The sequence below is a fragment of the Alkalibacterium sp. AK22 genome (assembly GCF_000585255.1).
Lineage (GTDB): Bacteria > Bacillota > Bacilli > Lactobacillales > Carnobacteriaceae_A > Alkalibacterium.
This window is the reverse complement of sequence record NZ_JANL01000037.1, coordinates 1-57,671: the sequence shown is the minus strand read 5'-3', so window position 1 is coordinate 57,671 and position 57,671 is coordinate 1. Positions and strand designations below refer to the sequence as shown.

The 57,671-nt window shown below is 43.8% G+C and carries 55 protein-coding genes, 1 tRNA gene, 1 other RNA gene and 2 other annotated features (1 of these 59 running past the window's edge); of the genes, 50 read left to right on the top strand and 7 right to left on the bottom strand.

Features of this window, described 5'->3' with window-relative positions:
• The 4 genes from ADIAL_RS08220 to rpsD all read left to right on the top strand — a co-directional run.
• Positions 1–689, top strand: the 3' portion of a protein-coding gene (locus tag ADIAL_RS08220) for a siderophore ABC transporter substrate-binding protein (RefSeq protein WP_034302420.1). The gene continues 301 nt to the left of window position 1, outside the view; 689 of the gene's 990 nt are visible here — the last part of the coding sequence; the start codon falls outside the window, past its left edge; the stop codon is at positions 687–689.
• 164 nt (positions 690–853) lie between these two features.
• Positions 854–1,420 (top strand): sugar O-acetyltransferase, encoded by a 567-nt coding sequence (locus tag ADIAL_RS08215; protein WP_034302417.1) that lies wholly within the window; start codon positions 854–856, stop codon positions 1,418–1,420.
• Positions 1,421–1,564: 144 nt separating this feature from the next.
• Positions 1,565–2,698, top strand: a complete 1,134-nt coding sequence (locus tag ADIAL_RS08210) for a baeRF6 domain-containing protein (RefSeq protein WP_034302414.1) — start codon at positions 1,565–1,567, stop codon at positions 2,696–2,698.
• 372 nt (positions 2,699–3,070) lie between these two features.
• The gene (gene rpsD / locus ADIAL_RS08205) at positions 3,071–3,676 is read left to right on the top strand and encodes a 30S ribosomal protein S4 (RefSeq protein ID WP_034302411.1); all 606 of its coding nucleotides are present in this window, start codon (positions 3,071–3,073) and stop codon (positions 3,674–3,676) included.
• A 113-nt stretch (positions 3,677–3,789) separates the two neighbouring features.
• Here the strand turns inward: rpsD and ADIAL_RS08200 are convergent, their stop codons facing one another.
• On the bottom strand, positions 3,790–4,248 hold the full coding sequence (locus ADIAL_RS08200) for a GAF domain-containing protein (RefSeq protein WP_034302408.1): 459 nt from the start codon (positions 4,246–4,248) through the stop codon (positions 3,790–3,792).
• 129 nt (positions 4,249–4,377) lie between these two features.
• Between ADIAL_RS08200 and ADIAL_RS08195 the strand changes: the two genes are divergently transcribed.
• The 16 genes from ADIAL_RS08195 (at position 4,378) to ADIAL_RS08120 (ending at position 19,716) form a co-directional block, all read left to right on the top strand.
• On the top strand, positions 4,378–6,096 hold the full coding sequence (locus ADIAL_RS08195; RefSeq protein WP_034302405.1) for a septation ring formation regulator EzrA: 1,719 nt from the start codon (positions 4,378–4,380) through the stop codon (positions 6,094–6,096).
• A 485-nt stretch (positions 6,097–6,581) separates the two neighbouring features.
• Positions 6,582–7,085: a thiol peroxidase gene (locus ADIAL_RS08190; RefSeq protein WP_034302402.1), complete on the top strand. Its 504-nt coding sequence runs from the start codon at positions 6,582–6,584 to the stop codon at positions 7,083–7,085.
• A gap of 15 nt (positions 7,086–7,100) precedes the next feature.
• Positions 7,101–7,325 (top strand) — a binding site (T-box leader).
• Positions 7,326–7,385: 60 nt separating this feature from the next.
• Entirely contained in the window at positions 7,386–10,034 is a 2,649-nt protein-coding gene (locus ADIAL_RS08185) for a valine--tRNA ligase (protein WP_034302399.1), read from the top strand.
• Positions 10,035–10,036: 2 nt separating this feature from the next.
• Positions 10,037–10,693, top strand: coding sequence for an HAD family hydrolase (locus ADIAL_RS08180; RefSeq protein WP_034302397.1), 657 nt, complete (start codon positions 10,037–10,039; stop codon positions 10,691–10,693).
• Between the two features lie 63 nt (positions 10,694–10,756).
• Positions 10,757–11,473 (top strand): RadC family protein, encoded by a 717-nt coding sequence (gene radC / locus ADIAL_RS08175; RefSeq protein WP_034302394.1) that lies wholly within the window; start codon positions 10,757–10,759, stop codon positions 11,471–11,473.
• 173 nt (positions 11,474–11,646) lie between these two features.
• Positions 11,647–11,847 carry a cold-shock protein gene (locus ADIAL_RS08170; RefSeq protein ID WP_034302391.1) on the top strand — a complete coding sequence of 67 codons (201 nt, stop codon included), beginning with the start codon at positions 11,647–11,649 and terminating at the stop codon, positions 11,845–11,847.
• Between the two features lie 218 nt (positions 11,848–12,065).
• Positions 12,066–13,076 carry a rod shape-determining protein gene (locus ADIAL_RS08165; RefSeq protein WP_034302389.1) on the top strand — a complete coding sequence of 337 codons (1,011 nt, stop codon included), beginning with the start codon at positions 12,066–12,068 and terminating at the stop codon, positions 13,074–13,076.
• A 137-nt stretch (positions 13,077–13,213) separates the two neighbouring features.
• A complete protein-coding gene (mreC, locus tag ADIAL_RS08160) occupies positions 13,214–14,065 on the top strand; it encodes a rod shape-determining protein MreC (RefSeq protein WP_034302386.1) in 852 nt (283 codons plus the stop codon).
• A gap of 4 nt (positions 14,066–14,069) precedes the next feature.
• A complete protein-coding gene (mreD, locus tag ADIAL_RS08155; RefSeq protein ID WP_034302384.1) occupies positions 14,070–14,627 on the top strand; it encodes a rod shape-determining protein MreD in 558 nt (185 codons plus the stop codon).
• 20 nt (positions 14,628–14,647) lie between these two features.
• Positions 14,648–15,322, top strand: coding sequence for a septum site-determining protein MinC (locus ADIAL_RS08150; RefSeq protein ID WP_034302382.1), 675 nt, complete (start codon positions 14,648–14,650; stop codon positions 15,320–15,322).
• Positions 15,323–16,117, top strand: coding sequence for a septum site-determining protein MinD (gene minD / locus ADIAL_RS08145; RefSeq protein ID WP_034302380.1), 795 nt, complete (start codon positions 15,323–15,325; stop codon positions 16,115–16,117).
• Positions 16,118–16,165: 48 nt separating this feature from the next.
• Positions 16,166–16,238 (top strand) — a sequence feature (ribosomal protein L21 leader region).
• A 48-nt stretch (positions 16,239–16,286) separates the two neighbouring features.
• Entirely contained in the window at positions 16,287–16,598 is a 312-nt protein-coding gene (gene rplU, locus ADIAL_RS08140) for a 50S ribosomal protein L21 (protein WP_034302377.1), read from the top strand.
• A 24-nt stretch (positions 16,599–16,622) separates the two neighbouring features.
• Positions 16,623–16,964, top strand: a complete 342-nt coding sequence (locus tag ADIAL_RS08135; RefSeq protein WP_034302375.1) for a ribosomal-processing cysteine protease Prp — start codon at positions 16,623–16,625, stop codon at positions 16,962–16,964.
• A gap of 13 nt (positions 16,965–16,977) precedes the next feature.
• Entirely contained in the window at positions 16,978–17,265 is a 288-nt protein-coding gene (gene rpmA, locus ADIAL_RS08130; RefSeq protein WP_331279803.1) for a 50S ribosomal protein L27, read from the top strand.
• A 230-nt stretch (positions 17,266–17,495) separates the two neighbouring features.
• Complete coding sequence (locus ADIAL_RS08125) at positions 17,496–18,506, top strand: class I SAM-dependent methyltransferase (RefSeq protein ID WP_034302371.1); 1,011 nt, start codon at positions 17,496–17,498, stop codon at positions 18,504–18,506.
• Positions 18,507–18,525: 19 nt separating this feature from the next.
• Positions 18,526–19,716, top strand: a complete 1,191-nt coding sequence (locus ADIAL_RS08120; RefSeq protein WP_034302369.1) for an acetate/propionate family kinase — start codon at positions 18,526–18,528, stop codon at positions 19,714–19,716.
• 184 nt (positions 19,717–19,900) lie between these two features.
• Here the strand turns inward: ADIAL_RS08120 and ADIAL_RS08115 are convergent, their stop codons facing one another.
• The 3 genes from ADIAL_RS08115 to ADIAL_RS08110 all read right to left on the bottom strand — a co-directional run bounded on the left by ADIAL_RS08115 (position 19,901) and on the right by ADIAL_RS08110 (position 22,070).
• Positions 19,901–20,359, bottom strand: a complete 459-nt coding sequence (locus ADIAL_RS08115; protein ID WP_034302368.1) for a universal stress protein — start codon at positions 20,357–20,359, stop codon at positions 19,901–19,903.
• A 192-nt stretch (positions 20,360–20,551) separates the two neighbouring features.
• Positions 20,552–20,741: non-coding RNA, 6S RNA (gene ssrS, locus ADIAL_RS11250), on the bottom strand.
• Between the two features lie 63 nt (positions 20,742–20,804).
• Entirely contained in the window at positions 20,805–22,070 is a 1,266-nt protein-coding gene (locus tag ADIAL_RS08110) for a replication-associated recombination protein A (protein ID WP_034302366.1), read from the bottom strand.
• 185 nt (positions 22,071–22,255) lie between these two features.
• Here ADIAL_RS08110 and gshAB point away from each other — a divergent pair, with 185 nt between their 5' ends.
• From gshAB to recD2, 5 genes are all read left to right on the top strand, one after another.
• On the top strand, positions 22,256–24,517 hold the full coding sequence (gene gshAB, locus ADIAL_RS08105) for a bifunctional glutamate--cysteine ligase GshA/glutathione synthetase GshB (RefSeq protein ID WP_034302364.1): 2,262 nt from the start codon (positions 22,256–22,258) through the stop codon (positions 24,515–24,517).
• Positions 24,518–24,548: 31 nt separating this feature from the next.
• Complete coding sequence (locus ADIAL_RS08100; RefSeq protein ID WP_034302363.1) at positions 24,549–25,703, top strand: cysteine desulfurase family protein; 1,155 nt, start codon at positions 24,549–24,551, stop codon at positions 25,701–25,703.
• Between the two features lie 40 nt (positions 25,704–25,743).
• Positions 25,744–26,085 carry a hypothetical protein gene (locus ADIAL_RS08095; protein WP_034302362.1) on the top strand — a complete coding sequence of 114 codons (342 nt, stop codon included), beginning with the start codon at positions 25,744–25,746 and terminating at the stop codon, positions 26,083–26,085.
• A 207-nt stretch (positions 26,086–26,292) separates the two neighbouring features.
• Positions 26,293–27,414 (top strand): tRNA 2-thiouridine(34) synthase MnmA, encoded by a 1,122-nt coding sequence (mnmA, locus tag ADIAL_RS08090; protein WP_034302360.1) that lies wholly within the window; start codon positions 26,293–26,295, stop codon positions 27,412–27,414.
• 160 nt (positions 27,415–27,574) lie between these two features.
• Positions 27,575–30,004: an SF1B family DNA helicase RecD2 gene (recD2, locus tag ADIAL_RS08085; RefSeq protein WP_034302358.1), complete on the top strand. Its 2,430-nt coding sequence runs from the start codon at positions 27,575–27,577 to the stop codon at positions 30,002–30,004.
• 48 nt (positions 30,005–30,052) lie between these two features.
• On the opposite strand, the gene ADIAL_RS08080 is transcribed toward recD2, so the two are convergent.
• On the bottom strand, positions 30,053–30,967 hold the full coding sequence (locus tag ADIAL_RS08080; protein ID WP_034302355.1) for a diacylglycerol/lipid kinase family protein: 915 nt from the start codon (positions 30,965–30,967) through the stop codon (positions 30,053–30,055).
• A 171-nt stretch (positions 30,968–31,138) separates the two neighbouring features.
• Between ADIAL_RS08080 and ADIAL_RS08075 the strand changes: the two genes are divergently transcribed.
• From ADIAL_RS08075 to ADIAL_RS08025, 11 genes are all read left to right on the top strand, one after another.
• Entirely contained in the window at positions 31,139–32,035 is an 897-nt protein-coding gene (locus ADIAL_RS08075) for a YitT family protein (RefSeq protein ID WP_034302352.1), read from the top strand.
• 305 nt (positions 32,036–32,340) lie between these two features.
• Complete coding sequence (alaS, locus tag ADIAL_RS08070; protein WP_034302350.1) at positions 32,341–34,986, top strand: alanine--tRNA ligase; 2,646 nt, start codon at positions 32,341–32,343, stop codon at positions 34,984–34,986.
• 137 nt (positions 34,987–35,123) lie between these two features.
• Positions 35,124–35,381 carry an IreB family regulatory phosphoprotein gene (locus ADIAL_RS08065; protein WP_034302348.1) on the top strand — a complete coding sequence of 86 codons (258 nt, stop codon included), beginning with the start codon at positions 35,124–35,126 and terminating at the stop codon, positions 35,379–35,381.
• Positions 35,382–35,807 carry a Holliday junction resolvase RuvX gene (gene ruvX / locus ADIAL_RS08060; protein ID WP_034302345.1) on the top strand — a complete coding sequence of 142 codons (426 nt, stop codon included), beginning with the start codon at positions 35,382–35,384 and terminating at the stop codon, positions 35,805–35,807.
• A gap of 14 nt (positions 35,808–35,821) precedes the next feature.
• A complete protein-coding gene (locus ADIAL_RS08055) occupies positions 35,822–36,142 on the top strand; it encodes a DUF1292 domain-containing protein (protein WP_034302343.1) in 321 nt (106 codons plus the stop codon).
• A gap of 166 nt (positions 36,143–36,308) precedes the next feature.
• Complete coding sequence (mltG, locus tag ADIAL_RS08050) at positions 36,309–37,394, top strand: endolytic transglycosylase MltG (protein WP_034302341.1); 1,086 nt, start codon at positions 36,309–36,311, stop codon at positions 37,392–37,394.
• A gap of 80 nt (positions 37,395–37,474) precedes the next feature.
• Positions 37,475–38,134 (top strand): uridine kinase, encoded by a 660-nt coding sequence (udk, locus tag ADIAL_RS08045; RefSeq protein ID WP_034302338.1) that lies wholly within the window; start codon positions 37,475–37,477, stop codon positions 38,132–38,134.
• A 140-nt stretch (positions 38,135–38,274) separates the two neighbouring features.
• Positions 38,275–38,748: a transcription elongation factor GreA gene (gene greA, locus ADIAL_RS08040; RefSeq protein WP_034302594.1), complete on the top strand. Its 474-nt coding sequence runs from the start codon at positions 38,275–38,277 to the stop codon at positions 38,746–38,748.
• A 180-nt stretch (positions 38,749–38,928) separates the two neighbouring features.
• Positions 38,929–39,666 (top strand): cell wall-active antibiotics response protein LiaF, encoded by a 738-nt coding sequence (gene liaF / locus ADIAL_RS08035; RefSeq protein ID WP_034302335.1) that lies wholly within the window; start codon positions 38,929–38,931, stop codon positions 39,664–39,666.
• Complete coding sequence (locus ADIAL_RS08030; protein WP_034302332.1) at positions 39,663–40,724, top strand: sensor histidine kinase; 1,062 nt, start codon at positions 39,663–39,665, stop codon at positions 40,722–40,724. The genes liaF and ADIAL_RS08030 overlap by 4 nt, the downstream gene beginning before the upstream one ends.
• Positions 40,721–41,356 carry a response regulator transcription factor gene (locus ADIAL_RS08025; protein WP_034302330.1) on the top strand — a complete coding sequence of 212 codons (636 nt, stop codon included), beginning with the start codon at positions 40,721–40,723 and terminating at the stop codon, positions 41,354–41,356. Before ADIAL_RS08030 ends, ADIAL_RS08025 begins: the two co-directional genes overlap by 4 nt.
• Positions 41,357–41,439: 83 nt before the next feature.
• Here the strand turns inward: ADIAL_RS08025 and rnjA are convergent, their stop codons facing one another.
• Positions 41,440–43,110, bottom strand: coding sequence for a ribonuclease J1 (rnjA, locus tag ADIAL_RS08020; RefSeq protein ID WP_034302328.1), 1,671 nt, complete (start codon positions 43,108–43,110; stop codon positions 41,440–41,442).
• A gap of 239 nt (positions 43,111–43,349) precedes the next feature.
• Here rnjA and ADIAL_RS08015 point away from each other — a divergent pair, with 239 nt between their 5' ends.
• From ADIAL_RS08015 to ADIAL_RS08005, 3 genes are all read left to right on the top strand, one after another.
• Entirely contained in the window at positions 43,350–44,129 is a 780-nt protein-coding gene (locus tag ADIAL_RS08015; RefSeq protein ID WP_269317784.1) for a Cof-type HAD-IIB family hydrolase, read from the top strand.
• A 108-nt stretch (positions 44,130–44,237) separates the two neighbouring features.
• Positions 44,238–44,310, top strand: a tRNA-Ala gene (locus tag ADIAL_RS08010).
• Between the two features lie 54 nt (positions 44,311–44,364).
• Entirely contained in the window at positions 44,365–45,702 is a 1,338-nt protein-coding gene (locus tag ADIAL_RS08005) for a DUF1576 domain-containing protein (protein WP_051503822.1), read from the top strand.
• 55 nt (positions 45,703–45,757) lie between these two features.
• Here the strand turns inward: ADIAL_RS08005 and def are convergent, their stop codons facing one another.
• Complete coding sequence (def, locus tag ADIAL_RS08000) at positions 45,758–46,333, bottom strand: peptide deformylase (RefSeq protein WP_034302323.1); 576 nt, start codon at positions 46,331–46,333, stop codon at positions 45,758–45,760.
• A gap of 453 nt (positions 46,334–46,786) precedes the next feature.
• Between def and pdhA the strand changes: the two genes are divergently transcribed.
• The 11 genes from pdhA to ADIAL_RS07945 all read left to right on the top strand — a co-directional run bounded on the left by pdhA (position 46,787) and on the right by ADIAL_RS07945 (position 57,596).
• Positions 46,787–47,893, top strand: coding sequence for a pyruvate dehydrogenase (acetyl-transferring) E1 component subunit alpha (gene pdhA, locus ADIAL_RS07995; RefSeq protein ID WP_034302321.1), 1,107 nt, complete (start codon positions 46,787–46,789; stop codon positions 47,891–47,893).
• A gap of 2 nt (positions 47,894–47,895) precedes the next feature.
• Positions 47,896–48,873 carry an alpha-ketoacid dehydrogenase subunit beta gene (locus tag ADIAL_RS07990; RefSeq protein ID WP_034302319.1) on the top strand — a complete coding sequence of 326 codons (978 nt, stop codon included), beginning with the start codon at positions 47,896–47,898 and terminating at the stop codon, positions 48,871–48,873.
• Positions 48,874–48,995: 122 nt separating this feature from the next.
• Complete coding sequence (locus tag ADIAL_RS07985) at positions 48,996–50,351, top strand: dihydrolipoamide acetyltransferase family protein (protein WP_034302317.1); 1,356 nt, start codon at positions 48,996–48,998, stop codon at positions 50,349–50,351.
• A gap of 12 nt (positions 50,352–50,363) precedes the next feature.
• Positions 50,364–51,770, top strand: coding sequence for a dihydrolipoyl dehydrogenase (lpdA, locus tag ADIAL_RS07980; RefSeq protein ID WP_034302316.1), 1,407 nt, complete (start codon positions 50,364–50,366; stop codon positions 51,768–51,770).
• A 147-nt stretch (positions 51,771–51,917) separates the two neighbouring features.
• Positions 51,918–52,697 carry an inositol monophosphatase family protein gene (locus ADIAL_RS07975; RefSeq protein WP_034302313.1) on the top strand — a complete coding sequence of 260 codons (780 nt, stop codon included), beginning with the start codon at positions 51,918–51,920 and terminating at the stop codon, positions 52,695–52,697.
• Between the two features lie 193 nt (positions 52,698–52,890).
• The gene (typA, locus tag ADIAL_RS07970; RefSeq protein WP_034302309.1) at positions 52,891–54,723 is read left to right on the top strand and encodes a translational GTPase TypA; all 1,833 of its coding nucleotides are present in this window, start codon (positions 52,891–52,893) and stop codon (positions 54,721–54,723) included.
• Between the two features lie 99 nt (positions 54,724–54,822).
• Positions 54,823–55,086, top strand: a complete 264-nt coding sequence (locus ADIAL_RS07965; protein ID WP_034302589.1) for a DUF1507 family protein — start codon at positions 54,823–54,825, stop codon at positions 55,084–55,086.
• Between the two features lie 88 nt (positions 55,087–55,174).
• Positions 55,175–55,471 (top strand): YlbG family protein, encoded by a 297-nt coding sequence (locus ADIAL_RS07960; protein WP_034302307.1) that lies wholly within the window; start codon positions 55,175–55,177, stop codon positions 55,469–55,471.
• Between the two features lie 23 nt (positions 55,472–55,494).
• Entirely contained in the window at positions 55,495–56,058 is a 564-nt protein-coding gene (gene rsmD, locus ADIAL_RS07955; RefSeq protein WP_331279802.1) for a 16S rRNA (guanine(966)-N(2))-methyltransferase RsmD, read from the top strand.
• 3 nt (positions 56,059–56,061) lie between these two features.
• The gene (gene coaD, locus ADIAL_RS07950; protein ID WP_034302302.1) at positions 56,062–56,559 is read left to right on the top strand and encodes a pantetheine-phosphate adenylyltransferase; all 498 of its coding nucleotides are present in this window, start codon (positions 56,062–56,064) and stop codon (positions 56,557–56,559) included.
• A 2-nt stretch (positions 56,560–56,561) separates the two neighbouring features.
• Positions 56,562–57,596, top strand: a complete 1,035-nt coding sequence (locus tag ADIAL_RS07945) for a SepM family pheromone-processing serine protease (protein ID WP_034302299.1) — start codon at positions 56,562–56,564, stop codon at positions 57,594–57,596.
• Positions 57,597–57,671 lie beyond the last annotated feature (75 nt).

Genomic DNA, 57,671 nt, shown 5'->3' with positions numbered 1-57,671 from the left:
CTGAACACCTGCTGATATATCAGGAAGTTGAAGCAGCCGGCAGTTTCTTTGAAATAGATCTTGAAGCGACACATGCGGCTGAGCCGGATTTAATTATTGTCGCTGGTCGGTCGAGTGGAGCCTATGCAGAATTGTCAAATATTGCACCGACTCTCGATCTTTCTCATGATGCAGCAGATTATTTAACGTCACTTGATGAAAACTTGAGTCTGCTGGGCTATATATTTGACCGTAAAACAGAAGCCCGATCTGTGATTGATGAATTGGAAAATGAACTGCTGCAGCTTCAGAATAAGGCAGAGGCGTCTAAAATGACGACTCTGGTTACCCTCTACAATGAGGGGGCACTATCCGCCTATGGCTCAGGTTCGCGCTTTGGAGTTGTACATGATGCTTTCAAATTGACTCCGTCAGACAAAAACATCGAGGTATCCAACCATGGAATGGCAGTAACCTATGAATATGTACTATCAAAAAATCCAGACTTGCTGTTTGTAATCGACCGGACAGCGGCTATAGGCGGAGAAGGCCATGTGTCTGCTATTGAAGATAGCCCGGTCATTCAGCAGACAGTGGCCTTCCAAACAGACTCAATATATTACCTTTCTCCCTCGGCTTGGTATCTTTCTGGGGGAGGCGCCCAAACGTTTAGCATTATGATGGAGGAAGTCAGTGAAGTGTTTAAATAAAAAAGCGGTACAATCCGCATAAAAGAGCAAAAGGAGTCTGAAGAGACGGGTACTTTTTGTTATACTGGTAACAGGTTAGTTGCATAAAAATTAAAAATAAATAAATCAGGGACTGCACAGATTCACTGAATGAGTAAAAACAAATCAAAGGAGAGTGTGTGTACATGACTACTGAGAAGCAAAAAATGATTGCCGGCAAGATGTATGATCCGTCCGACCGGATCCTTGCTCAGGAAAGACAAGCGGGACACCGCAAAGCACAGGTTTTCAATCAGGCAACAGATGATGAAACCAGGAAAAAGCGTGTTCAGAGTCTCTTTGGGTCGACTGGTGAGCATATTACGGTTGAGCCTGGTCTTCGGGTAGATTACGGGAGTAATATTCATGTAGGGGAAAATTTTTTTGCTAATTTCAACTGTGTCTTTCTGGATGTCTGCCCGATTGAGATCGGAGCCAATGCGATGCTTGGACCCGGCGTGAGTATAGTCACGCCGGAGCATCCCCTCGATCCAACGGAAAGAAACGCAGGCTATGAATTTGGCCGGCCGGTTACCATTGGCGACAACTGCTGGATTGGAGCGAATGCTACTATTGTCGGGGGCGTCACCCTAGGGGATAACGTTGTTGTAGCTGCAGGGGCTGTCGTGACCCAGTCCTTTTTAGATAATGTTTTGATTGGCGGGATACCGGCTAAAATCATCAAGCCTATCACATTAAAGGTACAGAACTGACAGCAAAGGGATCGTCTGGAAGAGAGGGCTGTCCATCAGCATATTCTTAGACATTTTTCATCTGATTAGCTATGATGGACCTATAGGAATCTCTGCTGGGGCCTGGACCTCAAGAGAGAAAATAATGAATGGAAGGTGACGCATATGCAAGAGCTCTACACATTTCCAACTGATGAACTGCTGCAGGATTATGAGGCAGTCGTGTCCATTTCTTTGAACTCTGAATCCAATGGAGTGGAAGTCGAGGCCAATCAGATTCAGTTCCAGAATCTGCTGAAGGAAGCGAAAGCGAAACTCCACAAGGTTTACGATGAAAAATTCTGCAATAGTTTTTTGGATAAGGCAAAGTTTCTCGTTGACCATACTGATTTCTGGAGAAACATGACACGTAGTGCCGTATTCTACATCACACCAGATGAGGTTTATTACTACCGGCTAGGGACAGCTATCCACACTGGAACAGTTGTATCCAAACAGCCCTATGTCCTGCCGCTGATTGCTGATTTTCAGTATGTGAGCTATTACCACCTTCTTGCACTTAATCACGATAAATTTAGCCTTTACACCGGCCGACGCAATAAACTTCAGCCGGTCGATCTGCCTGAAGACGCACCAAATACTTTGACCAAAGCTTTGGGGGATGAACTGACCGGCGGTGAACTTAATGTCGGATCCTATAACGGTGGAGACGGCAACAGTGGGGGTGTGTTCCACGGCCACAACGAGAAAAGCACAGAGGTCGAAATCGACCAGGAAAATTATTTCCGTGAAGTAGATAAATATATCAACGAACAGTTCTCTAAGCCAACAGGCTTGCCACTGGTGCTCTTTGCGCTCAAGAAAAACATCTCTGATTTTGAGAGACTGTCCAAAAATGGTTACCTGGATGAAACGAGAGTAGAAGCGTCACCCTCTCAGTTGACCTTCAACGAAATCCAGTCTCATACATCTGAAGTCGTCGATGACATCATCAATAGACGCTACAGAAGCCTCGTCGAAAAGTTCAGAGAAACCAAACCGGAATTCAAACTGGAAGCTCAGTTTGATGATCTGGCTATGGCCAGTATCCAGGGAAAAATCGATGTGCTATTGCTGGAAGATGACTACCAGGTGGAGGGCCTGATTGATGAAAATGGCCAGTACCATGAAGGTCCCGAAACCAATCAGTATATCAATCAGCTTGTCCACAATGTACTGAAGACGAACGGTCAAGTATATGTGCTAGACAAGGCCAGCATGCCATCTGACAGTGGTGTAGCGGCACTGCTTCGTTTCTAATTTCATATGAGAATAGTTACTGAGAAGGCCGGGACAGCAGTTCCGGCCTTTTTTATAGGTTCTTCAGCCGATTACTGACCCACGTCTTGACGAGAGTAAACCGCTTAAAGGGTTATTCGGGTCTTTAATAAATCATCTTGACTTCTTATGTAAATATTGGTAAGCTTATCCTTGTGTAAAATATCGCAGCGGGAAGCGGCAACCGCGTCAACAGTGCCTTGCCATATGAATCATATGAGCGTAATTGTGTAACCAGCGGCTGCAAGTGGTGAAGATTGAAAAGGTACTGCACGTATTGCTGAGCTTTCATTCGTTATTTTACTCCATTACAGTTGTGTCAAACTGATCATTTATTATATGGAGGAATTCAATATGGCAAGATATACTGGACCATCATGGAAAAAATCAAGACGTTTGGGCATTTCCCTTACCGGAAGCGGTAAAGAGCTAGCAAGACGTCCGTATGCACCAGGTCAGCACGGACCGACTGCACGTATCAAACTGTCTGAATACGGGCTGCAGCTTAAAGAGAAGCAAAAGCTTCGCTTCATGTACGGCCTGAACGAACGTCAGTTCTTTAACCTGTTTACTAAAGCAGGAAAAATCCGTGAAGGCAAGCACGGTGTAAACTTCATGGTTCTGCTGGAGCAGCGCCTGGATAACGTTGTTTACAGACTAGGTCTTGCGACTACACGTCGTCAGGCTCGTCAGCTTGTAAACCACGGTCACATCACTGTAAATGGCAAGCGCGTGGATATTCCATCATTCAGCGTTACTGTTGGAGATGTTGTTGGTGTTCGTGAAAAATCTAAAGACCTTAAGATTATTAAGGAATCTGTAGAGTCTATCTTTGGACGTCCAGACTTTGTCACATTTGATGATGAAAAACTGGAAGGTTCTCTGACTCGTCTGCCACTTCGTGAAGAAATGCCAGCAGAAATCGATGAAGCCTTCATCGTTGAGTACTATAACAGATAATCAGTTAAGTGATTATAAAGCGTCATCTGCCCTCGGGCGGGTGACGTTTTTTTTAATCCTATAATTAGAAAAAGCCTCCCAGCAAAAAGCTGAAAGGCTTATTTGGGACACATTCACATAACGCCAAGCAAAACAGAGCAGAATTCTTCCAGCATGTTCTGGTCTTCCTGAGTGAAACGGTCTGTGATTGGAGCATCGACGTCCAGAACACCAATCTTGCGTCCTGCTTTGATTAAGGGCACGACAATTTCTGACTGGCTAGCGGAATCGCAGGCAATATGACCGGGGAACTGGTGAACATCCGGCACAACCAGTGTTTTTTCCTGTTCGAGAGCCGACCCGCATACTCCTTGACCTTTTTTGATTCTGACACAGGCTACTTTTCCTTGGAAAGGGCCTAGTACCAGTTCATCATCTACTTCTTCCCACAGATAAAAGCCGGCCCAGTTGATGTCCGAAAGATGATCGTTTAAAAGGGCGGATGCATTGCTGAGATTCGCAATCAGATTCGGTTCGCCGTCGGTGACCGCCTGCAGTTGTTTGCTGAGCAGATAGGTTAAATCGTTTTTCATCATAATTCTCCTTGTGTTGAAATATAATTTACAGAATTTGCTTGCTAGTATAACATAATCGTTTGAAGTTTGATATACTAGGAAGAAGAGATCCGCCAACAAAGGCAGCATTACTTGGAGGGAATATTGATGACAATCGAAATTGTCGTAGCAGTCAGCATAATCATTCTGGCTGTGATGCTCTACATGAGTACATACTATCTAAAGAAAAAAAACTATACAAATATCGATCAGCTTGACCTTGAGAAGAAACAGGCGCAAAGCAGTCTTCCAGCAGGAAAAGCCGAAAAATTGAGTACAATGGCACTTACTGGACAAACTAAAGCAGCTGCTGATACGGCTGTCGAGAAAGTAGCTGATATTGAAAACAGCCGGTTACCGGAAGTTGAAGCCCTTTTGTTTGAGGCTGAACAGGCTACTGACCGTTTCAGATTCAAGCAAGCTTCGGAATATCAGGAGAAAAGTGGCGCAGCACTGAAGGACATCCAAACGGATGCAGATCACTTGAACAGTCTGATTGATGAGCTGCTTCAGCGTGAAGAAGCCAATCTGAAAAAAGTAGAATCTATCAAGAAACGCTACCATAAAATACGTAAAGAACTGCTGACAAATAGCTTTACTTTTGGAGACAGTACCAACAGTCTGGAGGAAAAACTGGGAGAAGTGGAAGCCGAATTCACCCTGTTTTCAGATCTGACTGCATCGGGGGACCACGAAGAGGCGCGGAAAATCGTCAGCCGTCTGGACAGTAAAATATCGGAAATGGAAAAATTGATGAAACGTATACCAGAGCTGATCAAGGCTATCGAATTCGAGTATTTGAAGCAGAAGGAAGAAATAGTAGAGGGATATGCCAGCCTACTGGATCAGGGCTATCTTTTCCCTGAAACAGCTGAGGTTGATGAATGCCTGTCTGATCTGGACCGTGCAATCAACGAATTGAAATCATCGGTAAGTGACCTAAAAATATCAGCTGTTGACCAGCAGGTCGAGACGGTTGAAAACAGAATAGATCAAATCTATGATTTGATGGAAGCAGAAATCGAAGCCAAGCCTGAAGTGACTAAACTGATCAAGCAACTGAAAAAGATTGTGCTGTATGTGCAGGATCAGAAAAGAGAAATCAGCTTTGAGGTAGACCGAATCAATCAAAGCTACACTCTCTATAAAGACGAAGAAGCAACAATGGACAAGCTTAAGGCAGACTTTGCTGCTCAGACAGAGCAGATTGGCCGTGTTGAGAGTCGGCTCGCCGACGAGGCGCTGCCTTATTCAGCCGCTAGGGATACGCTGGCAAGCTGTTTTAATGAGCTAGAAAACCTTTCGTCCAAACTGGCTCAACTTTCAGCTGACCTGTACGCCTATAGGCAGACAGAAATGGAAATCAAGAAAGATATCGATGAGATGGAATTGGCTCTAAGGGAGATGAAGCGGTATATTGAGCATAAAAACCTGCCCGGTCTTCCCAAAGATTACCTGGATTTGTTCTTTTACACGACTGATCATTTGGAAGATCTATCTAGAGAACTGGCCCGTCCACGACTGGACTTGGAAGCCGTTGTACGTCTGCATAGACTGTGTGAAGATGATATCGAATCGCTCGCTGTTCAGACAGATACACTTGTGGATGAAGCTTTGCTCACAGAGCTGGTCAGCCAAAGGCTTTACCGCTACCGTGAAGAGCATCCGGAAGTTATTGAAACAATTAAATACAGTGAATCTTTATTCTTGAATGAATTTGACTATCATACGGCTCTGAAAATGGTCCGAGAAAAACTTGAGACGATTGAAGCAGGTGCTTTTGATGAAGTATCAAAGGCATATACGGAAAATAAGTCTTACAGCTGAAAGCATGGACTATGTTTAGAACTCCCTCGGCAGATAAAGAAGTGATTCTTTACAGGCGGGGGATTTTTTAATGGAGGATGTGGATTTTATGATACCTACAAAACAAAGGTCAAGTTATATGTATGGACGCCGGTTGGCCTATATAAGCCTGTCACTTTATGTAGGTAGGTCTGGGCTTGCAAGCACTCTCTTCAGTGTTGACTCAGCCCTGGTAGGCAAATTACCTTGAGAGCTGATGAGTCGGTGACCGTTTGTTTCATTTGATACTGCGTTTTAAAGATTAAATACCGTATACGGGAAGTCTCTGATTATTTAAAAGATTATCTCGTGAATCAACTTTTTGCCTACCCTGCCCAATGGGAAGGGCAGGTAGAGTTCAGGCAAATTCAGTAGCGTATGACTTAATTCATGCATTCACTTTATAGTTGCAATGAGACGAGATGGAAAGTAAACTGGTATTATATATAGGGAAAGAAGGGATTAGGATGAACGTTACATTAAAAGGGGAACCCTACGAAACAAACGCTCAAGCTCCTCGAGTAGGCGATGATGCTCCTTCCTTTACACTAAAAGATTTAAATGATAAGGAAGTCAAGTTGTCCGACCTCAAGGGAGACGTACTAATCATCAGTACAGTACCTGATATCGAAACAAGTACTTGCTCCAGACAGACTAACACGTTCAATGATGAAGCAAGAAAGCTGAAAGGTACCAAAATGTTCTCAGTATCAACAAATACGAAAGCTCAGCAGCAGGAATGGTCGCGCACGAAAGTCCTGCACAGTTCCATTTTGCACGACAAAGATCGTTTATTTGCCAAAGACTACGGCCTTTATATCGATAATCTTGATAAGATGGCCCGCGCAGTCTTTGTTCTCAATAAAGGCGGGCAGATTGTTTATCGTGAAATTGTCAAGGAAATGGCTGATGATCCGGATTATGAAGCAGCGCTGTCTGCAGCCAGACATGAAGAAGCTGAGCTAAATTAAAGTAGAATACAAATAATACAAGCAATGAACAAGAAGAGTAGTGGCCAATGCTGTCTCAGAGAATGGGTGGAAGCTGGAAAACCCTGGCAGACATAGTCATGAAGTAACTTGGGAGCTGTCGGGAGGAAAGCAGTACTTCTGACTGGTGGGACAGTCCATTAACACTGTCATTGAGAGACCGCAGCCGGTATCAGCTGTCTGTGGTAATATAGGTGGTACCGCGAAGCATTCGTCCTAAAATTTAGACGAGTGTTTTTTTTATGGAAAAATAAAAGAAATAACTATGAAGAGGTGTATAGTATGAAAGAAGAAATCAAAATGTCAACCAAATACGAACCATCACAAGTAGAAGCAGGCAGATATAAAGAATGGATCGACAAAGAACTGTTTAAGCCTGATGAACAAGCAACCGAGCCTTACTCAGTTGTTATTCCACCCCCCAATGTTACGGGGCGCTTGCATCTGGGGCATGCCTGGGACACGACGCTGCAGGATATCATTATCAGACAAAAACGGATGCAGGGGTACGACACGCTATGGCTACCTGGAATGGATCATGCAGGTATCGCAACTCAGACAAAAGTGGAAGAAAAGTTGGCTCAAGATAATATATCAAGGCATGATTTGGGTCGTGAGCTGTTTCTGGAAAAAGTCTGGGAATGGAAGGAAGAGTACGCAGAAAGTATTCGTGATCAGTGGGCAAAAGTCGGTATTTCAGTTGACTATTCTAGAGAACGGTTTACTTTGGATGAGGGTCTGAATAAGGCAGTCAACAAAGTGTTTGTTGATCTTTACAATAAGGGGCTGATTTACCGAGGAGAATATATCATCAACTGGGACCCGAAAGCCCAAACCGCCTTGTCGGATATTGAAGTTGAGCACAAGGAAGTTAATGGCGCATTTTACCATATCCAGTATCCTGTCATCGATGGAGAGGGATCTGTTGAAATTGCAACGACCCGTCCGGAAACGATGCTGGGGGATACAGCTGTGGCTGTTCATCCGGATGATGAGCGTTATCAGCATCTGATTGGTAAAAACGTGGAGCTGCCGGTAGTGGGCCGTGCACTGAAAGTGATTGCAGATGATTATGTGGACATGGAGTTTGGTACGGGCGTAGTCAAAATTACTCCGGCTCACGACCCTAATGACTTCGAAATCGGTCAGCGTCATGATTTAAAACAAATTAATGTAATGAACAATGACGGATCCATGAATCATCTTGCAGGAAAATATGAGGGCATGGACCGGTTTGAAGCAAGAAAAGCGCTGGTCAAGGATCTGAAAGATCAGGGCTACCTGATACGTATAGAAGAAATGCAGCACAGTGTAGGTCACTCTGAGCGTTCAGGCGTTGTTGTTGAGCCAAGACTGTCTACCCAGTGGTTTGTCAAAATGACACCACTTGCAGAGAAAGCGCTGAAAAACCAGGAAACTGAAGATAAAGTAGAGTTTGTACCTAGACGTTTTGAAAAGACATTCAACAACTGGATGGAGAATGTTCACGACTGGGTTATTTCCAGACAACTCTGGTGGGGACACCGCATCCCAGCTTGGTACCACAAGGAAACCGGAGAGCTTTATGTCGGCGAAGCGGCACCTGAAGATGCAGAAAATTGGGTACAGGATGAAGATGTTCTGGACACCTGGTTCAGTTCAGCTTTATGGCCATTTTCAACAATGGGCTGGCCGGATACAAACAGCAGCGATTTTGAAAAATATTTCCCCACCAGCACCCTTGTCACTGGTTATGACATCATCTTTTTCTGGGTCAGCCGTATGATTTTCCAAAGTCTGGAGTTTACGGGCCAAGCGCCGTTCAAGAATGTGCTTATACACGGTCTGATCCGCGACGAGCAAGGAAGAAAAATGAGTAAATCATTAGGGAACGGAATCGATCCTATGGAAGTGATTGATCAGTACGGAGCGGATGCACTCAGGTGGTTCCTTTCAAACGGTTCTGCACCGGGACAGGATGTGCGCTTCAGTTATGAGAAGATGGATGCATCCTGGAACTTTATCAACAAAATATGGAATGCCAGCCGTTATGTCATCATGAATCTCGAGGACTTTGAAGCGTCTGACATCAATTTGACACTTGAAAAGACGATTGCCGATAAGTGGATCCTGGCTAGACTGAACGAGACGGTCAGCCAAGTGACCGAACTTTTTGAAAAATTTGAGTTTGGAGAAGCCGGTCGCCAGCTTTACAGCTTTATCTGGGATGACTATTGCGACTGGTATATCGAAATGAGCAAAGAGTTGCTTGTACAAGGCACAGACAGTCAGAAGCAGTCAACTAAATCAGTCCTGGTGCATGTACTTGACCAGACGCTTAGACTGCTGCATCCAATCATGCCCTTTGTGACTGAAGAAATCTGGACACATATCCCTCATGAAGGCGAGTCGATTGTCCGAGCTGACTATCCGGTTGTGAATGATACGCTGCATGATCCAGAGGCCATCCAAAATATGGAAATGCTGATTGATTTGATTCGTTCAGTTCGGACAATCCGCTCAGAAGCGAACCGTCCGATGTCCAAAACCATTGATTTGCTCATAAAGACAAGAGGACATAAAGAACAGGATTTCCTGACGGAGAACCAGTCCTTCATTAACCGTTTCTGCAATCCGAACGATTTGGTCATTGATGCTGATCTGGATGCTCCGGACGAAGTAAAAACAGCAGTTGTAGCTGGAGCGGAAATTTTTGTCCCTCTTGCTGGACTGGTTGATATTAAAGAAGAAATCAGCCGTCTTGAACAGGAACAGACTAAATGGCAGAAGGAAATTGACCGGGTGGAGAACAAACTGGCGAATAAGAAATTTGTCGAGAATGCCCCAGAAGCTATTGTGGAAGAAGAAAGAAAGAAAGGTCTGGAATATAAAGAGAAGTTTGACTCGGTGACAAGACAGCTAGAGAAGATGCAGAGTATGAAAGAAGGGTAAGCATGCATAAACTGGTTATTTTTGATATGGATGGACTGATGTTTGATACTGAAAGACTATATTATGAAGCCAATCAAAAAACAGCAGATCGCATTGGTATCCCCTTTGACTATGCATTTTATCGCCAGTTTATTGGGGTCAGTGACAAAGACTTTTTTAAAGCTATGGAAGAGCGTTTTGAAACAAATCAGGTTGACCAATTCAAGCAAGAGAGTGTAAAAGATCTGCGTGTCCTCCTAGAGACTACTGTACCTGATCAGAAAAAAGGGCTGAAGGAATTGTTGACATACCTCAAAGATAACGGTTATAAAATGGTTGTGGCTTCAAGCTCGGAGCGGCGGTTAGTGTTAAAGTTGCTAGAGAATGCCGGACTTTATGCCTGGTTTGACGGGATTGTCGGTGGAGATGAAGTACAAGACTCTAAACCTCAGCCTGATATTTTTCTTAAGGCATGTGATTTGATTGAAGGAGACGTGAGTAAGGTCCTCGTTCTGGAGGATTCGCTTAACGGGATTAAAGCGGCGCATCAAGCGGGTTTTCCAGTGGTCATGGTTCCAGATCTGATTGAACCAAACGCATATGCTCGAACGCTAGCCCAAGCTATCTGCGAAGATCTTCATGAAGTTTTAATAAAGATAAAAAGTGAGAATCTGATTTAAAAGAGAATATATAAGAAAGAGAAGTTTAAAGGCTTCTCTTTCTTTTTATATAAGGAGGATTCTATGCAAACTCAGAAACTAATCGAACTGCCTTCAGCTTCCCGCCCCAGGGAAAGAATGGAAGAATACGGCCCGGCTGCACTGGCCAATCATGAACTGCTGGCGATTTTGCTGCGTACGGGAACGAAAGACAGCAATGTCCTTCAGCTCAGCATGCAAGTATTGTCATACTTCGATGACCTGCATACTCTGAAGCAGGTCTCTCTTGAAGAACTGCTAACTGTTCCCGGAATCGGTCGGGTAAAAGCAATCGAGCTGCTTGCTACAATCGAATTGGGCCAGCGCATTGCCCGGTCTTCTCTGTTGAAAGAAGGTACTGTGACCTCAAGTCAAAGTGTGGGCAGTATGCTAGTGGAGGAAATGAAGGATCTGCAGCAGGAGTATGTAGTAGCTCTGTTTCTCAATACTAAGAATCAAATCATCAAGAAAGAGACGTTGTTTAAAGGAACATTAAATTCTTCAGTGGCACACCCCAGAGAAATTTTTAAGGCCGCTGTGAAGTATTCAGCTGCTAGAATCATTCTGGCACATAACCATCCTTCAGGGGATCCCGAACCATCAGACGCGGACCTTGACTTCACCCGGCGGATGGTAGAGGCGGGCAATCTGATGGGAATTGAATTATTGGATCATTTTATTATCGGAGAAAAGACATATGTCAGCCTCAAAGAGAATAGGATGCCTTGTTTTCAGACGCTGAATAAAAACGGAATAAATTAATTATCATCTGAAATTCTTCAGCGTAAGGCTTGCACTCCTATAAATTTGATGATATTATGAACTTAGCATTTTGTTAGGTAAAGAAAAAAGAAATGTGTAACAACATTCCGATTCGTACCTACACCAATAATGTGAAATATAATGTGCATTAGGCACGAGGAGGAAATTGTAAGATGGAAAACGGTACAGTAAAATGGTTTAACGCAGAAAAAGGTTTTGGATTTATCGAGCGTGAAGGTGCTGACGATGTATTCGTACACTTCTCAGCTATCAACGAAGAAGGATTCAAATCTCTTGAAGAAGGTCAAGCTGTAACTTTCGATATCGAAGAAGGCGCACGCGGACCACAAGCTGCAAACGTAGAAAAAGCTTAATTAACACTTAATCTGATTTTTGACCGGGGAGGCCTTTGGCCTTCCCGGTTTTTTAGTATATGAAAAGTCGAAATGCTTCATTTCGAATGTTACATTTTTATAAAGTACATGTCAGGTAGTGCATAATGCTCCCGAAAAAGGTACAATAGCATAATGAATGCAGAAAATTAAAAAGAATAACTGAGATTGTTTTTTAGGATTGAAAGGAGAAACGCTACGTGTTTTGGTTTGGAAAAAAAGGAATCGGGATCGATTTAGGAACAGCAAATACCAATGTTTTTGTAGAAGGAAAAGGTATCGTACTGGGGGAACCATCAGTTGTTGCCAAAGACAGTAAAACTGGAGAAGTGGTAGCCGTAGGTGAAGATGCGCAGAAAATGATTGGCCGTACACCGGGAAGCATAGTTGCCATCAGACCGATGAAAGATGGGGTTATTGCAGATTTTGATACAACAGCTGCAATGATGGAATATTTTATCGGCAAGTCTGTAGGTAAGCGTGCTGGTAAACCGAGCGTACTGGTTTGTGTACCTGGTGGAGGGACCGAAGTGGAAAAGCGGGCGATTATAGATGCTACTCGTATGGCTGGAGCCAAGGAAGCTTTTCTAATTGAAGAGCCTTTCGCAGCAGCAATCGGTGCTGGTTTGCCTGTAAACGAGCCCACAGGAAGCATGGTCGTTGACATTGGTGGAGGAACAACGGATGTGGCTACTATATCTCTGGGAGGAATAGTGAGCAGCCGCACAATTAAGATGGCGGGAGATCAGATGGATCAGTCTATAATTCATTTTATCCGCGCCAAGTACAATCTGCTTATCGGTGAACGTACGGCAGAAGCTGTCAAAATAGAGCTCGGAAGCGCGTCGATTGATGCGGCTAAAGAGCTGGACGATATGGATATCAGAGGCCGTGATCTGCTGACAGGCTTGCCGAAAAACATCTCCATTCCGGCGGTAGATGTTGCTGAAGCAATCAGAGAAGTAATTGATGGAATCATCGTAGCTGTTAAAGCGACTCTTGAAGATACGTCACCTGAAATTTCAGCAGATGTCATTGACAGAGGGATTGTTTTGACAGGTGGAGGCGCTATGCTGAGAAATCTGACTGACGTCATTTCAGCTGAAACAGAAGTCCCGGTCTTTGTTGCCAGTCAGCCACTGGATTGTGTTGCAATTGGAACAGGTGAGGCATTGAACCATATGGATATCTACAAAAAACAATCAAGGTAATGGGAGCGGGAAGGAGACTTCCCGCTTATTTGTCGAATAATAATCGATACTTGCTTTAAATCTTCTAGATCTGCCTCTACGATGAGCTCAAAAATTATGGTAAAATAAGCAAAGTTAATATATACGAGGTGTTATAGGTGAACCAATTTTTTACAAACAAAAAGATGATTGTTCTATTAATCAGCGTGATCATGTTTGTTTCCTTGATTTCTCTTTCCATTAGAAGCGGCAGCAGTACGCCATTTGTTCAGCAGGCTTCCAATGACATCACAGCGGTTTTGGGTCGGGTCATATCAGCGCCTACCCATGCAGTGACAGGAATGTTTGATTCAATTACTAGCCTGCGGGGAACGTATGAAGAGAATCAGCGGTTAAAAACAGAAATAAATAGAATATATGAGCGTCAATCTGAAATCAGTGTCCTGCGTGATGAAAATGCCAGACTACAAGAAGAACTATTACTTCAGAACTCACTAACTGACTTTCGGACTATATCAAGTACGGTGATATCAAGAAGTCCTGATAACTGGGTGGACCAGGTAGTTGTTGACAGAGGCAGCCAGGATGGTGTGGAAGTAGGCATGCCGGTTATGTCCGGTAACGGTTTGATTGGCCGTATTTCAGAAGTGAATCCTACAAGTTCTAAAGTGGTCTTGCTCACTAATATCGAGCAGACAGCGAATCAGGTTTCTTCCGAGATTATCACTGAGGAAGAAATCGTTTATGGTCTGATCAGCGGGTATGATTCTAGTGGGAATCGCTTGGTAATGTCTCAAATCACTTCGACAGCGGAGATAGAAGAAGGCGAATTGATTACTTCGTCGGGACTCGGGGGGATTATTCCGAGAGGACTGGTCATCGGAGAGGTTGAGGAAGTCAGTATGGACTCTCATGGCCTAGCTCAGCAGGTTTACGTCAGGCCTGCTGCCGATTTTGAAAATATCCGATTTGTCACCATCATCAACCGTCAGTCAGAAAGCGGGGAATAATAGTATGGGAGCCTGGAAAAAAGTGACCTTGCCCATCCTTCTTCTCTTTTTGTCTTTGCTGCTTGACGGAGCCATTGCCCTTTTTTTCAATGAACAGTTAAGTGTTTCTTTTGGCGTTATGACACCTAGGCTGTTTGTACTTGTTGTGATTGTACTGGCTTTTTATCTTCAGCCCAGACATATGTACACGTTGACAATCATTTTCGGTTTTTTGTATGACAGTTACTTTTCCGGCATTCTGGGGATTTACATTGCAACGCTGACACTGATAGCTTATTTTGTTGTTCAACTGAGAAAAGTTTTTGAACCTGCCTATTTGATCACTGTATTAATGTCAGTGATCATGCTGACTTTTTTAGAATTTTTCGTTTTCGGCATTTATCGGGTCATTGATTTGACAGTCTTGACCACTCAGGACTTTATGGCTTCAACGCTTTTAGCCTCGCTCATATTCAATACAGCCGCGGCTGTTTTACTTATGTTGCCGCTAAATAGAATAGGTAAAACGCTTAAGCCGAGACAAAAATCAGACAAGTCTAAATCAAGCATCGCATACAGATAATTACAGGGGTGAAAATAATAATGAGTTCAGTGATATTGAAGGGGAGAAAAGAAGGATTTCAGATTATTCTCGAATCGTCAGCTTCATTTGAAACGATTATGGAAGAAATCGAAAAGCTCAAACAGCAGTTAAAAAAAGATACCGAGGCTGGACATGAACTGAAGTTTCACGTAAAAACAGGTAGACGTGATTTTTCACCGGATGAAAAGGATCGAGTCCGGAGGGTGCTAGAAGATGATTTCTTTAAAATTGTTTCTTTCGATGCAGACGTGATTTCAATTGAGAAGGCAGAAGCACTACACCAAAAAGCACGGCCGATGCTTCAGGTCCGAACAGTGAGGAGTGGTCAGATCCTAGATGCCGAGGGAGATCTGCTGCTGGTTGGACAGGTACACCCTGGTGGGACAGTTAGAGCTACTGGCAGTATCTATATTATTGGCGAGCTAAAAGGCATTGCGCATGCCGGTTTCTCTGGAGACGAAAGTGCAATCGTTCTGGCAGACTTTCGTTACAATGCACAAGTAAGAATCGGAGGAAATGTTCACCTCATTGAAAAAACAGAAGAAAAAGCAGAAGAATCCGGTGAAGCTCAGTTTGTCTATGTCAATGACTTACATATCATCGAGATTGCTCCTCTGCATAACTTGAAACAGTTACGACCAGAAATAGCGAATCACTCAGGAGGTTTATTTTAAATGGGAAAAGCAATTGTTGTCACATCAGGTAAAGGTGGCGTAGGGAAAACAACGTCAACTGCAAATATCGGGACGGCCCTGGCGCTGCAGAGCAAGAAGGTCTGCCTGGTGGACATGGACATTGGCCTGCGGAACCTTGACGTTATCCTAGGTCTTGAAAACCGAATCATATATGACATTGTCGACGTGGTCGAAGGGCGGGCAAAACTGCATCAGGCAATCATTAAAGACAAGCGTTTTAATGACCAGCTTTTCTTGCTGCCGGCAGCGCAGCATGCTGACAAAAATGCTATCAATGAAGAGCAGATGATTGAACTGATTGGTGAGTTGAAGAAAGATTACGACTATGTATTGATTGACTGCCCGGCTGGAATCGAACAGGGATTTAAAAACTCAATTGCAGCTGCAGATGATGCTATTCTGGTGACAACACCTGAAATTTCTGCTATCCGTGATGCTGATCGAATTATTGGTCTCATTGAGCAGACGTCTATTCATGCCCCTAAACTGATTATCAACCGAATCCGTAAATCGATGATGCAGCAAGGGGATGTAATGGATATCGATGAAATAACGCGCCATCTTTCAGTGGAGCTTTTAGGTATTATTTTTGAGGATGATGAAGTTGTCCGCTCGTCCAACAAAGGAAATCCAGTTGTTCTGGATCCTGATCATGTATCTTCTCAGGGTTACCGCAATATTGCACGCCGTATCCTAGGGGATACCGTGCCGCTTATGACCTTGAAACCTAAGAAGAAATCTTTCTGGCAGAAGCTTTTTGGCAAAAAGAATTGACGGTTGCGCTTATATTTGATAAGATAGCAATGTTGTATTTGTGTCGCACCACAGCTACAACCGCTCGTAAATAAGTACTGAAGAGCTTCGGCCACTTATAACGGCGAGTCTAAGTGCAAGAATAAAATAGGAACTATTTTATTCATATTTTAAAGGAGGTGCAACAAGTATGTATGCAATCATCAAAACTGGTGGTAAACAATTTAGAGTTGAAGAAGGACAAGATATCTTCGTAGAGAAATTGGACGGAGAAGCAGGCGATACTGTTACATTTGGAGAAGTATTGTTTGTTGGAGGAGACGACACAGTTGTCGGTAGTCCATTTATCGAAGGAGCTTCAGTAGAAGCTAAAATCGAAAAACAAGGACGCGGCAAGAAAGTGACGACTTACAAGTATCGTCGCAGAAAAGACTCTCACACTAAGCAGGGTCACCGTCAGCCTTATACAAAAGTTTCTATCACATCAATCAAATCCAACTAATTCACACAAAGGTGCGTTTCTTGAATGATCAAGGTCACGTTTTTCAAGGAAAATGATAATATTGTTTCGGTCCAGCTGACTGGACATGCTGAATCAGGGCCTTACGGTCATGATATTGTGTGTGCTGCTGTATCTGCACTGAGTATAGGAACAGCTAATAGTCTGATTCAAATTGCCGAAGTTGATCTTGATATCACATCGGATGATGAAGAGGGAGGCTATCTGCTTTTTTCTCTTCCGGAAACCGTCACTCTTGAACAGATGGAAACGGCGCAAATACTGCTGAAAAGTCTGGTACTCTCACTGGAAAGTACCGAGCAGGAGTATGGCAGCTATATCAAGCTGTATTATTCATCTAAAAAGTAATGGAGGTGCAATGATCATGTTGAAAATGAATTTACAATTTTTTGCTACGAAAAAAGGTGGAGGTTCTACGTCCAACGGACGTGATTCTCAATCTAAACGTCTGGGTGCCAAGCGTGGTGACGGACAAGTCGTAAGTGGTGGTTCAATTCTGTACCGTCAAAGAGGAACTAAAATTTACCCGGGCGAAAACGTCGGCCGCGGTGGAGACGATACTCTTTATGCAAAAGTAGACGGGGTTGTCCGTTTCGAGCGTAAAGGAAAGAATAAGAAACAGGTTTCTGTTTATCCAGTAGCCAACTAATTTAAGAGAAAAAGGAATCTTATCAATGGATCTGATTCCTTTTTCTTTTTTTGTGACATTTAACACAAACCCCCTTGCTGGCATACAGACTATAAATCTTGTGAATACACCGGAAATAAGTTAGAATACCAGTAGATGCCTTACAAAGGGTAACAAAAATACTTAATTTCTTTATCCAGTATCTTGTTATGAGTCTGTAACGTGAAATAAAGATGAAAGGATAATTTTTTTTGGACACAACTAAAGTGGAAACATTTTATTCTGCCTTGCTTTCTTCTTCTAAACTAATTCAGGAGGAGCTAGGATCAACTTTCATCGAAGCACTAATCGAAACCGGTGAAAATATGATAGACGGTGGGGTAGTACACGTCGAAAATGGCGTGCCCCGCTCACAAGTTAAGGACCAGTTGGAGACTCTTTATGCCGATTTTGACTACAATGAGCTGTCTCTTGAAGAAAAAAAGCAGGCGATTCAGCTCATTTTGATCAAAGCATCAAAAGAAGACAGCCTGCAGCCTAACCACCAGCCTACACCTGACGGTATCGGTGTGTTAGTCAGCTACTTGGTAGAGCTCTTCAACGCCTTTGATAAGCCCGCTCATATTGCTGACTTATCGGTCGGCTCCGCCAATTTGCTCTATACACTCTACACGAGTCTGAAACGCTCTGGGAAATCAGCTTCTTTTACAGGTGTAGACAATGATGACCTCCTTATTTCACTGGCTTCTACATTGTCAGCTCTCCTTGACATGCCAATAACCCTGTTGCACCAAGATGCCTTGCAGCCTCTTTTGATTGATCCTGTGGATATTATGGTATCTGATCTACCAGTCGGCTACTATCCTCTGGATATTAAAGACAAAGGTTACAGCACTGCGTTTGAGGAAGGCCAGTCATACAGTCATTTTCTTCTGATTGAACAAGGCATGCATTATCTCAAAGAGGATGGTCTCGCGTTTTACTTGTTGCCGACCCATACTTTTGAAACCGAAAACGTTAAAGTGTTATTGTCTTATCTGCAAAATGCAGGCCATGTGCAAGGAATCATTCACCTTCCAACAGAGTGGTTTAAAAATGAACAGTCAAAAAAATCTATCCTGATTACTCAGAAAAAAGGTCCAAAAAGTGTGCAAGCTCAGGAAGTCCTAATAGCCACAGCACCCAGCCTGGTTGATAAAGAAAAATTTAGCACGTTCCTGTCGGATATCCGGCAATGGAAAGATGAACAGGGAATTAAATAATTTTAAAGGAGCAATATAGATGTCAAAAACAATCGCAATTAACGCAGGAAGTTCCAGTCTGAAATGGAAACTTTATACAATGCCACAGGAAGAGGTACTGGCATCCGGTATCGTGGAGAGAATCGGTCTGAACGATTCGATTTTTACGATCAAATACAACGATGGTGAAAAGTTCAAGCAAGTCGTTGACATTGACAACCATGAAGTAGCGGTTGAAATGCTTTTGGAGCAGCTAAAAGAATTGAATATTCTGGCTGACTTTAACGAAATTACAGGCGTTGGTCACCGTGTGGTTGCTGGCGGAGAAATCTTTAAGGACTCTGCCTTAGTGACGGACGAAGTCATCAAGCAAATTGAGGACTTGTCAGAATTCGCGCCCCTGCACAATCCGGCTAATGCAACAGGTATCCGTGCATTCAAAAAAATTCTTCCAGATATTACCAGTGTAGCGGTATTTGACACATCTTTCCACCAAACGATGCCAAAGGTAAATTACCTTTACAGCATTCCGATGGAATACTACGAAAAGCACAATGCCCGTAAGTACGGTGCTCACGGAACAAGTCACAAATTTGTTGCAGAAAGAGCAGCAGAAATGCTCGGTAAACCAATCGAAGACACTAAAATCATTACTTGCCATTTAGGTAACGGCGCGTCTATCACAGCAGTTGACGGTGGTAAATCAGTTGATACCTCAATGGGCTTCACGCCACTTGCGGGTGTCACTATGGGAACTAGATCAGGCGACATTGATCCTTCTTTACTGCCTTTCCTAATGGAAAAAGAGGGAATCAAGACAATCAATGATATGATCTATATTCTCAACAATGAATCTGGTTTGAAGGGATTGTCCGGTATCTCAAGCGATATGAGAGATCTGGAAGATGCAGAGGAAACGAATGAACATGCTGAATTGGCTCTAAGAATATTTGAAGATCGTGTCAAAAAGTATATTGGTTCCTATGCAGCGACTATGAATGGGGTAGATGCCATCGTTTTCACAGCAGGCATTGGAGAAAATGGACCGGAAACTCGTGAAAAAGTCATCGATGGTCTGACGTTTTTAGGTGCTGAAATCGATCGTGAGAAAAACAATGTTCGTGGTAAAGAGCGTGAGATTTCATCAGAAAACTCTAAGGTTAAAGTCTTCTTGATTCCAACTGATGAAGAAGTCATGATTGCCAGAGACGTAGAAAAGTTCCGTAAATAATCAGATGTGATATCAAGTAGCATATAGCTGCCAAAAGCCTCCACTCCCCGCAAAGGGCCGTGGAGGCTTTTGGTTGCAGTAATAAGAAAGAACTGAAAGCAAACATCCCCTAGACAGCTGAACAGTCAGGGGATGTTAGTCATTTACGCTTGGTAAAAATGAGAAAAAACAAAAGCTAAGTAGATCAGCTCAGTTTGTTATCCAGATCGGTTCTTACAATCATAACATCGCACTTAGCCTGTCGAATAACATATTCGGATACTGATCCGACAAAAATGCGTTCGACTGCATTAAGACCCGTTGCACCAAGCATGATAAGATCCACATGTTCAGCCTCCGGAATCTGCTTGGCGATCATGACCTTAGGTGAACCGTACTCAAGAACGATACGAACATCTTCTAGGCCTTCTTTGACTGCATAATCTTTGTACTCGTTCAACGTGTTTTTCGCCTCAACTCGCGCATTATCAGCAATCGACCCATCGAAAGTAGAAAAAGACTGGTAGGCACGGGTATCGATGACATGAGCTAAAACCAGCACCGCATTGTTTCTTTTAGCAACCTCGACTGCCTTCTTGAAAGCTTTCTCGGCTTGGGTGGAGCCGTCGATAGCGACTAAAATTGATTTATATTCCTGCAACATATGAAGCACGTCCTTCCTCTTAATATTAAGTTAATTATACTAAAAATGAAGAAAGAATAGCCAATAGAAGCCTTTACAGATCTGCCGGATGATTATGTGCAGTGTAGCGTCCTAAAAAGAAAGAAAGCCCTGGAGGGGTAATACGTAAAAAGCGCTAAGACAAAAGTCTCAGCGCTGCTTTACAACTAAGTAAAGAAATCCGATGGTGCCGGTAGTATGCCAGTTTAGGTTGAACCCGCTAAAGGCAGGGGGGCTTCACCAGAAAAAAGTCTGACTTCCAAGTGATAAGGCGTGCCATTCTTTTTTCCTTCAGAATCCCATTGTTTTAGTAAAAATGTTCGGTCAACACAGTATGTTGGCATCGCGTACACCTCAGAATTCTTATCCTTATAGTAGCACATGGACTGGGGTTAGTCAATAGGGACCCACTGGTGATGAAACCGGTTTACTTGTTGTCATACTTATCCAACTGTCTAGTCAGAGCTTCCTCGAATTTGGACGTACCGGCTGGAATGTAATAACGTCTGTCTTTTATCAGGTCAGGCAAATACTGCTGTCTGATCCAGTGTTGGTCATGGTCATGAGGGAAACGGTAACCTTTGCCGCTGCCAAGTTGTTCAGCACCTGAATAATGAGTGTCTTTCAGGTGGCTCGGCACTTCACCGACTTTGCCGTCCCGGATATCTTTGAGTGCCTGATCGATAGCAGAAATAGCACTGTTTGATTTGGGTGACAGGCACATTTCGATTACGGCGTTAGCCAGCGGAATGCGGGCTTCCGGCAGCCCAATCTTTTCCGCAGCCTCGACTGCTTGTACGACACGGGAAACACCTGCCGGATTGGCCAGGCCTATATCCTCATATGCTGTTACAATCAGTCTCCGGCAAATCACTTTCAAGTCACCAGCTTCAAGTAAACGGGCTGTGTAGTGCAGCGAGGCATGGACATCGCTACCCCTGATCGACTTCTGCAGAGCCGATATGACGTTATAATGAGCATCACCGTCTTTGTCATGAGTCATTACCTTGCGTTGCAGGCATTCTTCGGCGACTTGCAGGGTGATGTCGATTGAGCCTTCTGCTGTCTTGTCTGTTGACTGAACGGCCAACTCTAAAGCATTCAGTGCACTTCTCAAGTCTCCACCCGTAGCTCTGGAAAAATGGCTGAGGACAATTGACTCTATCTTTACTGGCACTTTACCCAGGCCGTTTTCCTTATCGGACAAAGCTCTTTCTAGAGCACGAGCAATCTGATCTTCTGAAAGTGGTTGGAGTTCAAATATTTGAGATCGGCTGCGAATAGCCGGGTGAATTGATATATAAGGATTTTCGGTTGTCGCCCCAATCAGGACAATCCGGCCGTTCTCCAGATGTGGGAGGAGAAAATCCTGCTTAGGTTTATCCAGTCGATGGACCTCATCCAGTAGAAGAACAACGGTTCCACTTATTTTGGCTTCTTCCACCACGATCTGAAGATCTTTTTTTGTATCTGTTGCAGCATTTAGCATCCGAAAAGCATACTTTGTGGAGCCAGCAATGGCGCTGGCTATACTGGTTTTCCCGATGCCAGGTGGACCGTAGAGGATCATGGAAGACAATTGCCTCGCCTTAACCATTCTCCATATGATTTTTCCTTCACCGACCAGATGCTCCTGTCCGACAATCTGGTCAATCGTCTGGGGGCGCATGCGGTATGCTAGAGGTTTATTCATAAAAGGCTCCTTTCGTGTCTAGTCTGTTTTATCCAACTAAGTATACCACGGCTTGGTATATGAGTGAAGGATTGAGAACGAATGTTTGCTGTACGCAGCTTCTTTTCTCTAGTCGGCATGCGCCCTTTATGATAAGATAGTACTTGATATTAGTAAGTAAATCACAATTATAAGGATAGATTTGAATGAACTTAAAGCAGATGATCAAAGATCGACAATTAGAACCCTACATGCACAAAGGCTCTTTTGGAATTGAAAAAGAAGGTTTGAGGACAACAAGTCAAGGGGAGCTGGCTATGACTGGCCATCCGGAAGGCTTTGGAGATAGAAGTCACCATCCCTATGTGCAAACAGATTTTAGCGAGTCCCAGTTGGAGCTGGTCACGCCCCCTCAGGAATCACTGAACCAGCAATATCAATGGTTGAGTGCCTTGCATGACGTTGTGAACCGGACCATCGATTCGGAAGAGATTGTCTGGCCTTTCAGTATGCCCTGTATACTTCCTGCTGAATCGGACATCCCGATTATCAAGGTCTCTAATCAAGGAGAGATTGAATACCGAAAGCAGCTGGCAGCCAAGTACGGTAAGAAAAAACAGATGATCAGTGGTGTCCATTTCAATTTCTCATTTAGTGAAGCTTTCATCGAGGCCTTTATAAAAGACGCCAGGCAAGAGTCGGAAGCTATTGACCGCTGTAACGCTTTATACCTGAAGATGTCACGAAATTTTCTTAGAAACCAGTGGCTGCTCACTTATTTGTTTGGAGCTTCTCCAGTTAGTCATGCATCTTATTCTTCTGAGGGAGAGGGACGCTATTACCGCAGTATTCGGAATAGTCCAATGGGCTATCACAATGCGTTCAGCAATCGGGTATCTTACCAATCAGTTGAAGGCTATGTAAAAGACATTGAGACACTGGTCACAGAGGATGTGCTTACTGAAGAGCGGGAATACTATGGATCAGCTAGACTGAGAGGGAAAGGCAAAGCGGTAAAAAATCTGATGAAATACGGGACGCGCTATGTGGAATTCCGTTCTTTCGACTTAAATCCATATGAACGGCTGGGCTTTTCGTATGAACAGTCTCTGCTGACCCATCTCTTCTTACTGACAATGGTCTGGATGGATAAAGACAGTTCTAGTGAGGAAATCAAACGCGGAGAAAAAATGAACAGGGAAACAGCTTTAGAGGATCCCTTCAGTTTGTCCGCTTTTAAAGATGAAGGGGCGCAGCTGCTTAATGAAATGCAGAAAACACTAAAGGACTTGAATCTGCCAGCTGCTTATCAGGAGGCGGTTGATTCGGCCAGAGAACAGCTTTTATCTCCAGAAAAAACATTGTCTGCCCGTATCGTAAAGGATTTGGGAAAAGAAGGATCCTTTATACAATTGGGCCTACGCCTGGGAATGAACTATAAGGAGCATGCTTTTGAAAAGCCCTTTTTACTGACCGGCTTTGAGGATATGGAGATGAGTACTCAGCTACTGCTGTCTGATGCGCTAAAATCGGGGCTTGAGACGACAGTACTGGATGTCTCAGATCAGTTCCTTAAATTTGAGTACATGGGGAAAGTCGAGTATGTGAAAAACGGCAACATGACTTCCCATGATAGTACAATTTCCCATTGGATCATGGCCAATAAGACAGTCACCAAAAATATATTGAAAAGAGCAGGCTATCAGGTGCCAAGAGGGGAAGAATTCGCTTCAGTTGAATCCGCATTGAGCCAGTATCCTCTGTTCAATAGCCGACCTGTGGTAGTTAAACCAAAAACGACTAACTACGGCTTGGGTATCTCAATTTTCCGGCAGCCGCCGACTTACAGTAATTATGCGGAAGCTTGTCGTCTGGCTTTTGAAGAGGACGGCAGTATTTTGGTTGAAGATTATATTGAAGGCACAGAATACCGTTTTGTCGTTATAGACGACAAAGTGGAAGCTGTGCTTCTGCGTGAACCGGCCAATGTTATTGGAGACGGTAGCCGAACCGTAGCAGAATTGATTCAGGAAAAAAATAGTCACCCTTACCGGGGAGAAAAACATCGAGCCCCACTCGAGAAAATAAAAATGGGCGAGATCGAACAGCTTATGCTCAAAGAACAGGGATTCCAATTTGATAGTGTACTGGAAAAAGGGCAGCGTGTCTTTTTAAGAGAAAATTCCAACATCTCAACTGGTGGAGATTCGACTGATATGACGGACACCATGCATGAATCTTATAAGCAGGCTGCGGTAGAGATGGCACAAGCTTTAGGAGTCAAAGTGACCGGGCTTGACCTAATCATTCCTGATATTACTCAACCAAGTACAGAAGAGAAACCGGGATATGTCACCATAGAGGCCAATTTTAATCCGGCCATGCATATGCATGCGTTCGTTCAGAAGGGGACAGGCCGTAATCTGACTGAAAAAGTGATTCGAATGCTGTATCCCTCTATCAAATGAACTTTCAGCAAGAAAGGATTGAATATGTAAGATGAAAGAGTTTATTTATCTTGACCATGCGGCAACGACTCCCATGCACCCGTCTGTCATTGACAAAATGACCGAAGCCATGCAAAATGCTTACGGTAATGCATCCAGTGTTCATCAGCTGGGAAGAAGGAGCAAGGGACTGCTTGAAGAAGCCCGTCAGGTCTTTGCCAGTAGTATAAATGCCCATCCAACTGAAATTGTCATGACTAGCGGTGGAACGGAAAGCGACAATATGGCTATTCTCAAAACCGCTGAAACATGCGCTGCTCAGGGTAAACATGTTATTACTACAAGCATAGAGCACCCTGCTGTCAAAGAACCCATCAGTGAGCTAGAAGCCAGAGGGTTTGAGATTACTGTGCTGCCTGTAAATCAGGAAGGTCGGATATCAGTCCAGCAAGTAATAGAAGCTCTCCGTCCCGATACGATTCTGGTATCGGTCATATATGGGAATAATGAAATCGGAAGCCTGATGCCGATCACTGAGATCGGACAGTATCTCAAGACGCTGGATCATCAGGTCATCTTTCACACAGATGCAGTTCAGGCCTATGGGACCGAAGTCATCGATGTAAAAGAGCAGGGAATCGATCTGCTTTCCGTTTCCTCGCACAAAATCAACGGACCGAAAGGTGTCGGTTTCCTTTATGTAAATCGTAAACTTAGTCTGCCCGCTATGATGACGGGCGGTGAACAGGAAAGCAGACGAAGGGCTGGAACTGAAAATATTCCGGGTATACTTGGGTTTCAGGAAGCAGTTAAAATCAGGATGCAGGAGAAAAATAATGTAAGAGCTGCTTATCAGGATTTAAAGGATAATTTCCTTAAAGAAATGGATAACTCCAGCATTGAGTATGCAGTCAATGGCTCTTTGGACCACAGTCTGCCGCATATTTTGAGCGTGCACATTAAAGGCGTTCAAGCGGAAAAGCTGCTGATCCACCTTGATTTGGCCCATGTGGCTGTGTCTACCGGTTCTGCATGCTCGGCCGGAAATGTTGATCCGAGCCCGGTACTGGAAGCCTTGCATGGCCAAGGCCATCCGGCAGTAGCAGAAACGCTTCGCTTTAGTTTCGGGTACGGCCTGACTCGTGAGCAGGTGGTGTCAGTTGTTTTGATCCTTGAAAAAGCAGTTGCTTTTTTGAAAGAAAAATAAAATAATAGAGACAGCAAGTATTTCAGAGAGGATGACAGATATGACTACCTATGCAAAAGATGCCTTGCCCGGAGGTAAAGACTATTATAAAGTAAATCCGGAAGCAAAACGCTACACTTTGAGAGACAATGGGTTTACGGAAAGCAAAAATGGGTCGTTTCACTATGAGAGAATCTTAAGCATGCACTCGGGAGATAAGACAGCTCCTAGGCTGAAAATTATCATTTCTAGGGCAATCGATGAACTAAAGCTGTCAACTGTGACGGCTAATGGGCTGAAGAAAATCGACCTCTACAAGTCTGAACAGCTGACTGAAGAAAAGCAATTTGCAGAGAATATTATACAAACGCTCGTGGAAGGTAATGTCCTGATCCAAGCCTGAATAATCAGCCCTTTTCTGTTCTGCAGAGGAGGGCTAATCTGTGTTGCTCGGAGTCTGAAAAAGAGTCCCTATTTCTTTAAGAAAATGCTAAAATAAGCTGACAGACCTTGATTTCTTCCCTTTTGTAAGTATAATGAAACAGACTGGAAACTTACGAACCTTCAATTCGTGCAAGTGTACAGAATATGATGAAATGATGGTGAAGTGATGACAAATGCAAAACCGAGAGTGGTTGTCGGCATGAGTGGAGGAGTGGATTCTTCCGTAACCGCACTGCTTTTAAAAAAACAGGGCTACGACGTAGTGGGTGTCTTTATGAAAAACTGGGACGACACCGACGAGAATGGTGTCTGTACAGCTACAGAAGACTACAAAGATGTGGCTCTGGTAGCCAACAAAATAGGGATTCCTTATTATTCGATCAATTTTGAGAAGGAATACTGGGATAAAGTTTTTTCCTATTTTTTGGAAGAATATAAAAACGGACGCACACCCAATCCGGATGTTATGTGTAACAAGGAAATCAAGTTTAAGGCTTTCCTAGATTATGCGCTGAGTCTTGGGGCCGAGTATGTAGCCACCGGACACTACGCTCGGATTCAAAGGGATACTGATGGTACTGCGCACCTGCTGAGAGGAATCGACAGCAATAAGGATCAGACTTACTTTTTGAACCAGCTTTCTCAGGAACAACTGGCCAAGGTCATGTTTCCACTAGGGGAAATGGATAAAAGTGAAGTCAGAAAGATAGCCGAAGAGGCGGATTTGGCTACTGCCCGAAAAAAGGATTCCACTGGTATTTGCTTTATCGGTGAAAAGGACTTCAAGCAGTTTTTGATGAACTATCTTCCCGCCCAGCCTGGTTCTATGGTGACGGAAGAAGGGGAAGTTATGGGACAGCATGAGGGCCTGATGTATTACACTATCGGACAGAGAAAAGGTCTAGGGATAGGTGGGAACGGTACATCAAATGAACCCTGGTTTGTGATTGGTAAAAATCTGGAGCGAAATGAGCTGATTGTCGGCCAGGGATTTACCCATCCTCATTTGTATGCCACCCACTTGAACGCAAGTCAGTTTACATTTACCACACGGGTCGACCGTCCGGAAACTTTCAAATGTACAGCCAAGTTCCGTTACCGTCAGCAGGATGTCGGTGTAACCGTTCAGCTTAACAGGGAAGATAAGACGGCAACAGTCATATTTGATGAACCAGCACGCGCCATAACGCCGGGGCAAGCCATCGTTTTATATGAGGGGGAAGAATGCATCGGCGGTGGCATCATCGATCAAGCCTATCAGGCAGAAGAGCTGCTGCAGTACGTGTGATAAAATAGTGAGGTTAAAGCATTAGCTCAAGATAGAGTCTTCTACCTTGGGCTTTTTACTTTAAAGGCTCGTGTGAAACTGGGTCTACATAAGTGCCAAAGGGAAAAAGTTGCTGCTTGTGTGTCGAGGCAGCTAAACTGAAGACAAAGGGGGACAAAAGATGGAAGACATTCAGGAACAGCCAAAGGAGAGTTATGTCGTCGGAGAAGTGTTGGCGGTCTATTACTCCAATCCCTCTAATTTTTATAAAGTCCTACTGGTCAAGATCGAAGAGGCCGACCGCAAAATCGGTGAAAAACAGGTCGTCATTACGGGAAGTTTTGGCCAGATGCAAGAGGGCGATCAGTATCGTTATATCGGTAAGTGGACAGAGCACCCTAAGTACGGAATGCAGTTCCAAGCAAGCAAGTATTTAAAGGAAAAACCGTCCAGTGCCCAAGCGATTGTAACCTACCTGTCTAGTCCAAGATTTAAGGGGATAGGTAAAAAGACAGCTCAGGCTGTTGTCGATCAGCTTGGAACAGGCTGTATTGATCAGATTTTAAAAGACGGTTCCGTTTTAGATGCTGTCCCAGGGATGAACAGCAAAAAAAGAGAACAGTTAACGACTGTACTGGAAAAAGAGCAGGGAATGCAAAAAATCATTATTACCCTAAATGATTTGGGCTTATCAAATAAACTGGCTTACAAAGTATACCAGAGATTTGAAGGCCAGACGCTGCAAACTATCCAGACGAATCCTTATGTGCTGATTGAGGAAATAGAAGGCATTGGCTTCAGCCGGGCGGATGCCATTGCAGACGAAATGGGTATAGAAGGAGATGCCTTTAAAAGAATCAAGGCAGGTATTTTGTATACGCTTGAAGAAAAAACGATGAAAAGTGGAGATACTTATGTGTCTGCCGATTATTTACTGCACCACAGCATCAGTCTGCTGGAAAAGAGCCGTCCATTTCTGATTGACCCTCAAAAAGTAGCCGATTGTATTATTGAATTAGTAGATGATCAAGCGATTGTTAAAGATGAAGAGCGTTTCTACTTACCCTCCTTATATGTTTCAGAATGGGGAATAGCTAATGCTTTTGACCGTCTGCTTACCGCTGCTAGCGCAGGGGAGCATACAGCCAAGGCCATTGACCGCAGTATAAAGAACTTTGAAAAAAGGCGGGGGATCATCCTGGGCAAGTCTCAAAAGCAGGCCGTCCGGCAGGCGATTCAGTCCCCGTTGTTTATTCTTACTGGAGGCCCGGGGACGGGTAAGACGACAGTTCTAGAAGTCATTGTGTCAGTCTATGCAGAATTGCATGACATGAGCCTGGACCCGCATGCCTATAGTGACGAACCTTTTCCTGTTCTGCTGGCGGCACCAACTGGACGGGCGGCCAAACGCATGAAGGAAACGACGGGCCTTCCAGCTTCGACAATCCATCGTCTATTAGGACTGACCGGTTCAGATGATGACGAAGAGCTCCAGGAAACAGAAAAAATACTCAAAGGCTCCATGCTGATTATTGATGAGATGTCCATGGTTGATACTTGGCTGGCTTATCAGCTTTTAAAGGCTGTTCCTGATGGAATGAAAGTCATCATGGTCGGAGACAAAGACCAGTTGCCCTCTGTTGGGCCAGGACAGGTTTTGAGAGATATGCTGCATAGTAAAGTTCTGCCGAGTCAGGAATTAACTGATATATTCCGCCAGGGAGACGGGTCGTCCATCATCAGCCTGGCTCATGAAATCAAAAAAGGAAGTCTGCCTGAAGATTTTGGCGATAAAAAAAAGGACCGCAATTTCTTTTCCTGCAGTACCCAGAAAGTACAGGACGTCATGGCCCTGCTTGTTAGTAAAGCAATCGAAAGAGGTTATTCGGCGCAGTCTATCCAAGTCCTGGCACCTATATACAAGGGGCCGGCTGGAATAAACGAATTAAATAAGCTGCTTCAGAATTTATTTAATCCTCCGGGAGAAAAGAAGAAAGAAGTCAAGATGATGGAAGATGTTTACCGGATTGGAGATAAAGTGCTACAGCTAATTAATGATCCTGAACGGGATGTATTCAATGGAGACATGGGCTATATCGTCGGAATTATTTCTGCCAAAGCATCTGAACTGAATACGGAAGAACTGGTTATCGATTTTGATGGTACAGAAGTGACTTACCCGAGAAACGAATGGAATAAGATCACTCTGTCTTACTGTTGTTCAGTCCACAAATCTCAGGGAAGTGAATACGACATGGTCATCCTTCCTTTAGTATTCGGCTACGGACGCATGCTCAAACGTGATATTGTATATACGGCCATTACCAGGGCCAGTAAAACACTGATTTTATGTGGTGAAGCACAAGCATTTGAAAAAAGTATTACCGATCATGCTATCTACAGGAAAACGTCTTTGACGCTGAGGCTAGAGACACTTGAAGGTGAAGAAATCCAAGTAAAGGAAAAGAATGAAAGCAGCGTCAGCCAGTCCGCAGTTTTGATGGAGGGCTCCATCAAAGCTGCGGCCCAAAAGAAGCAACAGTTTATTCTTACTCCTGAGCTCGTAGAGTCAAAACAGATTGATCCTATGATTGGTATGGACAGAAAATAGGAAAAAGGGATCAGCTGAACGGTAGTTTCCGTTCAGCCTGGTCCCTTTTTAAAGCCAGAATAGCTGGCGAAGAGTTTTAACCTGTATCTGTGAAACATTTTTTTTAATTAGTTCACCATCCCGTTGTCCATACTGAGGGGGATCTATATGCAGGCTACAGGAACTGACCCTGTAGCTGTGCAGCTTTGGGTGATTAAGGTGGCTTTCTTTAGTCAGCAGCTTGTAAAGGATGTGCAGAAGTTGGACAAAGGTTACTTTTTCAGCCACAACAATATCCAGCAAGCCGTCTGCTGGATCGGCAAGCGGCTGAATGGGAATTCCCCCACCAAAAAACTTATGGTTACAGCAGACCACCAGCAGGGCGTCTTCGAAATAATACGTATCCGTATTTGTCTTGAGAGTAAGAGAAAAGGACTGCTGTTCAAAAAAGGCCGACAGAACGGACAACAGGTAGGCAAATTTTCCTGTATGCTGTTTTTTTTGATTTTCTTCCAGCTTACGGATGACCATGCCGTCGACACCAAAGCCGAAGCTGTTCACGGCAGAAAATGATGCAGCATCTGAGGAGTAGAAGAGAACATCCAGCTCAACGGGCGCAGACTTAAGCAAAATACGCTTAAGGGTCATCTCGATTGAGCGAGACAAATCGTGGGAGCGTGCAAAGTCATTTCCTGAACCTGTAGGGATATAGGATACTGGACGTCTGACTAAAGAAGTGATCACACCATTGATGACTTCATTGAGGGTCCCGTCACCTCCAACTGCAATCAACAGAGAAGTGGGACTGTATTCTTTCGAGAGGACTTCTGCGAGTTCAGCTGCATGGCCTGGATACTCGGTCCGGTAAATACCGTATGTATAGTTGTAGGCCTTCATAAGTTTCCTTAGTGTTCTGACTACTTGCCTGCCTCTTCGTGAATGTTCATTGACAATAAAGACTAGGTGAGAAAAAACGTCTTCCATCCGGGACACCGCCTCATACATATATATGAACAGTATACGATAAAAGATTCGAAAAGAAAGCTTAAATATGTATATAAGTGGTTGTAAAGCCGAATCACTTAATGTTAAAATAGCCGAGTTGTAGCTTTAGAGCCTGAAAAACACCAAATCATACACTCAAGGAGGAAGAATATGTTAAGAGTAGCAAAGAGATATACATTAAATGCGGTGGACTATGTTTATATTGTCTTTGGGTCATTTTTGGCGGCCCTATCTTTCCAAGTGTTTCTGCTTCCCAACACCATTGTATCCGGTGGTGTATCCGGCCTCTCGATTGCAGCCAATGCTATGTTTGGCTGGAGCCCGGCTTTGTTTCAGTATGCGCTGAATATTCCTCTGCTCATTCTCTGCTTTGCCTTGTTGGGTAAGGCTGCCGGGTACAAAACGATTCTCGGCAGTCTGCTGATTCCGTTCTTCCTTCTCTTTATGCAGGATCTGCCAGGGGCCACGTCTGATCCTCTCCTGGCCGCTTTATTCGGCGGAGGAGTGACCGGTCTGGGTATCGGTATTGTTTTCCGAGCCAAAGCTTCTACTGGCGGAACCAGCATTCTGGTCCAGCTGATGTATCAGTTTTTGCACGTTCAGCTGGGTTTGAGCACTATTGCTGTTGACGGACTAGTAATCATGATTGCCTTGCTAGCCTTTGATGTGGAAACAGTCATGTACTCGCTGATTGCCCTCTTCATTGTTTCCCGAACAATCGACCTGGTTCAGCTCGGTTTTCACCGAAATAAAAATGTGCTTATCATATCTGACAGTCCAGAAGACATCAGAAGGGAAATTCTGCATACTATGGAGCGCGGAGTCACTAATCTGGGCATTCGAGGCGGTTACGGTCAGACGGATAAAGATATGCTGATGGTGGTCATTCAAGAGCGTGAATTTACTTTGCTTAAAGAGGTAATCTTAAAGGCCGATTCGGACGCTTTTGTAGTGGCTATGCCGGCAAGTGAAGTATTGGGAAGAGGATTTTCACTTGAAAAATACTTCCCAACACATGAAACTGACTGGACAGATGAGGAGGCATAAAACCGCCTGATTTCAGCTGAAATGATTGACGGGCTGGCTCAACTGCGCTATACTTTAGCAGTAAAGAAGGACATGTTAAAGTTAATCAGAGAGATGCTCACTTGGTGAGAGAGCATCAGCCCCCTTTAGCGCTCCCTTCTGGCTAGCACGGGAAACTGTGCCGTTTTCCTGGCGTTAACAGGACTGAAGAGGTAATGACTGGCCGAACCGGTCATTGCAAACAAGGTGGTACCGCGTGCTGACGTCCTTGTGTGCAATGACTGGGTTCGGTTTTTTTGCGTAAAAAATAGAAGAGGATGATCGATATGAAAAAACTGACCAGTGCTGAACTTAGACAAATGTATCTGGATTTTTTTGAAAGCAAAGGCCATAAAATTGAAAAAAGCGCTTCTCTGGTACCTGTGGAAGATCCGTCTCTGCTCTGGGTCAATTCCGGTGTAGCAACGATGAAAAAGTATTTTGACGGAACGGTCAAGCCTGACAATCCCCGTATCGCTAGCTCACAGAAAAGTATTCGGACCAATGATATTGAGAATGTAGGAGTGACTGCAAGACACCACACCTTGTTTGAGATGCTTGGGAACTTTTCTATCGGAGATTATTTCAAGAAAGAAGCGATTGAATGGGCCTGGGAGTTCATGACCGGAAAAGACTGGATGGCTCTTGATCCTAAAAAGCTCTATGTCACTATTTATCCCGACGACGAAGAAGCCTATACCATTTGGAAAGATGAGGTGGGCCTGGACGACAGCCACATCATACGGGAAAAAGGAAACTTCTGGGATATTGGCGAAGGACCCTGCGGGCCGAACTCGGAAATCTTTTACGACCGTGGGGAGGAGTATAATGACCTGCCTGAAGGTCATGAAGAAAATTATCCGGGTGGAGAAAATGAACGCTGGCTTGAAGTCTGGAACCTTGTATTCTCTCAATTCAATCACAAGCCAGGCAGTGTCTACGACCCGCTTCCCAATAAAAATATCGATACAGGAATGGGTCTGGAACGGATGCTGTCGATTCTTCAGGATGCACCGACAAACTTTGAAACAGATTTATTCCTGCCGATTATCGAGCAGGTTGAGAAACTGTCAGGTCAGACATACGGGGACAAGCAGGAGGAGAAGGTCAGCTTTAAAGTGATTGCTGATCATATCCGGGCGCTAGCATTTGCTATCAGTGACGGTGCACTGCCGTCAAATGAAGGACGGGGCTATGTACTAAGAAGACTACTGAGAAGAAGTGTCATGCATGGACGTAGGCTATCGATTCAAAAGCCCTTCCTGTCAGAATGTGTACCGGTCGTAGCTGAAATTATGTCTGAGCACTATCCTGAAATCCGAAAGAACATTAGCTTTATCTCAAAAGTAATTACTAACGAAGAAGAACGCTTTTTAGAAACCCTGGCTGCGGGACTTGACCGGGTCAACGAACTTGTCGAACAACTGAAAGCTGAATCTCAGACGACCCTTAACGGCAAAGATGTATTTCAACTTTATGATACATTCGGTTTCCCAGTTGAGCTGACAGAGGAAGTCGTAAGTCAGGAAGCTATCACCATAGACTATGCCGGTTTTGAAACTGAAATGTCCAAGCAGAGAGAAAGAGCCCGTGCCGCACGCCAAGCTGAAGGTTCAATGGCCGTACAGTCGTCACTGTTAAGCGACATAAAAACAGCCAGCAGCTTTGTCGGATATAGCACAGATGAAACAGAAAGCAAGCTGGTGAAAATTATTAAAGCAGACGCTTTTGTCGAACAGGCAACTTCAGATGACTCGGTGAAGCTTCTCTTTGCCGAATCTCCATTTTATCCTGAAAAAGGAGGACAAGTGGGGGATAGCGGTCTAATTTTGGACAAAGACGAGACAGTTTTGGCTGAAGTGTCAAACGTCAAGTCTGGACCGGAAGGCCAGCCGATTCATGAAGCGGTCGTCCGAAAGACGATTTCTGAGGGACAGAGCTGCAAGCTGGTCATCGATAAAAAGCGTCGGCGATTGATCGAGCGAAATCACACGGCGACCCACTTGCTTCATCAGGCCCTCAAAGATGTACTGGGCGATCATGCTAAGCAGGCAGGATCTTTGGTTGAGCAGGATCATCTAAGGTTTGACTTTACGCACTTTGGTCAGGTTACACCTGACGAACTTCAAGAAATGGAACAGCAGGTCAATGCAAGGATACAGGAAAACCTTAAGGTAACGACCATTGAAACAACACTTGATGAAGCGAAAAAACTCGGAGCGATGGCCCTGTTTGGTGAAAAGTATGGCAACAAGGTCAGAGTCGTTATGATCGGCGATTATTCCAAAGAGCTCTGCGGAGGCACACATATTGAAAGCACATCAGAAATCGGTCTATTCAAAGTGATTTCAGAAGCGGGGATCGGAGCAGGCACCAGACGGATCACCGCCGTAACCAGCGAGGGAGCTTTCCAGTGGATGGAAGAGCAGCTTAGAATCCTCAAAGATGCGTCCGGCCTGATGAAGGTCCAGTCTGCAAAAGAAATTCCTAACCGAATCCAGGCCCTTCAAAGAGAGCTCAAAGAAGTGAATCAGGTCAATGAGTCACTGCATGCCAAACTGGCTAATGCTCAGGCCGATGATGTTTTCCAAAAAGTGGATACAGTGAAGAACCTTTCCTTTATTGCTGAAGAAATTAAAGCAAAGGACATGGGACAGCTCCGTCAGCTGGCTGACAAGTGGAAACAGGAAGCTTACTCTGATATGCTGGTATTGGGTCTGAGACAGGAAGACAAAGTCAACTTAATTGTAGCCCTGAACGATACAGCTATTCAGGCTGGCTTGAAAGCCGGAGATCTGATTAAGCATATTTCTCCTTATGTTAAAGGTGGCGGTGGCGGACGTCCAGACTTTGCCCAAGCAGGCGGGAAAAAACCTGAAGGTTTGCCTGAAGCGCTAAAAGCAGTTGCAACATGGATCGAAAGTCAGCTTTAAAGAAGAGGATGGACCCGGCTGAAATCATCTGCAGATTCCGTTGTGCTTTGACTGGATTTCTAGTAAAATAGTATCATGCATAAACTGAGTTGTTAGGACTTAAGTTTTGTTCGGAAAAGTATGGAGGGAACTGAATTATGACTTCAAATGACCATACCGTTCGATTCAATGTGGAAAACATGGACGAACACAGTGTTCAGGAAACGCTAAAGATTGTTTACAAGGCACTCGAGGAGAAAGGATATAATCCGATCAATCAGATTGTAGGCTATCTATTGTCTGGAGATCCGGCCTATATCCCCCGTCATCACGATGCCCGCAATCTGATCAAGAGACATGAACGGGACGAGATTCTCGAAGAGCTGGTCACACATTATTTGAAGAGTGAGAGCTGAATGCGAGTCATGGGGCTCGATGTTGGATCCAGAACAGTCGGTGTAGCTGTCAGTGATCTCTTTGGCTGGACAGCTCAGGGCATTGAAACGGTCCGGATAAACGAAGAGAAAAAGGAGCTGGGGCTTGAACGCCTCAGCGAGCTGATCAGCGAATATGGAGTCGAATCGATTGTTGTCGGACTGCCTAAAAACATGGATGGATCCATTGGTGAACGGGCAGAACGGTCGCTTTATTATGGTGAAAAGCTAAAAGAGCGGTTTGCGTTGCCGGTCTATTTTCAGGATGAGCGCCTGACGACGATGCAAGCAGAAAGAATGCTAATCGAAGAGGGCAATACATCCAGAAAGAAACGAAAAAAAGTGATCGATAAGCTGGCTGCCGTGATGATCCTACAAAATTATTTGGATCGGCAGTCGAGCAATTAAAGGAGGCAGTAATAATGACAAATGACCATAATCACGACCATGAACATGACCACGACCATGAGTACATTACGCTCATTGACGAGGAAGGTAATGAGGAACTGTATGAGATCCTCTTCACCTTTGACTCTGAAGACTTCGACAAGTCTTACGTGCTTGTGTTTCCTTCCGGTAGTGAAGAAGGAGAAGAAGTTGAGCTTTCAGCTTTCTCCTACACACAAGCAGATGGTGGCCTCGAAGGCACTTTGAGTGCCATCGAGACTGATGAAGAGTGGGAAATGATTGAAGAAGTGCTGAACACGTTCATTAGTGACGAAGAAGCAGAAGAAGCAGAATAAGTGAGTAAGTCAAAGGGCGGAAGAATCTTCCGTCTTTTTTTTGCGGCCTTAGTATTCAACTGAAAACGGGTCCAGGATGTAGACAATCACAAAATAATCTTTCGTCATATGCTCAATTTGTGTATAATGGTGAAGATAACTTTCACACATAAAGGATGAAATGCCTATGCCTAACCGACAATCGACTCAGGCTGTAAGAAAAATAGTACTGAGCATTGTGTCCATATTAATAATCCTGATCATCGTTCTCGTCGTGTCAGGCTATCATTACTATACAACCTCTTTAGAGCCTCTAGAACCGGAAAGCAACGAAGACGTGCCGGTAGAAATTCCGATAGGGTCTTCCCGGACCGACATTGCAAGAATTCTGGAAGAAAATAATATCATACGTAGTGCCTTCGTATTTAATTATCACCTTCGTTTTACCGGAGAAGAAGGGTTTCAAGCAGGATACTACCTGTTTTCTCCTTCCATGTCTACTGAAGAAATTGTATGGTATTTGCAAGAAGGTGGGACACCGATTACCGAGGAATCAACCGGCAGGCTGACGATTCCTGAAGGTTTTACAATCGAACAGATTGCGATAACCATCGATCAGCAGACGGACTATTCTCTCGATGACTTTTTCAACCTGGTGGAAAGCCAAGATTTTTTGGCCGAAAAAGCTGAAGAATTTCCTGAGCTACTTTCGGGGGCAGTAGAATACCAGGATGAGACCCTGTACAACTTGGAAGGATATTTTTATCCGGCAACTTATGAGTTCTTCGAGGAAACAACACTGGAAGAGCTGATTACACAGATGTTAGCACAGATGGATAGTGTCATGCAGGAACATTATGACACCATTGAAGAAAACGGGCAGACGGTGCATGAAATCTTAACCATGGCTTCTTTTATTGAGAGAGAAGGGATTACCTTCGAGGACAGGGAGCTGATTTCGGGTGTGTTCTACAACCGCCTGGCGATTGACATGCCTCTTCAGACAGATGTTAGCGTTACGTATGCGCTGGGGCAGCATCAGGAGCGAATCACTTATGACGACCTGGAAGTTGATTCGCCCTATAATCTCTATGCTCACCGGGGACTGGGGCCGGGCCCGGTAAATAATCCGGACTCGGATTCGATTCGTGCCAGTGTTTTTCCAGCTGAAACAAACTACATGTTTTTCCTGGCAGATCTCTCGACCAGAAATATCTATTTTTCAGAGACCTACGAGCAGCACCTGGAATACCAGAATGAATACTTGAGATAAACATAAAGCATTGAGTTCTCCAATGAACTCAGTGCTTTTATTGAGAAAATATAAAGTGAACAATAGGAAGGAATTAGAAGATGGATAACCAGACAAGACCAATCGTAATAGGTGTGACAGGAGGATCCGGCAGCGGGAAAACGAGCGTCAGCCAGGCAATCTACAATTATTTTCCGGGTAAATCAATCATGATGCTAGAACAAGATTCCTATTATAAAAATCAGGATCATTTAAGCTTTGAAGAAAGGCTTAAAACCAACTACGACCATCCTTTTGCTTTTGATACCGACCTGCTGATAGAGCATTTAGATGATCTTCTGCACTACAAGGGCATCGAAAAACCTGTTTATGACTACACCCGTCATACGAGAAGTGAAGAAACCATCCATCAGGAAGCTAAGGATGTAATCATCCTTGAAGGGATATTAATCCTGGAAGATGCGCGATTGCGTCAGTTGATGGATATAAAAGTATATGTGGACACAGACGATGATATTCGAATCATCCGCCGAATCAAGCGGGACATTGAAGAGAGAGGCAGAACACTGGATAATGTCATTGATCAGTATCTCAGTGTGGTCAAGCCGATGCACACACAATTCATTGAACCTACCAAAAAACACGCGGATATTATAATCCCTGAGGGAGGACGGAATCAAGTGGCTATTGATTTAATGACTACCAAGATCCATACTATATTTGAAGAGAGAGCATCTAACAGCAATGGGGCTAATTTGTAAAAACGCTTTACATCAGTTGATGTTCATGGTATCTTAGGTGCATTAAGAATTTAGTTGACAGTTTATTCTTATATTATTTTAACAATCGATTCTATTTAGTGAACAAGTTGAATGCAATTATTTATGAGGTGAAAGTAATGATGACAGAAAAAGTATATCCAATGACGCTGGAAGGTAAAGAAAAGCTTGAAAAGGAACTTAACGAACTGAAATCCGTCAAGCGTAAGGAAGTAGTGGAAAGAATCAAGATTGCCCGTGGTTTCGGTGATCTGTCTGAGAATTCGGAGTACGAGTCGGCAAAAGATGAGCAAGCCTTTATTGAAGGACGTATCAGTACTGTTGAAAATATGCTGCAAAATGCTCAAATTATTGACAGTTCTAATTCCAAGGAAGGTGAAGTGACTCTTGGTCGTTCGGTGATCTTTAAGGAGCTACCTGATGGTATCGAAGAAGAATACACTATCGTTGGTAAAGCGGAAGCTGATCCATTCTCCGGTAAAATTTCCAATGAGTCGCCCATTGCGCAGGCTCTTTTAGGGAAATCTATCGGTGACAAAGTGCATATCGACACACCAGGCGGATCAATGGAAGTCGAAATTACCAATGTCTTTTAAACTATAATATGAAAGGCCGGGAATCTATTCTCCTGGCCTTTTTTTGGTGCAGCGCCAATTCAAATAGGGAGGCCCCCACACGGGGGCCTCCGTCTTCAGACCTATTTTTACTCTATCCTGATGCGCTGAACTAGGCTTTGGGGTATACTAAAAACATAGAAGAAAAGGGGGCAGCAGATAATGAAACAGATCCTGTACAGGTCTACACTAATTTTAATAACGGTCTGGCTGGGCTATCAGGTAGTCAACAGTTTCATGCTCCTGTTGTTTTTGCTGTCTGGCTTACTGTGCTTTCTGATATATAGAGGGAGAGACACGTCGGATGACAAACGCAATCAGTGGTTCTGGCTCAGTGTGCTTTTTCTTTTACTTTCAGTGATTTTCACTAGCGCATTCTGGGCGCTGCTGGCTGTTTTTTTGATTGTAGAGCTCAATACAGACAAAAAAATGGTCCGTTCAATAAGAGATCCCTTACTCAGACGCAAGAAATACTGGAGAGAAAAAGAATTTGTGACTGTTGATATGACGCATCCTCAAAAAGGAGAACTTTCTTTCAGCAGAAACAAATGGTTTGGTGATGACTCAACCGGACAAACGGTTTTTCAGTGGAGAGACCAGAATTTTGTTAAATTGATGGGGGACAGCTATTTTGACCTTGGCAATACCTTGCTGCCTAGAAAAGAAAATATCATACTGATAAGAAAAGGTTTAGGGGACACAAAAATCATTGTGCCAAGGGGAACCGCGCTGTCTTTAAATATCAGCCTGGGATTAGGTAAGCTGGCGATTGGCAGGGACATTTATGATTTAAAAAACGAAACAGTCCGCTGGCAATCAGAAGGCTACGGAGCAGAAAGCCGCAGCCTGAAAATAACTGCCAGCGCCTTAATAGGAGATGTCGAGGTGGTCTATACATGAAACACGGTCTATCGACACTAATCAAGCTGTTTGGTCTTTACTTTCTGATATTGCTCTCTATAACTTTATTTATTCTATTGTCCTTGGCTGAGAATCAGTGGATAGATGCTTTGTACCAGGCCAATGTTGTGGGGATATCCCTCGTCATTTACTTGCTGACTTTTGCCGGGTTGCTGGCGCTTATCACTTTATATTATATGCGTTCCTTTGAAAAAAAGAAACTCAGAAAAGTAGAAGAAGGTCTCCGTATGATGAGCCAGGGACACTATTCGGCGTCTATTTTTATGGACATGTATTCCCTCGATACACCTTTGCAAATCAGTGAAGCAATAGATCAGCAATTTATCTATCTGCATGAAAAACTGATGTTCATGGCTGATCAGGCGTTGCAAAATGCTCAGGAGCACCGGACGCTGAATGGAGAAGAAAAAGAGGAGATTCTGATAAAGGAGAGGCATCGGCTTGCCAGAGAACTTCACGATTCCGTTAGTCAGCAGCTGTTTGCTGCCTCGATGATGCTGTCGGCAGTTAACCAGCAAATGGAATCCTATCCTGGTGCAGTGAAAAATCAGCTCGAGCTCGTCGAGCAGACGGTTAATGCTTCACAAACGGAAATGCGTGCGTTACTGCTGCATTTAAGGCCGATTCAACTCGACGGCAAGTCTCTTAAAGAGGGGATTGAACAGCTCCTTAAAGAGCTAGAAAGTAAAACAGCCATAGCTATTCATTATGCGATAGAACAGGTTGACATGCATCAGGCAATGGAGGATCATTTCTTCAGAATCATTCAGGAGCTGCTGTCCAACGTCCTGCGTCATGCTCAGGCAACGGAGTTGGAACTGTATTTGAATCAGGATGAACAAGTAATCAAACTTAGCGTAATGGATAACGGAATAGGCTTTGATGCCGCAGAAAAAAAGGCTGGAAGTTATGGACTGACGAACATCAGAGAGCGGATTGAAGGACTGGGCGGAAATGTCAGAGTCGTTTCACTGAAAAAAGTGGGGACACGAATCGAAATTAGTGTGCCGTCTCTACTTAGAGGAGGAGTCAAATGATTAAGATGTTGATAGTGGATGACCATCAAATGGTAAGGATGGGACTGTCTTCTTTTTTCTCGATACAACAAGATATGGAGATTGTCGGGGAAGCTGAGAATGGTCAGGATGGGGTGGAATTGGCTCTAAAAAAGCGTCCGGATATAATTCTCATGGACTTGGTGATGGAAGTGATGGATGGAACAGAAGCTACAGAGCAGATTATGAAAGAGTGGCCTGAAGCAAAGATAATTATTTTGACTAGTTTTATTGATGACGAAAAAGTCTATCCGGCAATGCAGGCAGGGGCGTGCGGTTATATACTCAAGACGTCCTCGGCAGGAGAGATTGCTGAGGCAGTACGATCTACTTATAATGGCCATGCCTTTATCGAAGAGGAAGTCACGACGATTCTGGAAGAACAGCAAAATAAAGTGAATGAGCATGCTCTGCACGACTTACTTACGAACCGCGAAAATGAAGTGCTTCAGCTAATATCAAAAGGCTATACTAATCAGGAAATTGCTGATGCACTATTTATTACCTTGAAGACCGTCAAGACCCACGTCTCTAACATCTTGTCTAAACTGGAAGTAGAAGACCGGACTCAGGTAGCTATATATGCCTTTCGTCACGATCTCGTTCAGGATTAGTTTGATTGTTTATATGTGGTCGCTGTTGACTATACAAACTGACAAGTACATAAAAAGGAAGGCCTCATGAGGCCTTCCTTTTTTTAGTTTGTTAAAATAACAGGTAGAATGATAGGTCTGCGTTCTGTTTCAGCGTATAGGAACTGCTTGATGTCCTCAATCAGATCGTTTCTCATTTTAAATTCATTTACTTGCTTGTGCTCAAATGATTTTTTAAGACTCCTGAAGGCTACTTTCTGAGCATTCTGTATAAGTTCTTCAGATTCTCGCATATAAATGAATCCTCTGGAAATAATATCAGGACCAGCCAGCACGAGTCTTTTCTTAACATCGATTGTAGCCACTACAACGACCAGCCCGTTATCAGAAAGGATTTTACGGTCCCGCAGGACAACATTTCCGATATCTCCAATACCGCTGCCGTCAATATAGACATCCCTAGCATCAAAATCTCCAGCTCGACGGGCACTTTCTTCAGTAAAGGCAACAATCTGTCCGTTGTCGAGTACAAAACAGTTTTCTTCAGGAACTCCTGTTTTCTGAGCAAGTTTGGCATGGATTTTCTGCATTCGGTGTTCACCGTGAATCGGCACAAAATACTTTGGCTTCATCAGCTGAAGCATCAGCTTCTGTTCCTCTTGACCTCCATGACCGGATGTGTGAATATTGTTGATTTTTCCATGAATGACATTGGCACCAGCTTCTAGCAGCTGATTAATTACGCGGTTGACACTAACTGTATTCCCAGGAATAGGACTGCTTGAAAAGACAACCGAGTCCCCAGGTTGAATGGAAATCTGGCGGTGCGTCCCGTTAGCAACTCTGCTAAGTGCAGCCATCGGTTCACCTTGAGAGCCGGTACACAAAATTACCATTTCGTTATCCTTGTAACGTTTCAGTTCATTAGGGTGGATGAAGGTCCCCTCTTCAGCCTGAATGTAACCGAGTTCCTGTCCAGTTTCCAGTGCGTTGACCATGCTGCGTCCAAAAACTGCAATCTTACGTCCAGTACGGTTAGCGGCTTCAACGACTTGCTGAATCCGCGATATATTAGAAGCGAAAGTGGCAAAAATGATTCGGCCATCGATTTTTTTCAAAAGACTCGTAATGGATTCGCCAACGACTTGCTCCGACTTAGTAAAGTGTGGCACTTCAGCATTTGTACTGTCAGACAGGAGAGCTAAAACCCCTTCTTCACCGATTTTAGCCATTTTATGAAGGTCAGCTGGTTCACCAACAGGAGTAAAATCAAATTTAAAGTCTCCTGTTTGAACAATACTGCCGTTAGGCGTTTTGACGACGATTCCGAATGATTCAGGAACACTGTGTGTTGTTCTGAAAAAAGTAACCGTTGTCTTGCGGAATTTAATGACAGAGTCCTCATTGATTTCATTCAAGGTGGTTGAACGAAGCAGGTTGTGCTCGTTCAGTTTGTTCTTGATTAGAGCGAGAGCCAGTTTGCCGGCATAAATTGGAATGTTGAGCTGCTTCAGTAGAAAGGGAATGCCTCCGACGTGATCTTCGTGACCATGAGTAATAAACAGACCCTTAATCTTATCTTTGTTTTCGATAATGTAGGAGTAGTCAGGGATAACGTAGTCTATACCCAGCAGATCGTCTTCCGGAAACTTGATGCCTGCGTCAATCATGATGATTTCGTCCTGGAACTGGACGGCGTACGTATTCTTTCCTATTTCATTCAATCCACCGAGCGCAAATACGGCTGTTTCGTTGTTCTTGATATTAGGTTTCATCTGTAATCTCCTTATAATGTTGTATTTCAAATTCTATATATAAATATGATAGTAAGTATGGGTGTCAATCAGACCAGAGCAATGGACATAAAAGCCATTGTTTAAACTATTCTACCACACTGCCCTAGATAAGTATAGGAAAGGAAGCATGCTAAAAGGGGAGAGAAAACGCTTGTAGGCATTGAGAAAGCAATGTTTTTTGTTTATAGTTTAAGAAAAGAATGAAGGGAAGGATCAATTTGACTGAGAAAAAACTATTTGTGTTTGATATCGATGGCACACTGCTGGATGAAGATAAGCAATTGCCTGAAAGTACAAAAGAAGCTCTTGACCGGCTGTCAGCAACACACGAGGTGGCGATAGCAACTGGTAGAAATCGGACCATGGCCAAAGAAGTGATTCAAGCCCTTTCTGTTGATCATTACATCGTTTGTAATGGCGCAGCAGCATACAGTCAGCACAAACAAGTCTACAGCAATCCCCTGAATAAAAATGAATTAAAAAAGCTGATTGAGCTTTCCGACAGCAATGGGCATCAAATGGTCTATGAAACGGTGGATGAACTGAGACGAAGGGATGCAGTAGCTGGGCACAGGCTATCTACTGGGATGAAAGATGTTGGATTCCCGGTCCCTGTTCATGACAGAGAGTACCACCATTTTCAGGAACTTGTCCAATGCCTTCTTTTTTACAAAGAGGAAGAAGCTTATATCTATGAAGAAAATCTGTTTCAAAATTACCGTTTTGTCAGGTGGCATGAATATGGGGTCGATGTGTTGCCTGTAAACGGATCAAAATTTCATACAATCGAACGCCTTGCAAAGTATTTAAATTACAAAATCGACCAGGTTGTTGCCTTTGGCGATGGACTTAACGACCTAGAAATGATCGGGCATGCAGGCCTCGGCATAGCTATGGGAAATGCAGAGGCCGAAGTGAAGGCAGCAGCAGATATGGTCACAGCAAAAAATACCGAGCATGGCATCTATTTAGCTTTAAAAGAATTGAAAGCAATCTGAGAAGGCTTATGTGTGACAGACTTGTGAAAAAAGAACGCCTATATAAAAAAAAATATATTTTTGCCTGGACAATTTTGCATTCATGCGTAATAATATAGAAGTGCGTTAGGGGGTATAGCTCAGTTGGGAGAGCGCTTCGCTGGCAGCGAAGAGGTCGTCGGTTCGAGCCCGACTATCTCCATTTTTTTTGTCGTAAATTAAGCTGAAACGAAAATATAAGGAAAGAGGAACTTATGTGATATCTGAAAACCAGTTGCATATTTCACAGTACGACGTTATTTCACAAAATGTGAAGTATGGCTTTCTGTTGAGTTTTGCTCTGTTTTTTGCTTCTCTGGCATTTGTGTTTAATACTCCTCAAGAAATTATCGCAGGTCAGATCACGATTCTGACATCACCGGCTAATCTGACTACTGATTATTTTGCTTTGTCCAATGTTGGGGCGACCTTATTCAATTCAGCTCTGTTGACAGCTCATGCGATCGGTATCATCCGGTTGACACGTGCCAAAGTCAATGGCCCGATTATTGCCGCTGTTTTTACAGTGGCTGCTTTTTCATTTTTTGGAAAAAATTTATATAACTCCATGCCGATCGTTTTGGGAGCTTTTGCCTATGCCAAGGTGACCGAAGTTCCGGCAGAAAAATCACTGCTGGCCGCTCTTTTTGGTACGGCACTAGGCCCACTCGTCAGTGAGGTGACATTCAATATTGGTCTGCCCATGCCAACAGGTATTTTCTACGGCTATCTGTTTGGGTTTGCAGCAGGCTTTATACTCCCTCCGCTGGCGGCTCATTTTGTCGGTTTCACAAAAGGGTTCAGTGTATATAATGTGGGTTTTACAAGTGGAGTAGTCGGTACGATTTTTACTTCACTTCTGAGAAGTACTGGCAGAGACATCGAACCGGTCTCCATGATTTCCAGTGGTAACAACCAGGCTTTCACCGTTATTTTTCTAACTTTATTTTCACTCATGCTGCTTGGAGGACTTTTCCTCAATTCCTGGACTTTGAACGGCTACGGGGAACTGATGAAGCATTCTGGACAATTGTCTACAGATTACCTGAAAACAAATGGCTTCAGTGTCACGTTGATTAACATGGCTTTACTGGGCTTTGTATCAACGCTTTATGTCCTTTTTCACGGTGGAGAAATCAATGGGCCTGCTATCGGGGGCATACTGACCGTTGTCGGTTTCGGTGCATTTGGTAAACACTTAAGAAACGTTCTACCCATTCTGATTGGAGTAACTCTTATGGGTTATCTCAATGATTATGATATGAGCTCGACTTCTGTAGTCATAGCCGGTCTGTTTGGAACTACGATTGCTCCCATCGCTGGACGCTACGGTACGCTGATTGGGATTCTGGCAGGCGCCTTGCATCTCAGTGTGGTCAGTAATACCGGCTACCTGCATGGTGGAATCAATCTTTATAATAATGGTTTTGCTGGCGGCTTTGTTGCAGCTATCATGATTCCGCTGCTTGAAGCAATCCAGTACCAACAGCAGAAAAGAAAAGAATTACGCGAACCCATTGACCCGGCTGAAGAAATCCGTGTTGAAAAACGATAAATATAAGCAGATAAAAAACACGTCATCCTCAGATGACGTGTTTTTTATCTGCAAATCAGGCCTCAGTTGTTCCTAAAACATCAATATCGTCCGGTAAAGCCAGTGGATTATTGGGATTGATCCGGTCGTAAAACATCACGCCGTTCAGATGATCAATCTCATGCTGAACGACAATTGCCGGAAAATCCTTCAGTCGAATTTTGTGGCGAATCCCTTCAGCATCCTGATACTGTACAGTAATCCGCTTGTGGCGAGGGACGTAACCAGACACTTCTCGGTCCACGGACAAGCAGCCTTCGCCGTCAGGAAGACAAGTCTGCTGAACAGAGTGACTCATGATTTTTGGGTTAAACATCACGGAACTCAATTCGGCTTCGCTCGTTTCTTCGTTCTGTGAAGGGACATGAACAGCAATCAGGCGTTTTGATACATCAACCTGGGGAGCAGCTATTCCGACACCCGCCCGCAGTCCGTATTTTTCAGCTGTTTCAGGATTCTGACTGTCTATTAAAAATTGAAGCATATCCTCAGCGAGCTTGCTGACAGACGAGTCCAGTGGAAAAGTGATTTCTTCGGCAGTCAGCCTCAGAGTTGGATGCCCTTCTCTAATAACATCATCCATAGTGATCATATCGTGTTTCCTCCTTAGTGTTTACGCTTTTTATTTTAACAGTTTTTCCACCCGTCTGCATCACTAAAAACAAAGACAGCACGGGACCGAAACAAGATAAAAGTATTCTCATAAAAGAAAGTGAAACAATTCACTTTAAAAGCTGATGCTCGCTAGGAAGTAATACAAAAGGCAAGTCTCAGGTTCTTTTATATAACAGATATTTTGCCTGTACTATTTGAATTAAGTCTGCGCATATAAAAAAGGAGGAATAATAGTATAACAGCCTGTATGTTCTTTTAATCACAATAAGCGGTAAATGTTGTCATACCAATGCTTTTGATCGATGAGGGCGGGGGATATCGCTTGCATTGGACCGCGAATCATGATAAATTAATAAAGGAATGGATAAAAATATAACAGGGCATAAGCGCTGTTATATATATCTTAAACACAGAGAGGAATGGGTAATCTATGGCAAAGCAACCAGTTGATTACGAAGCGCTGTTAAGTTCAATCGAGGCTTCGTTTCCGATGGTTCAAATTTTAGACAAAGACGGTAGTATCGTGAATAAAGATATTATGCCTGATCTGTCTGATGATGAATTAGTAGAATTAATGAAAAGAATGGTGTGGTCTCGTGTTCTGCACGACCGCTCAATGGCACTTGCCCGTCAGGGACGACTAGGATTTTACGCACCAACAATGGGGCAAGAAGCTTCTCAGTTGGCCAGTCATTTTGCTTTTAAAAAGCAGGATTGGTTCTACCCGGGATATCGTGATGTTCCTCAACTGATTCAGCACGGTCTTCCTGTATCTCAAGCTTTCCTATGGTCTCGTGGTCATGTCGAAGGAAACAACTATCCGGAAGATCTACATGCAATTCCGCCACAAATCATTATCGGAGCGCAGTTCATCCAAGCAATGGGTAATGCTGTCGGTCAAAAAATGGCTGGTAAAGAAGATGAAGTCACGTTCACTTACACAGGTGACGGGGGTTCTTCACAGGGTGACGTGTACGAAGGAATGAACTTTGCCGGACGTTACAAAGCACCTGTTATCTTCTTCATCCAAAACAACGGATATGCTATTTCAACACCACGTGAAAAACAGTCTGCAGCGATGACGCTTGCACAGAAAGCAGCTGCTGCAGGAATTCCGGGAATTCAAGTAGACGGTATGGACCCACTTGCAGTATACGCGGTTACCAAGCAGGCTCGTGACTGGGCAGTTGCTGGTAATGGTCCAGTACTAATTGAAACCATCACTTCCCGTTTCGGTCCTCACTCTACGTCTGGTGATGATCCGACACGCTACCGCGAACAGGAGTCATTTGACTACTGGGAGCAAAGAGATCCACTGATTCGTTTCCGTAAATTCCTTGAAGATAAAGGTCTATGGACTAAAGAACAGGAAGAGGAACTGATCGAACAAACGAAAGAAGAAATCAAACAGGCTGCTAAAGAAGCAGATCAGGCTCCAAAAATGAAAATTTCAGACTTCCTGAAAAACATGTATCAAGAGCCCGGTCAAAATATCACTGAGCAGATTGAGAAATACGAAGCAAAGGAGAGTAAATAATCATGGCGAATCTTACAATGATTCAAGCAATTACTGAAGCCTTAGATCAGGAAATGGCTCGTGATGAAAAAGTCCTGATTTTCGGAGAAGACGTGGGTAAAAACGGCGGAGTTTTCCGTGCTACTCAGGGACTTTTCGATAAATATGGTGAAGATCGCGTCAGTGATACTCCACTTGCTGAGTCCGGTATCGGAGGAATGGCCTTTGGTTTAGCTGTACAAGGTTTCCGTCCAGTTATGGAAATCCAGTTCTTCGGATTCGTATTCGAAGTCATGGACTCTATCGTCGGTCAGATGGCGCGTACAAGCTACCGTATGGGTGGAAAACTCAACCTTCCAGCCGTAGTCCGCTCACCTTTTGGTGGAGGAGTACACACTCCTGAAATGCATGCAGATAGCCTAGAAGGATTGATGGCCCAGTCTCCTGGACTTAAAGTAGTCATTCCTTCAAACCCTTATGATGCAAAAGGTCTACTGACTTCTGCTATTCGGGATGAAGATCCGGTTGTCTTCCTTGAACACATGAAACTTTACCGTTCTTTCCGTGACGAAGTGCCGGAAGAGCAGTACACTGTCCCTCTTGGAAAAGCAGCGGTAGCTAAAGAAGGATCTGACGTGACTGTTGTAGCTTATGGTTACATGGTCCGTGAAGCACTTAAAGCGGCTGAACAGCTGGAAAAAGACAATGTTTCTGTCGAAGTGCTTGATTTGCGCACGGTTTCTCCAATCGACTACGAAACAGTTGTCAAGTCTGTTGAAAAAACTGGCCGCATGGTTATGGTTCAAGAAGCTCAGCGTATGGCAGGAGTCGGAAACACAGTGATTTCAGAAGTCTCTCAGCGTGCAATCCTTTCTCTGGAAGCACCTATTGGTTTCGTTACTGCTCCGGATACTGTTTACCCATTCGGACAGGCTGAAAACACGTGGCTACCTAATGCCAAGGATATTACTGATTCCATTAAGGAAACAGTTGAATTTTAATCTAATTTGATAAGCAAACTCAAAAGGGACACTCTTTTTAACTCGATATTGGAGAATAGAAAGACTGTTCCTTATTGAGTAATGGTCTAAAATTGAACTCATTAAAGAAGGGAAGAAAATTAATGGCTTTTACATTTAAGCTCCCTGATGTTGGGGAAGGTATGGCTGAAGGCGAAATCGTCAGCTGGTTAGTTTCAGAAGGAGACACCGTTGAAGAAGGCGATTCGATTGCAGAAATCCAAAACGATAAATCAGTTGAGGAACTGGCTTCTCCAGTAGACGGAAAAATCAAGAAATTTCTGGTTGAACCAGGTACAGTAGCGTCTGTTGGCGACCCTATCGTTGAAATTGATGCTGAGGGAGATGCTGAAAGCGATGACGAATCTGATGCGGATTCTGAAACAGAAGAAGCTTCTGAAGCTGAAGAAGCATCAGCTGGTACTGAAGAGTCTGATCCAGCCGGCTCCGAAAGTGCAGCTACCGGAGATGTTGTCAAGACATCTAATCCGGACAAGCGTGTACTCGCTATGCCTTCAGTAAGACAGTATGCTCGTGAAAAAGATGTCGACATTAGTCTTGTTGAAGCGACTGGGAAAGCCGGACGCACTACACGTGATGATATTGACAACTTCTTGCAAGGTGGCGGTGCTGAAGCTTCAGCAGCAGACACTCAAGAGCAGGATGCTAAAGAACAAGATACATCATATGAAACTGAAAGCAAGCATATTCAGCGTGTATCTTCTGATGCCAAGCCATTTAAATCTGGCCGTCCAGACGAAGAAACTAGAGAAAAAATGTCCACGACCCGTAAAGCTATCTCTAAAGCTATGGTTAACAGCACGCTGACGATTCCGTCTGTATCACTGTTTGACGAAGTAGATGTGTCTAAGTTAATGGCACACCGTACTAAATTCAAGACCATTGCTGCTGAACAGGACGTCAAACTGACATTCCTGCCGTATATCGTCAAGGCAATCATTTCAGTGATGAAGAAATTCCCAGCACTAAATTCATCTATCGATGATACTACAGATGAAGTGGTTTACAAAAACTACTTTAACATTGGTATTGCTGCTGACACTGATCAAGGGCTTTATGTACCGGTTGTATCAGATGCAGATAAAAAATCTATGTTTGACATTGCTTCGGAGATTTCTGAACTGGGAGCAAAAGCGCACGAAGGTAAACTGAAGTCTAGTGATATGGCAGACGGCTCTATCTCTATTTCCAATATCGGTTCTGTTGGTGGCGGCTGGTTTACACCAATCATTAACCATCCTGAAGTGGCTATCCTGGGAGTCGGACGCATTGCTAAAAAAGCGATTGTCAATGACGAAGGGGAAGTTGTTGCAGCACCAATGTTGGCTCTGTCTCTTGTGTTTGACCACCGTGTGATCGATGGAGCGACAGGTCAGAAAGCTATGAACGAACTGAAACGTCTGCTTGCAGATCCTGAATTATTATTGATGGAAGGATAAGGTGAATCGTAAATGGTAGTAGGAGATTTCGCAATTGAACTGGATACAGTTGTAATTGGAGCTGGACCAGGAGGATACGTTGCCGCTATCCGTGCCGCTCAAATGGGCCAGAAAGTGGCTATCGTCGAGAAAGAACACATTGGTGGTGTCTGCCTTAACGTTGGATGTATTCCATCTAAAGCGTTGATTGCTGCAGGTCACAAATATCAGGATTCGCTGGACTCAAGTTCTTTCGGTGTTTCTTCTGAGAACGTAACCATCGATTTTGCAAAAACACAGGATTGGAAAAATAATCAAGTGGTGTCTAAACTGACTAAAGGAGTCGAAGGACTGCTTAAGAAAAACAAGGTCGAAATTCTGGACGGAGAAGCTTTCTTCGTGGATGAAAATACACTGCGCGTAATGGGTGAAGATAAGGCACAGACCTATTCATTTAACAACGCAATTGTTGCAACCGGCAGCCGTCCGGTTGAAATTCCCGGCTTCAAGTTCAGCGACCGTGTCTTGGACTCTACAGGAGCTTTGAACCTGACAGAAATCCCTAAAAAAATGGCGATTGTCGGTGGAGGGTATATTGGATCCGAGCTGGCTGGTGTATATGCTAACTTGGGTACTGAAATCACAATTCTTGAAGGTCTGCCTTCAATCTTGAACGGTTTTGACAAAGATATGGTCAAATTGGTCGAGAAGAACTTCAAATCCCGTGGTGTAGAAATTGTTACAGATGCAATGGCAAAAGAAGCAGTTGCTTCTGACAATGGCGTAACTGTCAAGTATGAAGCGGGCGGAGAAGAAAAATCTCTGGATGTTGATTATGTACTGGTCACCGTTGGCCGTCGTCCAAACACAGACGAACTAGGCCTAGAACAGGCTGGAGTTGAAGTAGGCGAACGCGGATTAATGACAGTTGATAACCAGGGACGTACTAACGTTTCAAGTATCTGGGGTATCGGAGACGTTGTACCTGGACCTGCTTTGGCTCACAAGGCTAGCTATGAAGCGAAAATCGCTGCTGAAGCTATTTCAGGCAAGAAAGTAGCAGTGGACTACCGTGCGTTGCCAGCCGTAGCCTTTACGGACCCTGAAATTGCAACAGTCGGTCTAACTGAAAGTGAAGCGAAAGAGCAGGGAATGGACGTCAAAGTCACTAAATTCCCACTAGGTGGTAACGGCCGGGCGCTGTCTCTCAATGCAACAGAAGGTTTTGTCCGTCTAATCACTACTAAAGAAGACCATGTAATCGTTGGCGGTCAGGTAGCCGGTATTAGCGCTTCTGACGTAATTGCTGAGATTGGTCTTGCAGTTGAGAGCGGCATGAATGCTGAGGACATTTCTCTGACTATTCATGGACACCCTTCACTGAGTGAAGTTGTCATGGATGCTGCAGAAGCGGCTTTAGGTCTGCCAATCCACATGTAATATAATCATACAGTCAGAAAGGCCTTTAGTTACGTACAGTACTAAGGGCCTTTCTCTCTGTACATAGTTAACAGCATCAGCCTTTTGCAATTTTGCTAAAATTTATATACACTTGGAGTAATTACAAAGCTGAAAAGAGGATGGGCTATGACTGACCTGAAACAGAAAGATCTTTTGATCAAGGAATGGCTGGAAGAAATTAAGACTTACATTATCGAGCAGAAAAACGAGGATCTTGAAGTAAGTCAGAAAACAGCAGACAACGATCTGGTAACCCGTATGGATAAGACAATTGAAGAAAAGCTGGTTGGGAAAATTAGAAGCCATTTTCCTTCTGACAAAATTGTTGGAGAAGAAGGATTCGGTGATCAGGTTGACAGTTTAGAGGGAACCGTCTGGTTCATCGACCCGATTGATGGGACACTTAACTTTGTCAAGCAGCAGGAAAACTTTGCAGTGATGATAGCTGTATATACAGATGGAATACCTGAATGCGGGTATGTCTATGATATCACTCAAAATAAATTGTACTCCTCAATTAAAGGTGAGGGCGTTTGTTGTAATGGGCAACAAGTGCAGCACCCCGAAAATCTTAAGCTTAATGAGGGAATGATTGCATCCAGCTCGGCCCTTATGGGTAATGAAAAAAAACCGGTCATCAGAGAAATTGGGCGAACCTGCATGGGGGTGCGCATGCGGGGATCAGCCGGGTTGGAGACTGTTGAAGTGCTCAAGGGGAATGTCATCGCTTATATTGCATCTAATTTGAAGCCTTGGGATGTAGCGCCCGGTTTGCTCTTCATGTCTGAAATGGGTATGACAGCTTCGCAGTTTGATGGTGAAGAGATTGATTTGCTTAAGGACAACAGCATCATCTTTGCGACAAATAATGCTCACAAAGAGATTGTAAATATGCTGGATGCATAAAAAAACGTTGTATTCCTGAGCTGTTTATTGATATAATATTGACTGCAACAATACAGGATATCTGTGAAACATTTATTCTTGAGTTAACTCTCTAAGGGTAAGTGTTTTTTTTGTGAGACCGTATGAAAAGAATTGAAAATTATTAAGTGAAGTATTGTGCTCATCGGGCACAAAAGGAACTTGGAGGACATTTATGAATAAAAGAGAAGACATCAGAAATATTGCAATCATTGCCCACGTTGACCATGGTAAAACCACATTGGTTGATGAAATGCTTAAACAGTCAGATACACTGGATGGACACAGTGAACTGAGTGAGCGTGCCATGGACTCAAACGATATCGAAAAAGAGCGTGGAATTACGATTCTTGCTAAAAATACAGCTGTAAACTATAAAGATCACCGAATCAATATTTTGGATACACCTGGCCACGCGGATTTTGGTGGAGAAGTTGAGCGTATCATGAAAATGGTAGACGGCGTCATCCTTGTTGTAGATGCCTATGAAGGGACTATGCCGCAGACACGTTTTGTTTTGAAAAAGGCTCTTGAAATGAAACTGCGTCCGCTGGTTGTTGTCAATAAAATCGACAAACCAACGGCCCGACCGTCAGAGGTTGTCGACGAAGTACTGGACTTGCTGATCGAACTGGATGCAGATGAAGACCAGCTCGAATTCCCGGTCATTTATGCATCTGCAATTAATGGAACCAGCAGCTATTCAGCTGAACTTGAAGATCAGGAAAAATCTATGGATCCTGTTTTTGAGAGCATTTTGAAAGAAGTACCTGCTCCGGTTGACAATAGTGATGAGCCGCTTCAGTTCCAGGTTTCGTTGCTGGACTACAATGATTATGTCGGACGAATCGGTATTGGACGTGTATTCCGCGGGTCAATAAAAGTGGGAGACAACGTTACACTGAGCAAGTTGGACGGGACGACTAAAAACTTCCGAGTCACCAAACTCTTCGGTTTCTTCGGTCTGGAGCGCGTTGAAATTCAGTCTGCCAAGGCGGGTGAATTGATTGCCGTTTCCGGTTTTGAGGATATCTTTGTTGGAGAGACAGTTACACCGGCCGATCACATCGAACCTCTGCCGATCTTGCACATCGATGAGCCAACGCTTCAGATGACTTTCCTGGTCAACAATTCACCGTTTGCTGGTAGAGAAGGTAAGTGGGTAACTTCAAGCAAAATTGAAGAACGCCTGATGCTTCAGTTGCAGACCGATGTATCCCTCAAGGTCGAGCAGACAGAATCTCCTGACCAGTGGATTGTATCTGGTCGTGGAGAACTTCACCTTTCTATCCTGATTGAGAACATGAGACGGGAAGGTTACGAACTGCAAGTGTCTAGGCCTGTTGTAATCATCAAAGAAATCGACGGTCAGAAATTTGAGCCTTTTGAACGAGTACAAATCGATACCCCTGAAGAGTACATGGGATCTGTTATTGAAAACCTGGGTCAGCGTAAAGCTGAAATGCAGGACATGGTGCACACGGGTAACGGACAAGTCCGTCTGATTTTCCTTGCTCCGGCACGTGGTCTAATTGGCTTTACCAATGAGTTCCTTTCTATGACTCGAGGATATGGTATTCTTAACCATACTTTTGATCAGTATCTACCGATGCTTGAAGGTAAGACTGGTGAACGTAGACAGGGTGCACTGGTTTCCATGGAAAACGGAACAGCTACCACTTATGGAATAATGAACCTGGAAGACCGAGGGGTCATTTTTGTAGAGCCGGGTACTGAAATTTATGAAGGGATGATTGTGGGCCAGCATAACCGCGATAACGACTTAGCAGTCAACCTGACAAAGGAAAAACAAAAAACCAATATCCGTTCAGCAAACAAGGATCAGACAAACGTCATTAAGCGTCCGCGTATCATGACGCTTGAGGAATCACTGGAATTCCTGGCAGACGATGAATTCTGTGAAGTGACACCTGAATCGATTCGTTTGAGAAAGAAAATCTTGAACAAGAACGAAAGAGAAAAAGCGGCCAAGAAAGCGAGCCACTAAAGATAATACTAAAATGAGCAGTGTATTGTATTTCATCTTCTGTCCGTGTATGCTATACTAAAGTAAGGAAACACGGACGATATGAGAAAGGGAATGCCTATGGACCAGCTGCAGACTGCGTTAGCTAAAGATGTTTTGAATGAAGATGCTAGAAAAATCTCATCACTTATCGAAAATCAGAAGCATTTGTGCGTATCCTGTCCGGCATTCGAAGAGGTCATTGATACACAAATGTTCGGCTTCTCGAAGAAGGTAGAATTTGCTGTTGCAATGGGTATGGTCGAAGAAGAAGAAGGCCATATAATGCTGAGTACACTTGAAAAGCATTTAAGTGATGTCTACTCTGAGGCCTCCGAAGCTTAGCCCAAATACTGATTATTTCATTAAAAACCCTCTTATTCAGAGGGTTTTTTTGATATAATGAGAAAAACGACAACGGGTGGATAAAAATATGGAAATTGTTCAGAGTGAAAGAGTCGGACTGGTTGTCTGGCTGTACACAACAAAATATGTCAATAAACTAAAAAAATATGGTCTAGTTCATTATGTTTCACGGAATATGAATTACGCTATTGTTTATGTGGACCGTCAGGATAGAGAAAGCCTGACTGAAGTGTTGGGTAAACTTCACTTTGTACGTAAAGTGGAGAACAGTTATCAGTGTGAATTACCCAAAACATTTGATGGGGTTCTTGAACAGGTCGAAGCAATGAATAGCTCTGAAACAAAAATGGAACATATATTTTAAAACGATAATTCAGGGGCAAAGGACTGAACAGGATGCGAGTAATATCAGGTGAATATGGCGGTCGCAGATTAAAGGCCCTCAAGGGGCAAAATACGCGACCAACTACAGACAAGATAAAGGAATCTTTATTCCATATAATCGGGCCTTATTTTGATGGCGGGAAGGTCCTGGACTTGTATTCCGGGAGTGGTTCACTGGGAATTGAGGCAGTTTCCCGCGGGATGACCCAGGCTTATTTAGTGGACAGTCATCCGGCTGCTGTTGCTGTCATCAAGGAAAATGTTGAAATGACTAGAGAAACAGATAAGTTTACAGTCTGGAAAAAAAGAGATATCCAGGCCCTTGAGGACCTTTCAGACACAGGCGAAAGATTTGATCTTGTCCTGCTGGATCCCCCATATGCTCAACAGGAGTTAAAAAAAGTGATAAGCAGACTTGTTGAGCTAAACCTGCTAGCAGAGACGGCCACAGTTGTTTGTGAAACAGACAGGCATGTCAGTATTAGTCAACTGAATCCTAAGCTTTCTGTAAGCAAGGAAAAAGTATATGGCACTTCAAAAATAACAATTATTGAACGGGTGGATTGAAACATGACTAAGGCAATGTATGTAGGGAGTTTTGACCCCGCAACATCCGGACACTTGAACATAATAGAGCGGGCTTCCCGCCTATATAATGAAACTACGGTTGTTGTTAGTGCCAGTACAGCTAAGGCGTATTGGTTCAGTGTTGATGAGAGAGTGAATTTGATCAGTCAAGCTGTAAAGAATGCCGGATTAAAAGGCATCAAGGTGATTGCCCATGATGGACTGACTATCAGATTGGCTGAAGAGCTTGAGGCTGATGTGATGATTCGTGGTATCCGGTCTATTAAGGATATGGAATATGAAATCGATATAGCAACATTGAATAAAGTACAAAATAACCGTGTCGAAACGGTTTTCCTTGTTGCTGACAAAAATCATCGGTCTATTTCTTCAACTATGGTAAAGGAAATCGCACACTATGGGGGGGACATATCCCAGCTGGTTCCAGCCAATATTGCCGAAGCTCTGACTCACCGTGTGAAGCAAAGGCGGTCTGATTAACAGTGAAAAATAAAAAGATTGTCAGGTGGATTACAGCGGGCTTGCTCCTGTACCTTTTCTTTTTTCTTCCCCTCCCTTATTTTATTGAGCGACCGGGGAGCGCTTTGGATATCAACCCTTTAGTCCAAGTAGACGGTGAGCGTGCAGATATAGACGGACAGTTTATGCTGACCACCGTCGAAATGTTTCGGGCGACGCCTTTTACTTCATTTTTTCAGTTTTTACCTTATCATACCGGTTATAGTGAAAATCAGATACTGGGAGAATTTGACGAATATGATGATTTCCGTACACTTCAGCAGCATTTTATGTCCAACTCCATCGATATGGCTAAAGTAGCGGCTTTTTCCGCGGCAGAACGTGCCTATTCAATTGACTATTTAGGTGTATACGTCATGAATGTGACGCAGGAGTCTCTATTTAGAGATGATTTACTACTGGGTGACAGCATTGTCGGAATCAATGATCAGTCTTTCAACAATACTGAAGAATTTATACAGATTGTCGGTTCCAGTGAGGTTGGAGAAACCGTCACCCTTTTGGTTGAAAGAGACGGAGAAGTCGTCGAAGTTGATGGGGAACTGATCTGGCTTGAGAGCACAGGACAGCCAGGCATCGGTATCAGTCTAGTGACTCGGACTCAAGTGGATACTCAACCGGAAGTCACCATTAGTTCTGGGAATATAGGAGGACCATCTGCCGGACTGATGTTTGCTCTGGAAGTGTATGCACAGATTAATGAATTGTCCTTAAACGGTAATGTCATAGCAGGATCTGGAACAATAAATGAAGCGGGTGAAGTGGGTCGCATCGGTGGAATTGATAAAAAAATCATTGCTGCGGATCGAGAAGGAGCAGATATATTTTTCGTGCCAGATGATCCGGTCGATTCTGATATTCTTGAGGTGATACCCGATTTTCTCTCAAATTACGAGACTGCCCTTCAGACAGCACGGGACATCGACACAAATATGACTATCGTAGGTGTGACTCACATAAGCGAAGCCCTGGATTATCTAGAAACACTTAATAACTGACACATTAATACGGTAGAAAAGTCAGCTATGAGCATAGAACAAATAGAAATAGTGGTTCTATAATAAATCGTGTTG

Excerpts from the sequence above, each read along its gene's own strand:
- ADIAL_RS08215 (WP_034302417.1), top strand. The coding sequence starts at position 854 with ATGACTACTGAGAAGCAAAAAATGATTGCCGGCAAGATGTATGATCCG.
- ADIAL_RS08210 (WP_034302414.1), top strand. The coding sequence starts at position 1,565 with ATGCAAGAGCTCTACACATTTCCAACTGATGAACTGCTGCAGGATTAT.
- rpsD (WP_034302411.1), top strand. The coding sequence starts at position 3,071 with ATGGCAAGATATACTGGACCATCATGGAAAAAATCAAGACGTTTGGGC.
- ADIAL_RS08200 (WP_034302408.1), bottom strand. The coding sequence starts at position 4,248 with ATGAAAAACGATTTAACCTATCTGCTCAGCAAACAACTGCAGGCGGTC.
- ADIAL_RS08195 (WP_034302405.1), top strand. The coding sequence starts at position 4,378 with ATGACAATCGAAATTGTCGTAGCAGTCAGCATAATCATTCTGGCTGTG.
- ADIAL_RS08190 (WP_034302402.1), top strand. The coding sequence starts at position 6,582 with ATGAACGTTACATTAAAAGGGGAACCCTACGAAACAAACGCTCAAGCT.
- ADIAL_RS08185 (WP_034302399.1), top strand. The coding sequence starts at position 7,386 with ATGAAAGAAGAAATCAAAATGTCAACCAAATACGAACCATCACAAGTA.
- ADIAL_RS08180 (WP_034302397.1), top strand. The coding sequence starts at position 10,037 with ATGCATAAACTGGTTATTTTTGATATGGATGGACTGATGTTTGATACT.
- radC (WP_034302394.1), top strand. The coding sequence starts at position 10,757 with ATGCAAACTCAGAAACTAATCGAACTGCCTTCAGCTTCCCGCCCCAGG.
- ADIAL_RS08170 (WP_034302391.1), top strand. The coding sequence starts at position 11,647 with ATGGAAAACGGTACAGTAAAATGGTTTAACGCAGAAAAAGGTTTTGGA.
- mreD (WP_034302384.1), top strand. The coding sequence starts at position 14,070 with ATGGGAGCCTGGAAAAAAGTGACCTTGCCCATCCTTCTTCTCTTTTTG.
- ADIAL_RS08150 (WP_034302382.1), top strand. The coding sequence starts at position 14,648 with ATGAGTTCAGTGATATTGAAGGGGAGAAAAGAAGGATTTCAGATTATT.
- minD (WP_034302380.1), top strand. The coding sequence starts at position 15,323 with ATGGGAAAAGCAATTGTTGTCACATCAGGTAAAGGTGGCGTAGGGAAA.
- rplU (WP_034302377.1), top strand. The coding sequence starts at position 16,287 with ATGTATGCAATCATCAAAACTGGTGGTAAACAATTTAGAGTTGAAGAA.
- ADIAL_RS08135 (WP_034302375.1), top strand. The coding sequence starts at position 16,623 with ATGATCAAGGTCACGTTTTTCAAGGAAAATGATAATATTGTTTCGGTC.
- ADIAL_RS08120 (WP_034302369.1), top strand. The coding sequence starts at position 18,526 with ATGTCAAAAACAATCGCAATTAACGCAGGAAGTTCCAGTCTGAAATGG.
- ADIAL_RS08115 (WP_034302368.1), bottom strand. The coding sequence starts at position 20,359 with ATGTTGCAGGAATATAAATCAATTTTAGTCGCTATCGACGGCTCCACC.
- ADIAL_RS08110 (WP_034302366.1), bottom strand. The coding sequence starts at position 22,070 with ATGAATAAACCTCTAGCATACCGCATGCGCCCCCAGACGATTGACCAG.
- gshAB (WP_034302364.1), top strand. The coding sequence starts at position 22,256 with ATGAACTTAAAGCAGATGATCAAAGATCGACAATTAGAACCCTACATG.
- ADIAL_RS08100 (WP_034302363.1), top strand. The coding sequence starts at position 24,549 with ATGAAAGAGTTTATTTATCTTGACCATGCGGCAACGACTCCCATGCAC.
- ADIAL_RS08095 (WP_034302362.1), top strand. The coding sequence starts at position 25,744 with ATGACTACCTATGCAAAAGATGCCTTGCCCGGAGGTAAAGACTATTAT.
- mnmA (WP_034302360.1), top strand. The coding sequence starts at position 26,293 with ATGACAAATGCAAAACCGAGAGTGGTTGTCGGCATGAGTGGAGGAGTG.
- recD2 (WP_034302358.1), top strand. The coding sequence starts at position 27,575 with ATGGAAGACATTCAGGAACAGCCAAAGGAGAGTTATGTCGTCGGAGAA.
- ADIAL_RS08080 (WP_034302355.1), bottom strand. The coding sequence starts at position 30,967 with ATGGAAGACGTTTTTTCTCACCTAGTCTTTATTGTCAATGAACATTCA.
- ADIAL_RS08075 (WP_034302352.1), top strand. The coding sequence starts at position 31,139 with ATGTTAAGAGTAGCAAAGAGATATACATTAAATGCGGTGGACTATGTT.
- alaS (WP_034302350.1), top strand. The coding sequence starts at position 32,341 with ATGAAAAAACTGACCAGTGCTGAACTTAGACAAATGTATCTGGATTTT.
- ADIAL_RS08065 (WP_034302348.1), top strand. The coding sequence starts at position 35,124 with ATGACTTCAAATGACCATACCGTTCGATTCAATGTGGAAAACATGGAC.
- ruvX (WP_034302345.1), top strand. The coding sequence starts at position 35,382 with ATGCGAGTCATGGGGCTCGATGTTGGATCCAGAACAGTCGGTGTAGCT.
- ADIAL_RS08055 (WP_034302343.1), top strand. The coding sequence starts at position 35,822 with ATGACAAATGACCATAATCACGACCATGAACATGACCACGACCATGAG.
- mltG (WP_034302341.1), top strand. The coding sequence starts at position 36,309 with ATGCCTAACCGACAATCGACTCAGGCTGTAAGAAAAATAGTACTGAGC.
- udk (WP_034302338.1), top strand. The coding sequence starts at position 37,475 with ATGGATAACCAGACAAGACCAATCGTAATAGGTGTGACAGGAGGATCC.
- greA (WP_034302594.1), top strand. The coding sequence starts at position 38,275 with ATGACAGAAAAAGTATATCCAATGACGCTGGAAGGTAAAGAAAAGCTT.
- liaF (WP_034302335.1), top strand. The coding sequence starts at position 38,929 with ATGAAACAGATCCTGTACAGGTCTACACTAATTTTAATAACGGTCTGG.
- ADIAL_RS08030 (WP_034302332.1), top strand. The coding sequence starts at position 39,663 with ATGAAACACGGTCTATCGACACTAATCAAGCTGTTTGGTCTTTACTTT.
- ADIAL_RS08025 (WP_034302330.1), top strand. The coding sequence starts at position 40,721 with ATGATTAAGATGTTGATAGTGGATGACCATCAAATGGTAAGGATGGGA.
- rnjA (WP_034302328.1), bottom strand. The coding sequence starts at position 43,110 with ATGAAACCTAATATCAAGAACAACGAAACAGCCGTATTTGCGCTCGGT.
- def (WP_034302323.1), bottom strand. The coding sequence starts at position 46,333 with ATGATCACTATGGATGATGTTATTAGAGAAGGGCATCCAACTCTGAGG.
- pdhA (WP_034302321.1), top strand. The coding sequence starts at position 46,787 with ATGGCAAAGCAACCAGTTGATTACGAAGCGCTGTTAAGTTCAATCGAG.
- ADIAL_RS07990 (WP_034302319.1), top strand. The coding sequence starts at position 47,896 with ATGGCGAATCTTACAATGATTCAAGCAATTACTGAAGCCTTAGATCAG.
- ADIAL_RS07985 (WP_034302317.1), top strand. The coding sequence starts at position 48,996 with ATGGCTTTTACATTTAAGCTCCCTGATGTTGGGGAAGGTATGGCTGAA.
- lpdA (WP_034302316.1), top strand. The coding sequence starts at position 50,364 with ATGGTAGTAGGAGATTTCGCAATTGAACTGGATACAGTTGTAATTGGA.
- ADIAL_RS07975 (WP_034302313.1), top strand. The coding sequence starts at position 51,918 with ATGACTGACCTGAAACAGAAAGATCTTTTGATCAAGGAATGGCTGGAA.
- typA (WP_034302309.1), top strand. The coding sequence starts at position 52,891 with ATGAATAAAAGAGAAGACATCAGAAATATTGCAATCATTGCCCACGTT.
- ADIAL_RS07965 (WP_034302589.1), top strand. The coding sequence starts at position 54,823 with ATGGACCAGCTGCAGACTGCGTTAGCTAAAGATGTTTTGAATGAAGAT.
- ADIAL_RS07960 (WP_034302307.1), top strand. The coding sequence starts at position 55,175 with ATGGAAATTGTTCAGAGTGAAAGAGTCGGACTGGTTGTCTGGCTGTAC.
- coaD (WP_034302302.1), top strand. The coding sequence starts at position 56,062 with ATGACTAAGGCAATGTATGTAGGGAGTTTTGACCCCGCAACATCCGGA.